Source organism: Sporosarcina sp. Y352 (assembly GCF_056786535.1).
Map to the genome: position 1 here is coordinate 56,941 of NZ_JBXCJE010000006.1, position 57,671 is coordinate 114,611.

Annotated in this window: 55 protein-coding genes and 1 other RNA gene (1 of these 56 running past the window's edge); 3 read left to right on the forward strand and 53 right to left on the reverse strand. The window is 41.0% G+C overall.

Translation table 11 applies throughout. The features are described from left to right. Positions 1-144 precede the first annotated feature (144 nt). From AC1TO6_RS11990 to AC1TO6_RS12035, 10 genes are all read right to left on the reverse strand, one after another. Complete coding sequence (locus AC1TO6_RS11990) at positions 145-966, reverse strand: sulfurtransferase (protein WP_482101841.1); 822 nt, start codon at positions 964-966, stop codon at positions 145-147. Beyond that, on the reverse strand, positions 967-4,551 hold the full coding sequence (locus tag AC1TO6_RS11995) for a dynamin family protein (protein ID WP_482101842.1): 3,585 nt from the start codon (positions 4,549-4,551) through the stop codon (positions 967-969). 199 nt (positions 4,552-4,750) lie between these two features. After that, positions 4,751-6,256 carry a carboxypeptidase M32 gene (locus AC1TO6_RS12000; protein WP_482101843.1) on the reverse strand — a complete coding sequence of 502 codons (1,506 nt, stop codon included), beginning with the start codon at positions 6,254-6,256 and terminating at the stop codon, positions 4,751-4,753. 258 nt (positions 6,257-6,514) lie between these two features. Further along, complete coding sequence (locus tag AC1TO6_RS12005) at positions 6,515-8,425, reverse strand: ATP-dependent DNA helicase (protein ID WP_482101844.1); 1,911 nt, start codon at positions 8,423-8,425, stop codon at positions 6,515-6,517. 63 nt (positions 8,426-8,488) lie between these two features. Then, entirely contained in the window at positions 8,489-9,616 is a 1,128-nt protein-coding gene (locus tag AC1TO6_RS12010) for a THUMP domain-containing class I SAM-dependent RNA methyltransferase (RefSeq protein ID WP_482101845.1), read from the reverse strand. A gap of 340 nt (positions 9,617-9,956) precedes the next feature. Next, positions 9,957-10,344: RNase P RNA component class B (gene rnpB, locus AC1TO6_RS12015), an RNA gene on the reverse strand. Between the two features lie 65 nt (positions 10,345-10,409). Then, positions 10,410-10,706, reverse strand: coding sequence for a cell division regulator GpsB (gene gpsB / locus AC1TO6_RS12020; RefSeq protein WP_482101846.1), 297 nt, complete (start codon positions 10,704-10,706; stop codon positions 10,410-10,412). Positions 10,707-10,786: 80 nt separating this feature from the next. Next, a complete protein-coding gene (locus AC1TO6_RS12025; RefSeq protein ID WP_482101847.1) occupies positions 10,787-12,073 on the reverse strand; it encodes a ribonuclease H-like domain-containing protein in 1,287 nt (428 codons plus the stop codon). Next, positions 12,063-14,345: a DEAD/DEAH box helicase gene (locus AC1TO6_RS12030; RefSeq protein WP_482101848.1), complete on the reverse strand. Its 2,283-nt coding sequence runs from the start codon at positions 14,343-14,345 to the stop codon at positions 12,063-12,065. Before AC1TO6_RS12030 ends, AC1TO6_RS12025 begins: the two co-directional genes overlap by 11 nt. Continuing rightward, positions 14,342-14,716 carry a YppE family protein gene (locus AC1TO6_RS12035; RefSeq protein ID WP_482101849.1) on the reverse strand — a complete coding sequence of 125 codons (375 nt, stop codon included), beginning with the start codon at positions 14,714-14,716 and terminating at the stop codon, positions 14,342-14,344. The genes AC1TO6_RS12030 and AC1TO6_RS12035 overlap by 4 nt, the downstream gene beginning before the upstream one ends. A 335-nt stretch (positions 14,717-15,051) precedes the next feature. On the opposite strand from AC1TO6_RS12035, the gene recU reads away from it, so the two are divergent. Further along, entirely contained in the window at positions 15,052-15,687 is a 636-nt protein-coding gene (recU, locus tag AC1TO6_RS12040) for a Holliday junction resolvase RecU (RefSeq protein WP_482101850.1), read from the forward strand. Then, complete coding sequence (locus tag AC1TO6_RS12045; RefSeq protein ID WP_482101851.1) at positions 15,684-18,329, forward strand: PBP1A family penicillin-binding protein; 2,646 nt, start codon at positions 15,684-15,686, stop codon at positions 18,327-18,329. The genes recU and AC1TO6_RS12045 overlap by 4 nt, the downstream gene beginning before the upstream one ends. Before the next feature lie 113 nt (positions 18,330-18,442). Here the strand turns inward: AC1TO6_RS12045 and AC1TO6_RS12050 are convergent, their stop codons facing one another. From AC1TO6_RS12050 to AC1TO6_RS12120, 15 genes are all read right to left on the reverse strand, one after another. Then, entirely contained in the window at positions 18,443-18,790 is a 348-nt protein-coding gene (locus AC1TO6_RS12050) for a YpoC family protein (RefSeq protein ID WP_482101852.1), read from the reverse strand. Then, positions 18,780-19,433: an endonuclease III gene (gene nth / locus AC1TO6_RS12055; RefSeq protein ID WP_482101853.1), complete on the reverse strand. Its 654-nt coding sequence runs from the start codon at positions 19,431-19,433 to the stop codon at positions 18,780-18,782. The genes AC1TO6_RS12050 and nth overlap by 11 nt, the downstream gene beginning before the upstream one ends. Positions 19,434-19,443: 10 nt before the next feature. Then, entirely contained in the window at positions 19,444-20,157 is a 714-nt protein-coding gene (locus AC1TO6_RS12060; RefSeq protein WP_482101854.1) for a DnaD domain-containing protein, read from the reverse strand. Positions 20,158-20,193: 36 nt separating this feature from the next. After that, complete coding sequence (gene asnS / locus AC1TO6_RS12065) at positions 20,194-21,489, reverse strand: asparagine--tRNA ligase (RefSeq protein WP_482101855.1); 1,296 nt, start codon at positions 21,487-21,489, stop codon at positions 20,194-20,196. A 29-nt stretch (positions 21,490-21,518) separates the two neighbouring features. Then, positions 21,519-22,712 carry a pyridoxal phosphate-dependent aminotransferase gene (locus AC1TO6_RS12070; RefSeq protein ID WP_482101856.1) on the reverse strand — a complete coding sequence of 398 codons (1,194 nt, stop codon included), beginning with the start codon at positions 22,710-22,712 and terminating at the stop codon, positions 21,519-21,521. 13 nt (positions 22,713-22,725) lie between these two features. Continuing rightward, positions 22,726-23,205, reverse strand: coding sequence for a cell wall elongation regulator TseB-like domain-containing protein (locus AC1TO6_RS12075; protein ID WP_482101857.1), 480 nt, complete (start codon positions 23,203-23,205; stop codon positions 22,726-22,728). A 50-nt stretch (positions 23,206-23,255) separates the two neighbouring features. Beyond that, on the reverse strand, positions 23,256-26,033 hold the full coding sequence (gene dinG / locus AC1TO6_RS12080; RefSeq protein WP_482101858.1) for an ATP-dependent DNA helicase DinG: 2,778 nt from the start codon (positions 26,031-26,033) through the stop codon (positions 23,256-23,258). Positions 26,034-26,179: 146 nt separating this feature from the next. Continuing rightward, on the reverse strand, positions 26,180-26,560 hold the full coding sequence (gene panD / locus AC1TO6_RS12085; protein WP_482101859.1) for an aspartate 1-decarboxylase: 381 nt from the start codon (positions 26,558-26,560) through the stop codon (positions 26,180-26,182). Continuing rightward, positions 26,535-27,413 carry a pantoate--beta-alanine ligase gene (gene panC, locus AC1TO6_RS12090; protein WP_482102016.1) on the reverse strand — a complete coding sequence of 293 codons (879 nt, stop codon included), beginning with the start codon at positions 27,411-27,413 and terminating at the stop codon, positions 26,535-26,537. Before panC ends, panD begins: the two co-directional genes overlap by 26 nt. A gap of 1 nt (position 27,414) precedes the next feature. Continuing rightward, positions 27,415-28,260, reverse strand: a complete 846-nt coding sequence (gene panB, locus AC1TO6_RS12095; RefSeq protein ID WP_482101860.1) for a 3-methyl-2-oxobutanoate hydroxymethyltransferase — start codon at positions 28,258-28,260, stop codon at positions 27,415-27,417. Between the two features lie 233 nt (positions 28,261-28,493). Continuing rightward, positions 28,494-29,477, reverse strand: a complete 984-nt coding sequence (locus AC1TO6_RS12100; protein WP_482101861.1) for a biotin--[acetyl-CoA-carboxylase] ligase — start codon at positions 29,475-29,477, stop codon at positions 28,494-28,496. Further along, positions 29,455-30,645 carry a CCA tRNA nucleotidyltransferase gene (locus AC1TO6_RS12105; protein WP_482101862.1) on the reverse strand — a complete coding sequence of 397 codons (1,191 nt, stop codon included), beginning with the start codon at positions 30,643-30,645 and terminating at the stop codon, positions 29,455-29,457. The genes AC1TO6_RS12100 and AC1TO6_RS12105 overlap by 23 nt, the downstream gene beginning before the upstream one ends. Beyond that, a complete protein-coding gene (bshA, locus tag AC1TO6_RS12110) occupies positions 30,642-31,775 on the reverse strand; it encodes an N-acetyl-alpha-D-glucosaminyl L-malate synthase BshA (protein ID WP_482101863.1) in 1,134 nt (377 codons plus the stop codon). The genes AC1TO6_RS12105 and bshA overlap by 4 nt, the downstream gene beginning before the upstream one ends. A 41-nt stretch (positions 31,776-31,816) precedes the next feature. After that, positions 31,817-32,617, reverse strand: coding sequence for a 4-hydroxy-tetrahydrodipicolinate reductase (dapB, locus tag AC1TO6_RS12115; RefSeq protein WP_482101864.1), 801 nt, complete (start codon positions 32,615-32,617; stop codon positions 31,817-31,819). Further along, a complete protein-coding gene (locus tag AC1TO6_RS12120; RefSeq protein WP_482101865.1) occupies positions 32,614-32,952 on the reverse strand; it encodes a nucleotide pyrophosphohydrolase in 339 nt (112 codons plus the stop codon). The genes dapB and AC1TO6_RS12120 overlap by 4 nt, the downstream gene beginning before the upstream one ends. Positions 32,953-33,058: 106 nt before the next feature. Between AC1TO6_RS12120 and AC1TO6_RS12125 the strand changes: the two genes are divergently transcribed. Next, positions 33,059-33,931 (forward strand): YitT family protein, encoded by an 873-nt coding sequence (locus AC1TO6_RS12125; RefSeq protein WP_482101866.1) that lies wholly within the window; start codon positions 33,059-33,061, stop codon positions 33,929-33,931. 168 nt (positions 33,932-34,099) lie between these two features. On the opposite strand, the gene AC1TO6_RS12130 is transcribed toward AC1TO6_RS12125, so the two are convergent. The 28 genes from AC1TO6_RS12130 to rpsA all read right to left on the reverse strand — a co-directional run. Beyond that, on the reverse strand, positions 34,100-34,768 hold the full coding sequence (locus AC1TO6_RS12130) for a zinc metallopeptidase (RefSeq protein WP_482101867.1): 669 nt from the start codon (positions 34,766-34,768) through the stop codon (positions 34,100-34,102). Positions 34,769-34,841: 73 nt separating this feature from the next. Next, on the reverse strand, positions 34,842-35,441 hold the full coding sequence (gene lhaT / locus AC1TO6_RS12135) for a lipoprotein heptaprenylglyceryl N-acetyltransferase LhaT (protein WP_482101868.1): 600 nt from the start codon (positions 35,439-35,441) through the stop codon (positions 34,842-34,844). A gap of 65 nt (positions 35,442-35,506) precedes the next feature. Next, positions 35,507-36,274 (reverse strand): c-type cytochrome, encoded by a 768-nt coding sequence (locus AC1TO6_RS12140; protein ID WP_482101869.1) that lies wholly within the window; start codon positions 36,272-36,274, stop codon positions 35,507-35,509. Positions 36,275-36,315: 41 nt separating this feature from the next. Then, positions 36,316-36,990, reverse strand: coding sequence for a menaquinol-cytochrome c reductase cytochrome b subunit (qcrB, locus tag AC1TO6_RS12145; protein WP_149579895.1), 675 nt, complete (start codon positions 36,988-36,990; stop codon positions 36,316-36,318). Between the two features lie 23 nt (positions 36,991-37,013). After that, entirely contained in the window at positions 37,014-37,520 is a 507-nt protein-coding gene (locus tag AC1TO6_RS12150) for a QcrA and Rieske domain-containing protein (RefSeq protein WP_482101870.1), read from the reverse strand. A gap of 144 nt (positions 37,521-37,664) precedes the next feature. Further along, positions 37,665-38,114 (reverse strand): YpiF family protein, encoded by a 450-nt coding sequence (locus AC1TO6_RS12155; protein ID WP_482101871.1) that lies wholly within the window; start codon positions 38,112-38,114, stop codon positions 37,665-37,667. A 57-nt stretch (positions 38,115-38,171) separates the two neighbouring features. Further along, a complete protein-coding gene (locus AC1TO6_RS12160; RefSeq protein ID WP_482101872.1) occupies positions 38,172-38,723 on the reverse strand; it encodes a ReoY family proteolytic degradation factor in 552 nt (183 codons plus the stop codon). 1 nt (position 38,724) lies between these two features. Then, the gene (locus tag AC1TO6_RS12165; RefSeq protein WP_482101873.1) at positions 38,725-39,990 is read right to left on the reverse strand and encodes a tetratricopeptide repeat protein; all 1,266 of its coding nucleotides are present in this window, start codon (positions 39,988-39,990) and stop codon (positions 38,725-38,727) included. Between the two features lie 38 nt (positions 39,991-40,028). Continuing rightward, positions 40,029-41,330 (reverse strand): 3-phosphoshikimate 1-carboxyvinyltransferase, encoded by a 1,302-nt coding sequence (gene aroA / locus AC1TO6_RS12170; protein ID WP_482102017.1) that lies wholly within the window; start codon positions 41,328-41,330, stop codon positions 40,029-40,031. Positions 41,331-41,348: 18 nt separating this feature from the next. Continuing rightward, positions 41,349-42,449: a prephenate dehydrogenase gene (locus AC1TO6_RS12175; protein ID WP_482101874.1), complete on the reverse strand. Its 1,101-nt coding sequence runs from the start codon at positions 42,447-42,449 to the stop codon at positions 41,349-41,351. Next, positions 42,446-43,549 carry a histidinol-phosphate transaminase gene (gene hisC, locus AC1TO6_RS12180; protein WP_482101875.1) on the reverse strand — a complete coding sequence of 368 codons (1,104 nt, stop codon included), beginning with the start codon at positions 43,547-43,549 and terminating at the stop codon, positions 42,446-42,448. The genes AC1TO6_RS12175 and hisC overlap by 4 nt, the downstream gene beginning before the upstream one ends. Positions 43,550-43,578: 29 nt before the next feature. Then, positions 43,579-43,941, reverse strand: coding sequence for a chorismate mutase (aroH, locus tag AC1TO6_RS12185; RefSeq protein WP_482102018.1), 363 nt, complete (start codon positions 43,939-43,941; stop codon positions 43,579-43,581). Then, complete coding sequence (aroB, locus tag AC1TO6_RS12190; RefSeq protein WP_482101876.1) at positions 43,941-45,047, reverse strand: 3-dehydroquinate synthase; 1,107 nt, start codon at positions 45,045-45,047, stop codon at positions 43,941-43,943. Before aroB ends, aroH begins: the two co-directional genes overlap by 1 nt. A 1-nt stretch (position 45,048) precedes the next feature. Then, a complete protein-coding gene (aroC, locus tag AC1TO6_RS12195) occupies positions 45,049-46,230 on the reverse strand; it encodes a chorismate synthase (RefSeq protein ID WP_482101877.1) in 1,182 nt (393 codons plus the stop codon). 112 nt (positions 46,231-46,342) lie between these two features. Further along, positions 46,343-47,113, reverse strand: coding sequence for a CheR family methyltransferase (locus AC1TO6_RS12200; RefSeq protein WP_482101878.1), 771 nt, complete (start codon positions 47,111-47,113; stop codon positions 46,343-46,345). Positions 47,114-47,337: 224 nt separating this feature from the next. Next, positions 47,338-47,784 carry a nucleoside-diphosphate kinase gene (ndk, locus tag AC1TO6_RS12205; protein ID WP_482101879.1) on the reverse strand — a complete coding sequence of 149 codons (447 nt, stop codon included), beginning with the start codon at positions 47,782-47,784 and terminating at the stop codon, positions 47,338-47,340. An 83-nt stretch (positions 47,785-47,867) separates the two neighbouring features. Continuing rightward, positions 47,868-48,842 (reverse strand): polyprenyl synthetase family protein, encoded by a 975-nt coding sequence (locus tag AC1TO6_RS12210; protein ID WP_482101880.1) that lies wholly within the window; start codon positions 48,840-48,842, stop codon positions 47,868-47,870. A 24-nt stretch (positions 48,843-48,866) separates the two neighbouring features. Beyond that, the gene (locus AC1TO6_RS12215; protein ID WP_482101881.1) at positions 48,867-49,565 is read right to left on the reverse strand and encodes a demethylmenaquinone methyltransferase; all 699 of its coding nucleotides are present in this window, start codon (positions 49,563-49,565) and stop codon (positions 48,867-48,869) included. 17 nt (positions 49,566-49,582) lie between these two features. Then, positions 49,583-50,317 carry a heptaprenyl diphosphate synthase component 1 gene (locus tag AC1TO6_RS12220; RefSeq protein WP_482101882.1) on the reverse strand — a complete coding sequence of 245 codons (735 nt, stop codon included), beginning with the start codon at positions 50,315-50,317 and terminating at the stop codon, positions 49,583-49,585. A 48-nt stretch (positions 50,318-50,365) separates the two neighbouring features. Next, positions 50,366-50,587 carry a trp RNA-binding attenuation protein MtrB gene (gene mtrB / locus AC1TO6_RS12225; RefSeq protein ID WP_482101883.1) on the reverse strand — a complete coding sequence of 74 codons (222 nt, stop codon included), beginning with the start codon at positions 50,585-50,587 and terminating at the stop codon, positions 50,366-50,368. Between the two features lie 68 nt (positions 50,588-50,655). Further along, positions 50,656-51,228: a GTP cyclohydrolase I FolE gene (gene folE, locus AC1TO6_RS12230; RefSeq protein WP_482101884.1), complete on the reverse strand. Its 573-nt coding sequence runs from the start codon at positions 51,226-51,228 to the stop codon at positions 50,656-50,658. A gap of 176 nt (positions 51,229-51,404) precedes the next feature. After that, positions 51,405-51,677: an HU family DNA-binding protein gene (locus AC1TO6_RS12235; RefSeq protein WP_482101885.1), complete on the reverse strand. Its 273-nt coding sequence runs from the start codon at positions 51,675-51,677 to the stop codon at positions 51,405-51,407. A 162-nt stretch (positions 51,678-51,839) separates the two neighbouring features. After that, complete coding sequence (gene spoIVA / locus AC1TO6_RS12240) at positions 51,840-53,318, reverse strand: stage IV sporulation protein A (RefSeq protein WP_482101886.1); 1,479 nt, start codon at positions 53,316-53,318, stop codon at positions 51,840-51,842. A 76-nt stretch (positions 53,319-53,394) separates the two neighbouring features. After that, positions 53,395-54,117 carry a hypothetical protein gene (locus AC1TO6_RS12245; RefSeq protein ID WP_482101887.1) on the reverse strand — a complete coding sequence of 241 codons (723 nt, stop codon included), beginning with the start codon at positions 54,115-54,117 and terminating at the stop codon, positions 53,395-53,397. After that, positions 54,117-54,311: a DUF2768 domain-containing protein gene (locus tag AC1TO6_RS12250; RefSeq protein WP_482102019.1), complete on the reverse strand. Its 195-nt coding sequence runs from the start codon at positions 54,309-54,311 to the stop codon at positions 54,117-54,119. The genes AC1TO6_RS12245 and AC1TO6_RS12250 overlap by 1 nt, the downstream gene beginning before the upstream one ends. Before the next feature lie 39 nt (positions 54,312-54,350). After that, entirely contained in the window at positions 54,351-55,373 is a 1,023-nt protein-coding gene (locus AC1TO6_RS12255; RefSeq protein WP_482101888.1) for an NAD(P)H-dependent glycerol-3-phosphate dehydrogenase, read from the reverse strand. 33 nt (positions 55,374-55,406) lie between these two features. Continuing rightward, positions 55,407-56,717: a ribosome biogenesis GTPase Der gene (der, locus tag AC1TO6_RS12260; protein WP_482101889.1), complete on the reverse strand. Its 1,311-nt coding sequence runs from the start codon at positions 56,715-56,717 to the stop codon at positions 55,407-55,409. A gap of 172 nt (positions 56,718-56,889) precedes the next feature. Next, positions 56,890-57,671 carry the 3' portion of a 30S ribosomal protein S1 gene (gene rpsA, locus AC1TO6_RS12265; RefSeq protein ID WP_482101890.1) on the reverse strand. It continues 367 nt past the right edge of the window, so 782 of the gene's 1,149 nt are visible here — the last part of the coding sequence; its start codon lies off the right edge, out of view; it ends in the stop codon at positions 56,890-56,892.

Consider the following 57,671-nt stretch of genomic DNA (forward strand, 5'->3'; position numbering starts at 1 on the left):
TCCTCCATATCTTACTAATACACCTTAATTAAAAACCTTCTGTGTCAGCCCACTCGCTAATCGATTTATAAGCTTTCTTCAATGTGTAGAATGGTCGGTTCTACTTCATTTACTCATTTAAAATACTTTTGCCACAAGGATATCTTATCCTCGTTCAACTTCCGTCCCCACGTGTGAAATCCAATCACTGTAGCTACCAACATACAAACGGACAAATTCATAACCTTGCTGTTTAAGCATGGCATATAGCGGCGCCGCCGTTACGCCGCTTCCACAATAAACAGTTACCCGGTCGACAGGATTAACGACCTTGTTCAATTCCATTTTAACTGCTTCATCTATTTTGAAAATACCCGATTCTTTTAGTTGTTCCCAGTCAAAGTTCACTGCCCCCGGAATCCGGCCGGCAATTGGGTCAAGAGGTTCCGTTTCGCCACGGAACCTCTCCGCTGATCGGGCATCCAGAAGGATATTAGCCGTTTTACCAGCGACCGTTTCTTCAACAAAATTTCTGGGAGCATAGATTGCTTCGTCCCATTCAGGTATTACGGAACTCGGTTGTGGCTGTGGTCTATTATTATCTACCGGAATGCCTGACTCTTTTATCGCATCGAAACCTTCAAGCACAATAAATGACTTTTTGAATCCTGCATATTGTAACAACCACCATGCTCGTGCTGCAAATGGACTTCCCCCATCATCGTAAACGACGATTTGGTCATCGATGGATAATCCACTATCTCTGAAAAGCCTAGTGAGTGCTTCCTTCTCAGGTAATGGATGCCTTCCTGCCATTTTCGTCATATCAGACAAATCATGTTCAAGATTCCAGTAAATTGCACCTACTACATGATTTTCATCGAATTTCCGCTGTCCTTCGGTTGCATCTTTCAATGAAAAGCGGGTGTCTACCCATTTCGTCAATTCATAATTAATGTCTTCTATTGAAACAAAAACGTTTGGCACTCATACCAGCTCCTCTACTTGTATTTCCTCGTAAATAGTACGCCATACGCCCAGTTGCTCTGTGCTTTGAAGTAGTGTCCGTTCGGAAGTGATTTGGTTCAGACTTTCTTTGAGCAAGTGTAATCTAAGTCCTTCCGCCTCACTGTCAATCCATTGATCAGTCCACTTTTCAAGGAGTTCTTTTTCTTTCCCCAAGTACGTAGATGCATCTGTTTTCAGCAACTCTTCAAGCCGGTTTTTCAATATATCTCTTTCTCCACGCTCAAAGAAGGATTTTGGATTTTTAAATAATCTGTTCACACTGTTATAAACGTTCGGGTCCTCGAATGGTGTATCAAATGATAACATATCAGCATCTTGCGATTCATACGGTGATGGCGCAATCGATCTGTCCATATCGTTTAATTTGATAAATTCCATCCGTTGGCGTTCATTTAACTGCTTTTTCATAAAATTGAGCATCCGTAAATTAGTCACTTTCAGTTCCTGTGTCAGATCAAATCCAATCATTTGAACAGTTTCAGCAAGCGCTCCCTTCAATGCCCGATCTGCCGAATTATTGACGAAGACGGATGGATTGTATGCCTCTTTAAAGAAATCACCGAAACGCAAAAATACACGTTGTAAAATATAGTAGACGAGTTCACTCAGCTCATTATGTGCAGATTTCGTAAGTACTGTCGTAAACTTTAATGCACAATGTTGTCGTATTTCTCCTTCAAGCTTGTTCAATTCTGCTAACCTTTCCGCTTTTCTTGTCATGTTCGTCTCAGTTCTCGTTATCAGCGAAGAAAGGCGTTCGATTGTTTTCATCGTTTCTTCTTTGAGCGCTTGGACCGCGAGTCCCTTCAATTCATGTTCAAGAAAATGATGGAATTCAACTTCAAATGGCGCCATGAACTCATCCATTTGATTTTCCAATTTCGCTTCAAGTGCCTGCAAGCTAGAAATACCATGAACCCTCGGATTTCGAATACCGAATTTCCTAAGTTCATCACCAACGAAATTCTTGACCTCATTTGCCTCTTCCTTATTGGAAGCTAAATCAATCGCATTCACAATGAAAAACATCTTGTCGAGTTCGAATGCATCTTTCACTCGTCCGAGTTGAACGAGGAATTCCCTGTCTGCCCTTGCAAATGCATGGTTATAGTATGTGACGAAAAGAATTGCATCTGCGTTTCGAATGTACTCAAATGCAACATCCGTATGGCGAGCATTGATAGAATCAGCTCCTGGTGTGTCAACCAGTGTAATTCCTTTTCGAGTCAATTCACAGTCATAGAAAAAGTCAATTGATTCGACAAAACAGCTTCGGTTTTCTTCTGCTACAAATTTGACGAATTCCTCCCGATCAACATTAATGACCGTACCAAGCATCTCTTTGTAAATGGAGTATCCTTTTTTGAAGGCGGTAATAAAAGCTTTATGAATGTGATAACTTTCATCAGTCAATTCCGAATTTAGTGCACCGTCCGCATTTTGAAATGCATCTTCCAGAGACACCGCGACGATACCAAGCGCTTCGAAGGAACGTAAAACGTCTTCCATCATCCGTTCTTGCGTTTTCAGTAGAATATCAGCAGTTCTATCTTTTTTACCTGGAGAAATTGGGCGAATCCTGTTTATGGCTGCTGTAGTTGGATTTGGAGAAACCGGTAATATATTTTCTCCCAGTAATGCATTGGAAAAAGATGACTTTCCAGCGCTGAATGCACCAAATAGTGCAACCGTAAACTCTTGCCCATCTAGTCTGTCTGCTTTTTTCCGTAAATAATTAGCAGTTTCTAGAAAACCTGGGATCGATTCAACAGCATCTCCAATGTGATTGGCTTGACTGACAACAGATGCCGAATTATCCATTACTTCATAACTTTGTTCGTCTTTTTCAAACGGGGTTTCTACTTCATCACTTATTATTATTTCTTCGGCTTCGTTAAATTCAATAAGTTGTAGTTTTTCTTTTGTTTTCCACTGCTTGAGCAGTACTTCAACCTCTTCGGCTGATGCGTCCATTGCATAATCAAGTTTTGCCAATTGGTTTGCGACCTCATTGACTTGTTTGATTGCATATAATTTCTCATTCAAACGATAAACTTTCTGCTCTAGACTACCCGATTGCTCATCTCCATTCTTCAATGCAATTTGAGCCATAACATGTTTCCATTCATCGGTTATTCTGCGAAAAGCGGTATGAATAGTTGTTTTCATCCTTTCCGCATAATTTAGCACTGTATCTCCTGTAATTGTATCCGAAACATTGAATTCATTCTCAATATCAGCGAATGGTATCTCCATGTCGATTCTATCAATCTCAAGCGATCTGTCATCCGTTAAAATACCTGCGTCTTTTAATGACTTTTTCATAAGTGTTTTTAGATGAACTTCAATCTGAGCGTGTACGAGTTTACCCATATTATCAGCAAGAGCAATTTTTCGGCGTTCTCTTTCTTCCGCGGTTTTTTTTGCGCCAAATAGGATACCGACTTTAAAGCGAGACGACAATGACTCCAAATAAGCTTTTAACAGTTCTCGTGTTTCGTATGGAGTAATTGCCGCAACCTGCAGCAAGGCATTCCTCTCTGTTTCAAACGAGCTAGAAAATGCATCTCCCGAAAGTAGGTTTAGCATTTTCTTCGCCTCTGAAGTTTCTTTCTCTAATTCCTCTTGCATAGCCCATTCATCTTCAGTAACGATCTCAGCAAAGTTATTTTTCCGCTCTATAATTTCATCAGATAAAAATTGTTTGTGCTCATCCTTTAATTTCAATAGGATCTGCCTAGCATTTTTCACGAGTTTCTCTTGCGAGTTTTCCATTGAACTGTCAACTATGGATAACACATCACTAAAATCATTGAATGGATGCTTTAAGTCTTTCAAAGAAGTATAAAAAATTCCTTTGGGTATGACACCCCACATGCTAAATGAATCCTCGACTGACTTTTTAAAATCTACAAATGGCAATTCACTATCTCGATGTTTGTCAATTTGGTTAATGATTAAGTAGACGTTCTCGTTGTACCGCATTAACTCTTTAGTGAAACGGAAATTCAATTCCGATTGCACATGATTATAATCCATTGTGTAAAATACCAAATCGGCTAGATGAAGAGCGGACTCTGTGGATAAACGGTGCGCGTCATCAGTCGAATCAACGCCTGGTGTATCCATAACAGTGATTCCTTCTGGTAAATTGGAATCCGTGTGACCGATTTCAACAAGAGAAACCGCCACTCCATCCTTACTGAACGATTTTATGGCTGCAGGAAAACCGTGACCGCCATATTTTACGGCTGTGCCATCTGTCATATGAATAACAGCATAATCGGAGGCTGTTTTACTTATTTTGACGATATTGGCGCTCGTAGGTATTGGGCTCGACGGTAATAAGTCTTCTCCTGTCAAAGCATTGATCATTGAAGACTTACCGGCAGAAAAATGTCCTGCAAATCCAATCGTGTATTCTTTATCAATTAGTTTTTTAGCGAATAACACGGTCTTTTTATACCGGTCTTCGTCGTCATTCTTTTTAAATAAAAGTCCATATTCAGCTGATTCTTGTATAAGTTTATCCAATTCTGGCATTTAAGTCTCGATCCCTTCGTCAATTTCTCTTCTTATCATACCATTTTCGACGTCGATATTATGTACAAATTTTTCTGCCAATACTTTTTCTATTCTTGCATGAGTTTTATATTTTACAGGTGAACTTGGCATAAGGTCTATTAGAATAAAAGCAATCCCATTTGGCGCTGTTTGCCAACATTCGAGATTGCTTTTACTGTTATAAGTTATAAAGTCTTGTATATTTCTCTTCCAAGTAATCTGCCAGGTATTTAGCATTTAATCCTTCACCCGTCGTGTCTCTGATAATGTCAAGTGGTTTTTTCATCTTACCAAATTTATGGACATGCTCCGTCAGCCAGTCAAGAATCGGTCCGAATTCACCTGTTGCGCATAACCCATCGAAATTAGGAAGATCTTTTAACATAGCGACTTTCAACTGTGCTGCATACATATAACCAAGCGCATATGAAGGGAAATAACCGAACGATCCACCGGCCCAATGGACATCTTGCAAAACACCTTCACCGTTATTTTCGGGACGGATTCCAAGGTACTCTTCGTATTTATCATTCCAAATTCCCGGTAAATCCTTCACTTCGTAATCGCCGTTGAATAATCCTTTTTCGATTTCATAACGAATCATGATATGAAGCGGATAAGTCAATTCGTCTGCTTCAATCCGAATAAGGGATGGTTTTGAAACATTGATTGCACGGAGAAAGTCTTCGAGCGCAACATCTTCAAACTGTTCAGGAGATTCCCTTTTCAATAAATTGAAATTATACTTCCAAAAGTTTTCATTATGACCAACAAATTGTTCATAAAACAGCGATTGCGATTCATGGATTCCCATTGAAGTTCCATCCGCAACCGGTAAACCTTCTAATTCAATACTAATATTTTGCTCATATAGTGCATGCCCACATTCATGAATCGTCCCGAACACAGCAGATCGGAAATCATTTTCATCGTATTTTGTTGTGATACGGACGTCGCCGATATTTATGCCTGTTGCAAATGGATGAACGGTTTCATCCAAACGACCCGCTTCAAAATCGTAGCCAAGTTGTTTCAATACCTCATGACTGAACGATTTCTGATTTTCTTTCGGGAAATGTTTGAATAGAAAAGACGTTTCGGGTTGATTATCCAACTCTGAAATTTTCTTTACCAGCGGCACAATTGTTTCCTTCAGTTGGTTAAAAACCTCATCGATAATATCCGTTGTCATCCCCGGCTCGTATTGATCGAGAAGTATATTGTAAGCATTATCACCTTCATTGCCCCAATAGCCGATAAACTTTTTCGTAGTTGCAACAATTTTTTCAAGATATGGGAGGAACATATCAAAATCGGATTTATCTTTTGCCTCTTCCCAAGCCGATTCTGATTGAGAAGTCAGGACAACAAATTCACGATATTCTTCTGCAGGGATTTTTTCACTCAAGTCGTAGACTTTTTTCACTTCTTCAACCGTTTTTAATAATATCGGGTTAAGCGTTTCTTTTCTATTGCCAAGTTCTTCGAGGTAACCCTTCATTTCTGCAGATACACTCAATTTGAATAGCTCCGTAGACAAGGTGCCAACAGCTTCCGATCTCGCTGAAATCCCTTTTTTCGGCGCTCCTGTACGCATATCCCAATACATGATTGAAATCGCTTCCGAATATGCACTCATTTTTTTTAACAACGCCACAAAATTCTCTTCAGTAGACAAATTCATTCCCCCTCTTTTACTATATTGGACTCAATACTATCATAATTTGGTTAAATATAGTTTTCCAAATGAATATCGTTGCTAGTATATCTTCAAATTCAATAATTAATATTCTAAACCCTCTTTATTTATTACCCTCAATCTAGACAATTCATTGTATCGACCTACTTATTTCAATCAACTAAAAAGGACGCCCAACTGGACGTCCTCGTTTGTTAATTGAAAAACCTTATATGGTATACATTGAAAACCCTGGTTAAAATCTTAGTTCGTCATCTTCATTTTCACTGGGAAAATACCTTCAATTTCCGCTTTCATTTCTTGTTCTTTTCCTTCAAGCAGAAGGTGAACTGTCCCTGAATCATCCGATGTACGTATAAGACGTCCCGCCCCCTGGCGTAATCTAAGCAACATGAAGGGTACATCTACTTCACGGAATGGATCAGCAGCATACTGGCGTCTCGCGTCGAACAATGGATCTGAAGGCGGTAATGGCAAGTCATAAATAATGACACGCGTTAAAGCATCTTGAGGAATATCAAGTCCTTCCCATAAATGGTAAGAGCATAACACAGGAACTATTTTTTGTTGAAAATCACGTACGATTGAAGATAATTCCCTCTCTCCCTCGAATGCGATACTTTTTTTCCACTCCACAGGTACTTTTTCCTTGAATTGATTCATTGCCCGCTCTGATTTAAAGAGAATTAGTGTTTGTTTACCATCTTTTAAAAGTTCAAGTGCTTGTTTTGCTTTCCCACCCGCTTCAACATCTGTTGCGAGCACTTCCATTACTTCATCATAATCAAATGGTGAATCCACAGAAAATGATAGGTAGTCATGAATGCCCAGCCCGTCAGCTAAATAGTTAAACGTTTCACCAACCGATAAAGTTGCTGATGAAAAAACAATCGGGGTATTCGATGAAAACAGTTTTTCCCTTAATATATCTGTTACAAGACGCGGCATAATAACGAGCGTCGATTCGTCTTGACGGTTCTCAAGCCAGTCTACTGCGTCATTATTAGAAGTAAAGAGTTCCATCGAGTAGATATATTGATCTAGGTATTCTTCGACCATTCTTAAATCGTATTCCGGAATTATATACAATTCGCCTTCGAAAACGAATTCTTCAAGAAGTGCATTTGAAATCTTCACTACCTCTTTACCGATTTCAATAAGAGCCGGTGCTTTTTCGATAGCTCTACGTTCATTACCGGTTTCATCCGCGTGAACATTCAGCAATGCAAAAAACGCTTCATGAGAATCAATTAAACGTTCCATGAGTAGAAGAGTTGTTTCCCTAATACGATCAACCATTATTCGCTCTAGCAAATTTAATAGGGTACTGTTTTGAACCTCATATGTCAATGCCCGCTGTGCTGAATATTCAAGAAGATGGCCTTCATCGAATACAATCATAGATACTTCAGGCAATAACGGTAACTGTCCCTGACGTTTCCGAGAATCTTTCGTCCAAATATGTTCCATATATGAATCGTGTGAGCAGATAATTAGTTCAACTGCTTCACGATAATGATTTCGGTGAATAGTTTGACCGCATCGGTTTCGGATATCACATGCAGCACATTGCTGGATGGGGTGAAAATTCACTGTCTTCCATTCTTCATCACTCATGTCCGGATAATCTGAACGCACACCATAAGGACCTATTGATTGTAAAGATGCATTACCATAAACGAAATCTGGTAGTCCATCAGCTAAGACATCAATATAATCCTCATCAATCGTATTACCTGCGTCTTCTAAACGTTTTAGACAGAGGTACTGATCTCGTGATTTGGCAAGGCGTACATCTATATCAAGACCAAGTGCTTCACTAATTTTACGAATATCACCGTCTTCTTTTACAAGCTGATCGATGAGCGTTTCATCCGCACATGAGATGAGGGCTGGTTTACCTGTATAACGAGCATAGGCAATTGCAGGGAGCAAATAAGCGATTGTTTTCCCTGTCCCTACACCTGCTTCAGCGAACAATACCTTCTTTTCCTTCAATGCCTGCTCAATTTGGAAAGCCATATAAATTTGTTCATCCCTGCATTCAAAACCTTTTTCAGTTAGATCATCGTACAATGTATCCCCTATCCAATCATTCAAGGATTCATAGAACGATTTTTCTTTTGATAACGGGAATGGCATCTTACTTTTCATCGTATACCCCTTCCTATTTACATGCAAAAGGAAGAGGAGTTTCCCTCTTCCGCATATTATCAGTTATTGACGTTGTCCCCAGAATTGATACAAGTCAGTTCTAATAAAACCATTGAATAATTTTCTCTTTTTCGTTGCTCGATGACCGTATAGTTTTTCAAAGTTTTCTAATGAAGACAACATATAAACTGACCACGAAGGATAATTTTTCATTACTCGGCCAAGTTCGTGCGTAATTTCTTCGGCTTCTTCAACTTCACCAAGTCGTTCACCGTATGGTGGATTTCCGACCATTACGCCATTTAAGCCGTCCACAGTCAAATCCCGTACATCACACGCCTGCCATTTGATCAAATCTGCAAACCCAGCACCCGCTGCATTTTCCCGTGCGACGTTAATCATTCTCGGATCATAATCTGACCCTGTAATATCAAGTGGCTGATCATATTTCGCGACATCTTCCGCTTCTTCCCGAACCTGATCCCAAATATTTTTGTTGATCCACGGCCACTCTTCACTTAGGAACTCGCGGTTGTATCCCGGTGCAATGTTTTGCCCTATCATCGCGGCTTCTATCGCAATTGTTCCTGAACCGCAGAACGGATCAACGAAAGGCCGATCAGGATTCCAGCGTGAAATTTTCACAAGTGCTGCTGCTAATGTTTCTTTTAATGGTGCATCACCTTGCGCGAGTCTGTAACCGCGTTTATGCAAACCTGTTCCACTTGAATCAATTGTCAATGTCACTTTATCTTTTAAAATTGATACTTCTAATTTGAATAAAGGACCCGATTCATCAAAAAAGCCGATTCTTTTATAAGCAATTTTTAATCGTTCTACAATTGCTTTCTTCACAATTGCTTGGCAATCAGGAACACTGTACAATGTAGATTTTACTGATTTACCTGCAACTGGGAATTCTGCGTCGACCGGCAGAAAACGTTCCCATGGAATTGCCTTCGTCTGTTCGAAAAGTTCATCGAATGTTGTAGCTTGGAACTCGCCCGCAACTATTCGGACACGGTCCGCTACGCGAAGCCACAGATTTGTTTTCGCAATCGCCAATTCATCGCCTTGGAAAAAGATTTTACCGTTTTCTGAAGTTGTTTTAAACCCAAGTGCTTTTACTTCATCCGCAACAAGTGATTCAAGTCCCATTGCAGAGGTTGCTACTAATTTAAATTCAGTCATGCGTTTCCAACTCCAATCCTATACCTTCAATCATACCCATAAATTCATACCTTTTTTAATAAAAAAACAAATTAATTGCATTTCCTTGAAAATATAACTAGATTCTGAAATAAGCTTGCTCATTAAACATCCTAACAAATCCAACTGTATTTACCGAAGCCTTAAAACGTAAATACATATCAAAATTAGATGTATTCTCCTCATTCAAACCACCACTTAAAGGCGATAAGACTTTCTCTAGATAAATTCCAACCATAACGTTTTCACTCATTAATTTTCCAAAAGAAAAGCTCCCCATGTTTCAGGAGAGCAATCATTGTAATAATAATACCATAGGAAATTCGATAAGCCATGTTTTGTTCCCGTGTACTCAAACGGCTTGCGCCTCGTACTAAGGGTGGTAATCATCTATCTACAAGCAAAAAATTGCTTGTCTCTTCCTCAGTTCATTTCCTTCGGAAGAGTGCCCCTACCATAGTTTGGGTTTCTCACTCGTGGGGTTTACCGCGTTCCATCTGACCCGTTTCCGAATCAGCTACGTCACTGTGGCACTGTTCAGGGAACCTCATCCATATCCGAAGACTTAGGATTTATTCCCGCCGTCAACGCGCGATGCGCGAAGCCACGGCTTATTCTTTCGCCGAGCACGAACACTACGGTCATCTCAGATCCGTGTGAGCATGGACTTTCCTCTACAACATAGGATGTTGCAGCGATTACCTAAATTTGCACTATGATATCTACAGTATACCTTACTTTTAAGTCTTTTACAATAATTAATTAGGCTAATATATTATTCTTGATCGAAAAGCTTACTTCCGAATACATGTTTCTCCAAATTTGAGATCCTCTTTAGCAAATCAAAGTTAGTTGTGCCAGCGCTTCCAGCCGCAGGTCGTTTTTGAGCAGACTCTAATTCTTTTTGCATCCTAGACTTTTCTTGTTGTAAATCCATAATTGTTTTTTTAAAAGCCTCATAATCATGAATAACATCATCTAGGAAGAGATCGACTTCTTCCTGGTTGTAGCCTCGAAGGCCCGTTTTAAATTCTTTCTCAAGAATTGTTTTTGAATCCAATTTAGTATCCATGAAAATCGCCCTTCCGTCTCTGTTTATATACGGTCAATTATACCATATAGTGACTGACCTTGTCTTTTTAAATAGGATGATTAATAGTTCCCTGTCGATTTGTGCGCTTGCCCGGGAAATAATTTTCTGTTTATTCTAATTTCCCTCTTCAAAAAATCATCTCCTGAACGAATCCGAAATTTTTCTGTTAAGATGGTGGCCTCTTTCAAATACCTGATGGCTTCCTGCGTCGAGTCCAATGCATTATTTAACTCTTTCAGCTTATGCTCATACAGCTTCGCTAATTCCTCCAATGCGATAATTCGTTCACGACCAGTAAGTTTAGCCGCTGCTATCGTAAATGAAGAAACTGCCTCTTTATAAGCCTGTTCCTTTTTCAAAATAAAGCCAAAGTAAAAATGTGTCATGGGATGATGTACCCCATATTCTGTTATCACACGCTCAAAGATTTGTTTACTTCGATCGTGAGACTTCAAATCACCAAACCATTTCCCAATATTCGTATGCGTTATAGCTGATTCAGGAATATCCATTTTCAATAGCAAATCTGTAGAGCGTATATAAAGTGCAACAAGTGAAAGTATATCCCACTCATTATGGACGAGAATTTTCATAAGAAGATCCGCACGACCATTTTTCACTGCATCCTGATAGATGATTGGTGCCATATGTCCGGGCATATCTCCTTCGCGAAAAAAACCGAGCTGTTCTTCCTCTATGGCCGGTAGTCTGAATGTAGCCATTTCACCCTTCCAAATCCGTCTAGAACCGTGCAATAAATCAATTTGTTTATGCTTTATAAGCGGGGGTAATTCTTTGCGGTTCATCGTCCACCTTGTTTCAACCATTGGAATATCAAAACTTTTTCCATTATACGTAACGAGGGTCACCGGCTTTTTCCATAATCCCGTTTCATAAAGAAATGCAGTTTCGTGATCTGGACCCGGAAGTACATACTGCGTCATTTTAAAAGATGATGCTGTCTGTTCCATAAAACCCATTAGAAAAATCAGTGTACCAGCACCTTTTAACCCAGTGGTTTCTGTATCAAAGAACAATAGAGGCTTAGAAAAATCAGGGGAAAGCGGATGGACTTCACCCGAATCCCCCCATTTTTCAAGCATTGACTTTAAACCAGACAGAATAATATGTCCGTGCCGATAGTCGGAATTGTATTCAATAACACGCTTGTAGACAATGCCGTGTTTATTTACGACCTTTGTCAAACCCGCATCAAGCCATTGTTGATCATAAGGCGGTGGTTGTGGAACATTCTTTACAACATCAGAATCATTCTCAAGAATCCTGCTCTGATCTTTTTTCTTCAATAGTTTCTTCATTTGCATTAATTTCTGTTCATAAGACATTGGATTCTCCTCCCGCCAATGTGTGTAGAAGAGAACCAACGTCTTTTTTCATACCCATTCCCGCTTCTTGTGCACCGATACAAACTGGACAACCCGACTCACAACGACAGCTAGATACATGATTAGCCGCTTGGCGGAGCAGTAAATCCCACTGTTCAAAGATTTTTTCACTCAGACCAATCCCCCCTGGATAACTGTCATATATGAAGAACGTCGGCATTCCAGTATGAATGGCTTTTACTTGTGGTACTACATGTACATCTGTCTTATCGCATCTGACGAATAACGGGATAAAAGATTGGATGGCATAAGCCGCTCCCGTCATTGCATCCGTTAATCCAGCACGCGTCCACCCTTTTGGAATATCGAAAGTGAACCAAGTTGACGATGTATGCAATTCCTCCGCAGGTAACGAAATCGGACCTGAACCAATATTATCATGCGTATCGAATCTGATTTTCTTAAAAATCGTTGGAATCGCAAGAACTGCAATGTCACCATAAGCTGCATGATTATCACCGAACTGTTCTACATTATCCTCATTCATCACTTTCAGTTCAACTGCAAGATTTGCATCTGTAAAGTAATCGACATCAACTTCACTAACATATGCCTTCTTTTCCGCCCAATCGAGTTCCTCAACTTGAAACTGTGTGCCCTGATGAATATAGATTGCTTCTTCGTGGAGCAAAGTCATCGCACTGAAACGATCCATCTCCCCAATTACCTTTGTTTCTTTTGGATAGGTTTTATCAATAATGACAACGTTTTCCTGCGATGCAGAACGAAGGCTGATTTCACTAGCTGGAAAACTGTCTGTCATCCAATGCCATTTGTCTGTGGTTTTTATCAATATACCTTCGCTTTCCAAGAATGCGAGCAATTCCTGTACTTCGAATTCACCATAGGTCTCTGTAGATGAAAAGGGTAGCTCGAATGAGGCACATTTGAGGTGGTCCATTAAAATAAACATATTATCCGGATGTATTCGTACTTCTTCGGGCGTTTGTCCCAGAAGATAGTCGGGATGTTCAATAATGTATTGATCAAGCGCTAAAGATTGTGCAACATAAATTACAAGCGCTTCATCTTGCCGCCTCCCAGCACGACCCGCTTGTTGAAATGCACTTGCAATATTTCCCGGGTAACCGGTCATAATACAGGCTTGCAATTGTCCGATGTCAATGCCCAGCTCAAGTGCATTCGTGCTAACTACGGTACGAATATCACCATCGCGAAGCCCTTTTTCAATTTTACGACGTTCTGAAGGTAGATAGCCCCCTCTATACCCCATAACTGTTTCATCGAATAATTTCTTCTTCGTTAAAGCTTTCATATACGTGACAAGCATCTCGACCCGTACCCTACTTTTTGCAAAAATGATTGTTTGGATGCCTTCATTGTATAAGAGCTTGGCGATATCCCGCACTTCAAGCACTGCACTTCTGCGGATACCAAATGTCGGATGGACGACTGGTGGGTTATAGAAGACGAAATGTTTCTTCCCAGCAGGCGCCCCGTTATTGACGATCACTTGCATCTCAGAGTTTATGAGCGACTCAGCTAGTTCCTGCGGGTTCGCGATTGTTGCAGATGTGCAGATAAATATCGGATCACTTCCATAATAGTTACAAATACGCTTCAGTCTTCGTAATACATGTGCTACGTGACTGCCAAAGACACCTTTGTAAGTATGCAACTCATCTATAATGACGTATTTTAAGTTTTCGAATAATGAAACCCACTTTGTGTGATGAGGCAAGATTCCTGAGTGGAGCATATCTGGATTAGTCAGTACAATATGTCCGGACTTCCGGACTTTTGAACGTAATCCAGGAGCAGTATCGCCATCATACGTATAACTGAGGATTGTCTCCCCACTTGCTTCTATTAGATCATGGAGATCCGCAAGCTGATCTTGCGCTAACGCTTTTGTCGGAAACAGATAAATTGCCCTGGAAGTATCATCTTCAAGGATACAATCCATAACAGGCAAATGATAACATAAGGATTTTCCGGATGCTGTCGGAGTCACGGCTGTGAACGACTTTCCTGACGAAGCCAGTTCGTAGGCTTCTCTTTGATGACTGTATAACTTATCAATGCCTTTAGATGAAAGTGCTTTAATGATTGACGGATGAAGTTTGTCTGGAAATTCTGCGTACTTCGCTTCTTTACTTGCTATCGTTTTATAATGAATGACATTATCCGAAAATGATGGATCAGAACGTAGTATTCTTAATACTTCGTGAACCGCAATCTTCTTTGTCATTTCCTATCTCCTTCTTGTTCTAGATGCAGAGCGTCCAGAATAGTCTTCAATGTATATTCTGCAGAATTGATAGAAAGGATAAATCTTTTTTTGCCGGTCTTTTGATAAAATGATTGCACGATGAATTGCTTCATTGAGTCGTTCAGTGTTTCAATTTGAATCGGATGAACATATTTAGGTTTTGCAGTCTTGATAAATTGAGATACTTCCTCCGTCCATTCATCGAGCAGTGTATGGTATTTATCCGCATAAGGTTTCACTTCTATAAAAAAGTCAGGTTCCCGGCCGAGTTCCCTCATATATGTGAGTCTTTCAAAACATTCTTTACAGACAGAAAGTAGTTTTTCTGTTTTCTCTATTAAATTTATCAAATTCTTTCATCCTTCCCTTGCATTCCTTCTATTTTATCAGATATGAAGCTGATTCACCAAATAATGACGAACATATATTCCTGAAGGTCTCTCAAGTCCTTTTTAATAAAATTTCAATTAAACATGATAAGACTTCAATGGCACTACTCCTATTACATCATCTCATTTAATTCTCTCAGAGAATCATCTAAATATCTACTTTTCTCAAATTGCAGTACAATGAATCTTTCTTGACTGGAAAGAAATTATTGTTGAACCATATTTTTGGTTGCAACTTTCCCTTTTCTATTCCGTCTAATCCTTGTGGTATAATGGTCAGATGTGAGGTGGTATCTATGACAATACGCTATCCGAACGGCAGGAAATATATACCCGTTCAAAGAAACGTAGCTCAAAAAAAAATCGATCTTTCTTTCAGTAATCGTGGTAAGTCGTTAGAGGATGAACTGAATGAAACCAATGAATACTATTTGAGTCGCGGTATTGCTGTCATTCATAAAAAACCTGTGCCCATACAAGTCGTAAACGTGAATTACCCTGCAAGAAGCGCCGCTGTCATCACAGAAGCTTACTTTCGGACACCGTCTACAACAGACTTTAACGGAGTGTGGCAAGGGAAGTATATCGATTTTGAAGCGAAGGAGACAAAAAGTCTAACCTCCTTCCCTTTACAAAATATCCATGACCACCAAGTGGTTCATATGAAATCTGTTGCGAAACAAAATGGAGTTGTATTTTTCATTATAAAGTTCACTTCGCTTGACCGATATTTTATCGTCCCCTATCATAACTTTGAAATGTATTGGGAGAGAATGCAGACAGGCGGTAGAAAATCAATCACACTTACAGAGTTTGAAACTATGGCGATAGAAGTTTTCCCTAGTTTCAACCCTAGAATCGAATATTTACAAGCGGTGTCGGATATTTTATCGTCACCTAACGAAGCTACTGAAAGGCAGGAAGAGATATGAGCGAAAATATAAATTCAAGAACTGCTAGACGAAAGAGCATGGAGGCAGAACGTACAAAAAAGAAAGATAAAAAGCCGAAACAAAAGAAGGGCATCTTTAAAAAGTTAATTTTTGCAGTTATTGCAGTCGGATTTGTCATACTCATCGGTGGTGCTGGCCTGTTCACTTTTTATGCAAGTTCGGCACCCGATTTAGATGAAAATCTTTTGAAGGACCCTCTATCATCTGAGATTTTGGATAAAAATAATAAAGTTATTTATAAGTCCGGAACAGAAAAAAGAGAATTTGTTCCTTATAGCGAAATTCCAAAAATTATGGAAGACGCCATTCTGGCTACGGAAGACGTTCGATTCTATTCCCACCAAGGAATGGACTTTTGGCGACTCGGTGGGGCAGTCATTGCAAACTTCCGAGATGGATTCGGTTCTCAAGGTGCAAGTACCCTGACACAACAGGTCATTAAGAACTCATTCCTTTCCACAGAAAAAACCCTTAAAAGGAAAGCACAAGAAGCATGGCTTGCCAATAAACTTGAACGCAAATATGAAAAAGAAGAAATCTTTGAAATGTATTTCAATAAAATCCTGATGTCCGGAAATAATTATGGTTTTGGAACAGCTGCCAACTATTTTTATGGTAAAAAATTGAATGAACTTGAATTACACGAAGTCGCTATGTTAGCAGGGTTACCGCAAAGTCCAAACGGATACAATCCATACAAAAATCCAGATCGTGCCAAAAAACGCCGTGATATTGTACTTGGGCTAATGCACCAGCATGAAAAAATTTCTAAAGAAGAAATGGAAGCGGCAATAGCAATTCCTGTAACAGGCACACTTCTTGCTGAAGAGAATAGGAAAGCTAATGACAATACAAAATATGCTGCATTTGTCGATATTGTATTAACCGAACTGGAAGATGCAGGAATGCAAGACATACTTTCAGACGGTGTCACAATTCATACAACATTAGATGTGGAGGCTCAACAGGCTGTCGAAAATGCTCTCAAATCAGACATCTTCGCTAATGACAAAATGCAAGGTGCTTTAACTGTCCTAGATACGAAAACTGGTGGAATCGTAGCAATTGGTGGAGGTCGAAATTTCTCAACAGGACTTTTAAACTTTGCCGCTGCTGAAAAACGTCAACCAGGTTCAGCTATTAAACCGATTATTAATTATGGTCCTGCAGTTGAATATTTGAATTGGTCAACTGGTCAGACTATGCATGATGAAGCATACAATTATAAAGACTCCAAACCTGCACAACCCGTTCGTAATGTGGATAGAAAATACAAGGGTACAATTACAATGCGTGAAGCGCTAGCTACTTCACGCAACGTCCCCGCAGTGAAAACCTATGAGGAAGTCGGTCGAAAGAAAGCAGTAGATTTTGCGGCTAAACTCGGTTTAGATTTCAAAAATGAATACCCTTCGAATGCGCTAGGAGGAACGGATGAATTTTCTACAATTGAAATAGCGGGCGCTTATACCCCATTCGGTAATGGTGGTATTTACACTAAGCCACATTCCATTAAAAAAATTGTTTATCGTGATGGGGTAACTAATCTTAACATGACTCCCAATCCTGTTGAAGTTATGAAAGATTCAACAGCTTATATGATTACAGATATCCTTCGAGACGTTTTCACTGGCAATGGTACTGGAAAACGAGCAGCCATACAAGGGCTAGATGTAGCCGGTAAAACAGGTACAACTAACTTCTCAAACAAAGGTGGAGCACAGGATTCTTGGTTTGCGGGTTATACGACCGACTACACAATTGCAGTTTGGGGCGGTTATCAAGATCGTTCTGCAATGGAGAGTTTTGAAGGGGAACGATACGTCCCACAAGATTTGTTTAAACAAGTTATGTCATCCATTTCTTCTGGGAAAAATACAGCACAATTTAAAAAACCCTCCTCTGTTGAAGAGGCTACAATTCAATATGGTTCAGATCCACTTATTCTAGCAAGTTCCTCCACACCATGGAACTTAAAACGGACGGAGTTATTCGTACGCGGGACAGTCCCTGTAGAAGTTGCTAGAGAAAAAATCATCGAATTGGATGCGCCAAACAGTCTAACAGCTGAATATGACAGTGCCTCCAGTTCTATTAAATTGAATTGGGCCCATAATGCTTCTGACTTTGGCGATATAGAAGATAACGTCGAATTTACCGTATTAGTAGGAGTAGATGGTGGGGATATGCAGGTAATGACAACAACCGGAGATACTTCCGTCACGTTCTCTGGCGCAGAATCAGGCAGGAAATATACATTCTCTGTAATTGCCAAACTCGGTGACTTACAAAGTGGCGCAGCATCTACAACGGTGCAAATCGAAGATGTTGTTGAAGACATACCTGAAGTTGATGAGGATGAAGTAGAAACTGAAAATCCTGACGGTGAAGAATGGAACAATGAGAATAACAATGGCAATAACGAGAATAACGAGAATAACGAGAATAACGAGAATAACAATGGCAATAATGGGAATAACGGCAACAATAATGGAAATAACGGGAACAACAATAATGGAGATGGCACAGGCGATGGTTCTGTTATTGATGATGGAACGATCCCTGATCCAAATATTGGTACAGAGGGCACAGAGGGCACATCTGACGATAGTAACCCATAATCAAAAATGTATCAAACTTCTTTAAATGTGTTATTAGTCAATTGTGGAAAAGCCATGAAATCCAGACAAAAAAACAGAACCTCAGATGCAAAACACATCTGAGGTTCTGTTTTTTAATTCTTTTGTATTGAAAGTCTTGCAGTTTTCTTTTTTGTTTCCGTAAAGAGCGCATCCAATTGAATATAAGCATAATGACTGGCTATTTTATCTTTTACAAACTCAAAACGTTCCTCACCATTCAAAGGTAAAAGTGTATAAACAACCTTTCCTTTACGGTCATCAAACTTACTTCCACCTTGCTCAAGCAAGACATTGTAATTCTCAATTGCCGACTCCATTAACTCTACGGCTTGATGATCTTTTTGTTGATAAAAAGTCTCTATTTCTTCACGAACTGTCTCCCATTTATCAAAATAGGGAGTTAGCAGCTCTTTGTCGATAGGGTTTACTTCACTCGGCATTCTCTTTCATCCTTTTCTTTCCTTCTCTGCATAACGGCAATAGCGGACAAACGTTGCATCCAGGGTTTTGCGCCTTGCAGTGGTATCTACCAAAAAAAATTATTTGGTGATGCGTATCTGTCCATTTATTAATCGGTGTCCAACGCATAATTTTTTCTTCAACTGCAAGGGGTGAGTCCTTCCACCTATTCATTCCTAGTCGTTTCGCTACACGTTCAACATGTGTATCGACAGCAAGAGCAGGTATACCAAAAGCATTTGACACGACCACATTTGCTGTTTTACGACCCACTCCTGGAAGCGTCATCATGACATCCCTATTCGGGGGTACCTCCCCACCATAATTATCAATCAATAATTGGCTCAGTGCTTGAATATTTTTTGCCTTATTCCGGAATAATCCGATTGACCTGATATCCCCTTGCAGTTCCTCGACATCAACCGCAAGATAGTCCTCAGGTGTTTTATATTTTTTAAATAGTTCCGCCGTTACCCGATTCACTAAAACGTCTGTACATTGAGCAGATAGAAGCGTCGCTATTGTTAATTCAAAAGGATTGTCATGCACCAATTCACAGTGCGCGTCTGGAAACATTTCACCGAATTGCTCCAGACAAAATCCCCATTGTTTTTTCGTCAGCATGGTATCCCACCTAATCCCGTTCTTCCAGCCAATTATAGAATGGAACACGTTTTACCGAAACAGTTTTTTCATTTTGCTGAGATGGTCGCGGTCCTACCGTTCGGAAAGACTTTGTTTGACGTTCAACATCAGACATTGTTTTAACATTTTTCTTCTTCCACTCGAAAAGAATCCGATCGATATACCTCAGACTAAGTTTTTGAGCAATAACAGCTTCTTTTAATGCTGCACGGATAATTTCAACAGTATGGCCATCATCATCAAGCCACATCGTTATTGATTCGCATTCCATTGGTGACAAAAACCGTCCAAATTCTTGTTCAAATAGCGAAAAAATTTCTCCTTCTGCATTCTTATGGGTCTCTTCCTCAACCTCATTTGTCGCAAGCTCAATATGATCAACTAAACGATTCCAGAGTGGTAGCAAAGAGAATGTCTCATACAATACACCTTTTTGATCCTCATTTTGACCAATTTGGAGAAAACCGCGTTGCATCAGGCGTTGTAATACCATGGATACTTCGTTTTCAGACAAATCCATTCGACTAGTAAAATCAGTAGGTGTTGGGAAATGATTCCCTTCTGATTTATAAGCCGTCATATGCATGATTAGCATCGCGTCCAAATCTTTTATTCCAAGACTCTTATAATGGTGAAAAAAAAGCTGGGAAATGTTAACATTTCCCTGCTCAATCCAAATCCGGAGTCGTTCTTCGTGTTGCATGACCGAACCCCTCTCTTCTATTAAAATCAAAAAGTTTTAAGGGTACAATCTATTCAATAGACGTGGGAATGGAATCGTTTCGCGAACATGTTCCACACCTGAAATCCATGCGACTGTACGCTCAAGTCCAAGTCCAAATCCTGAATGTGGAACCGCTCCGTATTTACTAAGATCCAAATACCATTCATAAGCAGATTCATCAAGGTTGTGTTCTTTAATTCGTTGTTTCATCAGCTCATAGTCATGAATACGTTCAGATCCGCCAATAATTTCTCCATAACCTTCGGGAGCGATTAAATCAGCACACAAAACAACATCATCCCTTGTAGGATGCGGTTGCATGTAGAAGGGTTTAATGCCTATTGGGTAATGTGTGATGAATACAGGTGAATCATAACTTTCTGCAATTGCTGTTTCGTGTGGCGCTCCAAAGTCTTCTCCCCATGTAATATCATCAAATCCGTTTTCATTCAAAAATTTGATAGCATCATCGTATGAAATACGCGGGAATGGTGCTTGGATTTTTTCAAGTTTAGACAAATCGCGGCCTAGTCTTTCTAATTCAATTGCACAGTTTTGCAAAACTGATTGAATAACATGCGTCACATACTGTTCCTGTACTATCAAGCTTTCATCAAACTCGACAAAAGCCATTTCAGGTTCAATCATCCAAAACTCGATTAAGTGACGACGTGTTTTCGATTTTTCTGCACGGAATGTGGGACCGAATGAGAATACTTTTCCAAGTGCCATCGCTGCAGCTTCCATATATAGTTGACCTGATTGCGAAAGGTATGCATCTTCATCAAAATATTTTGTTTGGAACAATTCTGATGTGCCTTCTGGAGAAGAACCTGTCAATATTGGTGGATCTACTTTGACAAATCCGTTCATATGGAAAAACTCATATGTTGCACGAATGACTTCGTCACGAATTTTCATTACTGCATGCTGTTTACGTGAACGGAGCCATAAATGGCGGTGATCCATTAAAAATTCTGTACCATGCTCTTTCGGCGTGATTGGATAATCTACCGCTTCATGAATGACTTCAATATCTTTCACTTGTAGCTCGTAGCCGAAAGTTGAACGCTCGTCCACAGTTACTTCTGCTGTAATATAAAGTGAACTTTCTTGTGTAATTGACTTTGCTTTAGCAAATAGATCCTCGCCAACCGCTTCTTTAACGACTACTCCCTGTACGAATCCAGAACCGTCACGAAGTTGTAGAAATGCAATCTTCCCGCTAGAACGTTTGTTGGCTAGCCATCCACCAATACGAACTGTTTCGCCTGCATGGTTTGGCATTTCATGTATCATGATTGTTTTCATAATAACCTCCAAGAATTTAATCTCTATTTTTATTCTTTCCAGTTAGCTTCTACAAATACACGAATTCGTCGAATCGCTTCTTCCAACAGTTCGATTGATGTTGCATAAGACAAGCGAATTGTATCAGGTGATCCAAAACCAGATCCCGGGATAACAGCGACATTTGCTTTCGTCAATAATGCCTCTGCAAATTCATCAACGTTAGCAAACCCTGTTTTATTAACTGCTTCAGATACTTCAGGAAGTAGATAGAAAGCGCCTTGAGGTTTAATCACGTTAAATCCAGGAATTGCCGCTAATTGCGGGTAGACCCGTTCCATACGCGATTCAAAATCTGCACGCATTGTTTCTACTGTATCTTGAGGACCATTATAAGCCTCGATTGCAGCATATTGAGAAGTCGTCGTAGGATTCGATGTCGAGTGACTCGCTAAACTCGTCATGGCACTTACTACTACCTCATCCCCTGCGACGTAACCTATACGCCACCCTGTCATTGAGTGTGATTTCGAAACACCATTAATGAGAAGTGTACGACTTTTAGCATCATCAGAAAGTTGTGCTATTGAAATATGCTTTTCATCACCATAAATGAGTTTCTCATATATTTCATCCGAAATGATCCAGATATCTTTCTCTTTACATACTTCCGCAATTTGCAGCAATTCTTCTTTAGAATAAATCATACCTGTTGGATTCCCAGGTGAATTGATGATTACTGCCTTCGTTTTAGAAGAAACTGATTCTCGAATTTGTTCTGCGGTTACTTTAAACTGTGCCGCAGCTGTCCCTTCAATATGTACCGGAACTCCGCCTGCCAACTTTACCTGCTCGGGATAACTGACCCAATAAGGAGTTGGGATGATGACTTCATCACCTGGATCGAGTAAAACTTGGAACAGCGTATACAATACGTGTTTAGCGCCAATCCCAATCATGATTTCTTTCCCAGTATAGTTTAGCTGTTGGTCTTGCTTTAACTTCTGGATGATTGCATTTTTGAGGTCTGGTAACCCACCCGAGGGTGTGTACTTTGTTTTTCCTTCTTTCATGGAAGTGTAAGCTGCCTCAATAATATTGGCTGGCGTATTGTAGTCCGGTTCTCCCGCACCAAGACCAATAACATCGATGCCTGAGTCTTTCATTTCTTTCGCTTTCGCCGTAATGGCGAGCGTTGTTGATGGTGTAAGCGTATTTACCCTCGCTGCTAATGATTTCGTCAATTAAATCGCTCCTTTAGAGATTCAAAATGCGTTTCCACCATTGTCCGTCCTCGAAAAAGACATAGACATAATTCAGTTTATCGTTTTCACTTTTGAATACTACTTCCCAAACTGGATTGTCTCCTTCAATTCCAAGCGTGACATGAAGAATCTTTTTTACATCCAATTCTTCTTTTACGTTTGCGATTGCTTTTTCTGCTGTGATTCCTTCAGACAACCTGACTTCCTTATAGCGGTCTTTCAATTTCCCGTTGATGAAAACAGCTTTTTCTACCCCGTCTTTGTCAACACCAAACACAGTTACACTCGGAACAGTACCATTAAAGACAGTAGCTGAACTTGCAGAAACGAGTTGTCCCGATTGAACCGCGGATTCGATGGCTTTCTTTTCTGCTGATGAAAAAGGCTTATCAGCATTATAAAAAACAGTGACAGTTATGACGATTGTTAACATTAATAGGAAGACAATGATGAATTTTATCCAGTTCAACATATTACTTCACGTCCCGAACCTTAAAGAAATATTTTCTACTAATTACCTACCTAATCATTATAGCAATTTTCGAGTTCATTAACCATATGATCTAACGACACTTTTTTCACAGGCACGTCCGGAAAAGCTTCAAGGAATCGCTTACCATACTTTTTCGTTTCAATCCGCCTGTCCAATATAATGAAAAAACCTTTATCTGAAGATGATCGAATCAATCTCCCAAAGCCTTGACGGAGTCTCATAACCGCTTCCGGTAGTGCATGTTCCGTGAACGGGTTTAATCCAGCTTCAGTCATTCTGGCCGCTCGAGCTTTGTAGACAGGTTCTTCCGGTGATGAAAATGGAAGCCTTACAACAATCACCGCTGTTAGAGCATCCCCAGGTACGTCGACCCCCTCCCAGAAACTATTGGTCCCGAAAAGGACAGAATTGTTGAACTGTCTGAAAGACTTCAAAAGCCTAATTCGACTCCCCGAACTTATCCCTTGTGCAAATAGCGCATAGCCTTCTAACTGTTCACTTTCTGTAATAAGTTCATATGTTTTTCTTAACATATCTTGGGATGTAAACAGAACAAATAGCCTTCCACCCGTTGCCATTACTGTCTGAATCACCGCATCTGTAACGGCTTCAACATAATCAGATTGACTGACATGCTGGATATCAGGCATGTCCTCAACAATGAATATTTCTGCACCTTCATAGAAATGGGCAGGCGCATCAAATGTTACAAGCGGAATCGAATCATCTATGCCAAGTTGCCTAGATATGAAACGGTCATTTCCGGGAACTCTAAGTGTACCTGAAGTCCATACAATTCCAGTCTGTTCATTTTTCATCCTATTGGTAAACTTTTGGATCAGCTGAGACCCATCCAATGAGCGTTTAATAACAGTTAGGCTTCCTGGAACACTTCGTAAATCTTTTTCCATCCAGACAGTGAAATCTTCCGTGTTGTAGTCAAGAAAAACTTCTACCCATTCACCGGCTTTGATAGTCAGTTCTTGTACCCAGAAATTCCATTCCGCTAGAATAGCCTGTTCATCACGCGTCAAATTATCTAAATGGTTCGATAAATCATGCGTGAAAGATTCAGCTTTTCTAATGTAATCAGACAATGCTATAGCAACTTTCGAAAAATGCGATTGATTATATTCCAATTCAGAGAGTGAATAAACGACTCTGTTTCCTTGATGTCTTTTACGTCTTGGAGGATTGAAACCAGTCAAAGTGGAAATCGCATGATCGAACAAAGTTAGGAATTTGATAAATGCGGAATCCAGCAACTCTTTATTGTGAAAGCCATCGGTTCCAAATTTGTTATTCAGCTTGTCAATTTGCTGCAACAATTGTCCGGATGTTTCTGAAGCAAGCTGTCCAAGAACATATTTCCAATTCGTGTACGAAAACACTGTTTCATTCATAAAGGTTGCAGCTTGTACAAATTGATGTGCTTCATCAACAACTACTCCGGCTAGTGAAATGAATATACTTTGTTCGCGATTCAAATCCGACAGCAACATTGCATGGTTTGTAATGATTAAATTTGAATGTTCGGACCCTTGGAGTAGTTTATAGTGATAATCAGCAATTTGTTCATCCCACGCAAGCTTATTCGTTCGCTTCCTAATTCGATCGACAAATAACTGTCCACCGCCAGAAACATTAATCTCTTGCAAATCACCTGTCACGGTTTCTGTAAGCCAGACAAGGATTTGCATTATTGTAAATGTCTCATCGTACGATTCGTCGGCAATTCTTAGAAGTTCCTCGAATTTACCAAGTGAGATGTACTGCTCTCTTCCTTTAAGTAATGTCGCTGTCACATTGCAATCAAGAATTAATTGTACTTTCTTGAGTTCCTCATCCATGATTTTATCAGCCAGATGATTCGTGTATGTGCTAATAACAACTGGCTTCCCTGTCCGTATTGAATGTATAGCTGCTGGTACTAGATAACCAATCGTCTTGCCAATCCCTGTCGGAACTTCTGCAATAATTTCAGTTTGTGTAGACAAGGTATCCCACACTTCATCCATAAATCCAATTTGAGAATCTCTATGTTCAAACTCTGGGTAAGCTTTTTTTAATTGCTCTATTTTTTTTTCATTGTCACCGGGATATACCGGATTTACAAAGTTCTCAGGTTGTTGCATCACCACATTGCGATAGGGTATACCACGGAAAAATGAAAACTCATTACCTGTACTTTTCGTCCGTGCAATTTTGAGCGCTTCATGAAAAAGTGTCGATAGATCAGATTTTAATCGAAATGATCTGCGATGTAAGAGATTTAGTGTATCCTCAGGCAATGCGTATAACTTTTTCATGCAGATTAGAAATAACTTCGCAGTTGCTTCTGCATCCTCATCAGCGCGATGTGCAGACGCCAATGGTATGCCTAGTTCTTCGGTAATATCCTGCAGTCTGTAACTCGGAGCGGATGGTATTAAGACTTTGGACAATTCTACTGTATCGATTTTCTTCCCTGTCCACATCGAGATTCCGCATCTTGCAAATTCGCTTTGAAGAAAGGATAGGTCGAAATCCGTATTATGCGCAACAAATACAGTTCCTTCCAATAGAGTGGCGACTTCAGCTGCGATTTCTTCAAAAGATGGTGCATCTTTCACATCTTCATCAGAAATCCCTGTCAAATGACGGATGAAAGCAGGGATTTTTTGTTCAGGGTTTATAAAGCTGACGTACTTATCGCCGATTTTTCCTTCTTTAATAAATACAACCGCGATTTGAATCATCCGATCCCCTTTTGCCGGTGAATGACCGGTTGTTTCTAAATCAACGACTGCATAGGTTTTATTGTGCATTCGATCATCAACTTCCTGTTTATCATACTAATGCAGATTGTATCACATTCCGGCTTTTAAGTTAGTGCAAATCCTCAACAGATTGAAAAAAAATCATAAAAAGCTCATTTGAAATCAAGTAACTGATTCCAAATGAGCCCTATAGATTAGAGGGCCATACCCTGCTTTTCCCGAATAATTTCTTTTACCTTGTTTTTATCATCCATAATCAGAACTGTTGGCTCATGCGTACTTGCTTCTTCGTCTGACATATAAACATAGGACAGGATAATGACGATGTCACCGCGTTGTACAAGCCGTGCTGCCGCTCCGTTCACACAGATGACACCACTTCCGCGTTCCCCTGCAATAATATACGTTTCAAACCGTGCTCCATTATTGTTGTTAACTACATGTACTTTTTCATTTGGCAACATTCCTGCAATCTCTAGTAACTCACTGTCAATTGTTATACTGCCTACATAATTTAGATCTGCTTCTGTTACAGTTGCACGGTGTAATTTACTGTTCATCATCATTCTGAACATGACAACCATCCTTTGTTGACATAATAATATTATCTATCAATCTTGTATTTCCAAACTTTACTGCACAGGCAAGAATTGCCTCGTCTGCAGAGAGTTCATATTCTGTAAGTGCTGGGTAAGACAAAATAGATATGTAATCCACGAGGCCAGAGCTATTGTCGACAATATATGCTGCCGTTATCCGCTCAATTTCATCATTCGGCACACCTTCTTTAAACAATGAAACAGCTTTTTCGAGTGCCTGCCAAATAACTGGGGCTTGCGCACGTTCCGTCGCAGTCAATTTAACATTTCTGGAACTTTTCGCGAGTCCATCCTGATCGCGGACGATTGGAACCCGAACTATCGATGTTCTTAAGTTAAAGTCCCGTACAAACGTCTCGATAATCGCAAGTTGCTGGGCATCTTTCATACCAAAATAGGAACGGTCAGGGTCGACGATATTGAACAGCTTCAAGACGACTTTCAAAACGCCGTCAAAATGACCTGGACGAGATGCTCCGCACAATGTATTCGCTTGAGGACCTGGCAGAATTCGAATGCCGCCATCTTGTGGATACATTTCTTCCGGTGTAGGCATGAAAAGAATGTCCACGCCTGCCTTTTTTGCTAAACTAGCATCTCTTTCTGCATCACGGGGATATGCATCAAAGTCCTCCCCTGGACCAAACTGAGCAGGATTGACGAAAATGCTCATGACGACGATGTCATTTTGCCCTCTCGCCTGCTCCACGAGCGATAAGTGACCGTCATGCAAAAAACCCATCGTCGGTACAAAACCGACTGTAGAGCCTGAACGTGCATTACGATCAATCAAAATTTGTAATTCAGATATCGTTCGAACAACATTCATTTCATTTGTCACCTCCACTGCCACCATACAATGCAACCAATTCTTCTTCCTCCATCGTAAAACGATGAAGTTCCGAAGGGAATGAACCATCTTTTACTGATGTCACGTACTTATTCAACCCGTCACGAATAACCGTTCCGGCATCTGCATACGTTTCCACGAATTTAGGGACATGGTGACTTCCATATTTAATAGTATCATGGAATACAAGTACCTGACCGTCTGTTCCTGCTCCAGCACCAATGCCGATGACTGGGATTGAAACAGCGGCTGAAACTTCCTCACCAAGCTGATAGGGAATACACTCCAATACAATCATGAATGCTCCAGCTTCTTCACATGCACGGGCGTCATCGATAAGCTTTTTCGCGGCTTCCGCCGTTTTCCCTTGTACTTTATAACCACCGACAACCGATGCAGATTGTGGCAACAAGCCTAGATGTGCAACAATTGGAATTCCTGTTCCAGTGAGCAACCGAATCGTTTCAATTACATTTCCTGCACCTTCAAGCTTTAATGCATTTGCATTTGTTTGTTGGAAAATCCGGACCGCTTCTGTTAACGTACTGTCCGCAGAGCCATGATACGTACCAAATGGCATATCAACAACGATGAAGGTATCCTTTGCCCCCCTCCTAGTCGCCTTGCCATGGTGAATCATATCCTCTGTTGTTACAGCGATGGTTGAATCATAGCCAAGTACAACCATTCCGAGTGAATCACCAACAAGAATAATATCGACTCCCGCCTCTTCCGCAAGCTTTGCTGACGGGTAATCGTATGCCGTCAACATGACAATCTTTTCACTGGTCTTTTTCATTTTAATAAAATTTAGTGTACTCTTCATTTTACTATTCCCCTCTCTTTTGAGAAGAAACCGGATATAAAAACCCTTCTGTGCCAAAAATGGACAGAAGGGTTGTATCATCATCTGATGGTTTCCTCCGTCCCTGTCTTTTCGTTAAGATCAAGGCAGATCATATTGAACTTTTGGTATTCGTATTTCAAAAGTGGTGCAGCTCACAATAGATACCGCCCTTTGGATTTACTATAACAAATTGAAAGTTCAATGTATACCTATCACTTTGTGATTTCAATATCTGCTGAATAGATTCCTCGAATTGTACCGTCACTGAGCTTCAATTCTAAGACCCCATCATCCGATATCCCGAGTGCAGTACCTACAATTGTTTCATTCAACATTACAGCTCGTATCTGTTTCCCCGTTGTGTTCGAATAGCCTTCCCATAACAGTTTGATTGGTCCAAAACCGTGTTTAACATACAAGTCTGTGTAGAGTTCGAGAAATCCGAGGGTTTTTGCAATAAGTTGCGCACGGTCGACCGACTTACCGGTAACTATTTTAAGGGATGTCGCAATGTCTTGCAGTTCTTCCGGAAAATCCGTTTTTTCTTGGTTCACATTCATACCGATTCCTAGAATAACTGCTTTTACTTGATCAGGGTCCGCCTGAAGTTCAGTTAATATTCCAGTCACTTTTTTACCGTTGATCAAAATGTCATTCGGCCATTTAATATCTGGATCGATTCCTGTCATTTCTTGAATGGCTCGCGTAACTGCAACCGCCGCAACTAACGTCATCTGTGGCGCTTGTTGAGGCGTTAATGTCGGCCTGGTAATTACACTCATCCAGATACCTTTGCCCGCTGTAGAGTTCCACGGACGCGCCATTCGGCCTCTCCCAGCAGTCTGTTCTTCAGATATAACAACAGTTCCATTAAGTGCACCATTCTGTTCTTCATCATGTGCAATGAATTGTGTCGATTTACACGTATCAAAGTAATGGATGTGTCGACCAAAACTTTTAGTATTCAAATGTTTTTGTACATTTGCTTCGTTCACCCGGTCTGGTGAGTTGATGAGATAATAACCTTTTTTTCGAATTGTCCCTATTTCGTAACCTTCTATTTCAAGTTCTTTTACATATTTCCAGATGGCGGTCCTCGATAACCCGAACTGGTCGGCAATCTCTTGTCCAGAAACGGGTTCACCTTCTGCGTCAAACAACCTTTTTAACAATTCATTTTTTACCAGTGAATTCATTTAGAAACCATTCCTTTATGTCATTGGGCTCATTTTCAAGTGAACCGTGTAGGACAGCTTTTTCAATCTTCCCAATCCATTCACCAAGCCATCTGCCTCCTGATTGATTTGTCCACTCCATCAGTTTTTGACCATCGACAGCAAGAGCTTTTATTGACTGAATTGGTAGCGATTCTTTCATTCGTTTAATTTCTGTAGCCAAAATTGTTTCTTGGTGAGTATGGAACGTCGAAAAAATCTTTTCCGTCGTTAAAAGGACTGACAAATCATTTAAGTAATAGTCGTCAACAGTAAATTGTCGATTTAGTCGATTTGCGTATACATCATTTACTGAACTAAGGAACATCCTATCAACGTTCGACAATTTATATGCTTTTACGATTTCTGATGGTGAGAAGTCGCCCGCAACCATAAAGCAAGCCCAGCCTTCACTCAGCGTTTCAAAAGGTGCAGTCTTATTTAGTTTCTCTATGTCTTTCGGAAATAATGGTAAATGTGAAGCTATCCCTGTTTCTTGTATGCATAGAAAAGCTTTTATCGGATAATTTCCGGAAAATAATTTATCCATTTCAGCTTTTAACCGTTCTACAGAAATGTATCGAATCTGTTCAGCATTGAGACGGATTGCTTCAAATGTCTTTTCTTCGATTTCAAAATCTAGGACAGCAGTGAATCGAATTGCTCTGAACATCCGAAGCGCGTCCTCTTTAAATCGATCTGCAGCATTTCCTACGGCCCGGATAATTCGTTTTGTCATATCCGCTTTGCCACCGAAGAGATCAATCAGTTCTCCATCAATTGTCATTGCGAGTGCATTCATCGTGAAATCTCGGCGCCGTAAATCTTCCGCTAAAGATTTTACGAAACGTACTTCATCAGGGCGGCGATGGTCTGTATATAAGCCTTCTGTCCGGTATGTCGTTACTTCTATAGGTTCACCTTTCATCAGCACAAGCACAGTTCCATGTTTGGTCCCTATATCTACGGTCATCGGAAATACTGCTCTCACTTCTGCAGGTTCAGCAGAAGTAGCAATGTCGATATCTGTTGGATTTTTACCTAACAAAGAATCGCGCACTGCGCCTCCAACAAAAACAGCTTCATATCCCGCACTTTCAAGTGAATGAATAACCTCACGGCTAGGTGCAGATCCGAAATTAACTGTCATCTATTTCCCGCCACTTCATAATAAAGATTTTCGTACTGGTCGACAATTGTGGATGAATGGAACTTATCAGATGCAGTAGCCAAACCATTTTCTCTGAAAGTTGCATGCAATTCTCTGTCTTTCAATAACATGAGCGCTTTTTCAACCGCTGCATGCCTGTCTCCTACTTTTACAATAAAGCCATTGATACCATCATTAATGACTTCTGGAATTCCACCCGTATCTGTTGCGATAGATGGAACTCCACAAGCAAGTGCCTCCAATAGTACAAGACCGAAAGCTTCCTTTTCCGATAAATGGAACATTAAATCACTAATTGCCAATAGCTCAGGTAAATCATCCCTTTTTCCAGTGAATATAACATTTCCCTGTAAACCTAACTCCATCACAAGCTTTTCCATATCAATTCGCTCGGGTCCATCCCCGACCAAAATCAGTTTTACGTCAATCTCTGTCATTATTTCCTTAAAACTGTGTATAATATCGGGAATCCGTTTGATTTTCCGGAAATTTGAAATATGGATAATAACTTTTTCTTCTGGTTTGATTCCCAAGTCAATTTTCAAAGCCCCGGGATCCAATGGCCGATACTTGTTTTCATCGATGAAATTATATATTGTCATCAAATCTTTTTTCGGTTTGATTAATTCTAAGGTCTCAAGGCGGAGAGACTCAGAAACTGTGGTTGTAATTGTTGATTTATCAATTCCATAACGAACTGTATTCTTAAGTCCTGGATCATGGCCAAGAATCGTTACGTCTGTTCCATGTAGTGTTGTAATAACACCAATTGTGGAATTTGCCATATCTTTGCCGAGTGCCGCAGATATAGCATGGGGTACAGCATAATGAACATGCAGAAGATCTAGTTTTTCTGTTTCAATCACCTCTGCAATGCGGTTGGCCAGCGCAATATCATAGGGAGGATATTTAAATACCGAATAGCCATCAATTGTAACTTCATGAAATTGAATATTAGGATGTGCGTCCAGAAAACGGAATGGTTTGCTGGATGTAATATAATGCATTTCGTGGCCTCGATCCGCCATCATTTTACCGAGTTCAGTCGCGACTACTCCGGAACCCCCGAGGGATGGATAGCAGATGACACCTACTTTCAATTTTTTCAATCACAGCACCCCTTCCGATTTACAGTTATATATTTCTAGTATTAATCGATAAAATTCTCTAGTCCATAGACAAGGTCTTTTCGTTCCATGACATTGTGTATGGCCATAAGAATTCCTGGCATGAAGGAATTCCTATTGAATGAATCATGGCGGATACTAAGCAATTCACCGTCTCCGCCAAGCAATACTTCCTGATGCGCAAGTAACCCGGGTAGTCGTATGCTATGTATCTTCATGCCTTTTATATCTGCACCGCGTGCACCGGCTTGATGTTCTTTTTCATCAGGGTGTCCTTGTATATGTTCATCTCTGACCGCGTTAATCATTTCGGCAGTTTTCACTGCAGTTCCTGAAGGAGCGTCGACTTTTTTATCATGGTGCATTTCTAGGATTTCGACATCACCCAAGTAACGTGCTGCTATTGCCGAAAACTTCATCATAAGCACGGCTCCAATAGAAAAGTTCGGGGCAATAATGCCTCCCGTCTGATTGTTGGCTGCCAACTCTGTTAAAAGGGCAATATTATCCTTAGAGAGTCCGGATGTGCCGACGACTGGTCGGATTCCTAGGGTTATGGCATCATGAACATTTTTAAAAACAGCTTCCGGATCAGTAACATCTAAGAGTACATCAGGCTTATTCGTATTTGCCAATCCTTCAAGAGAAGTATAAATTGGAATACCTCCCGGCTCTTCATTTACATCAGTTCCATGTAAAAATTGTCCATCGTACTTATAATCCAGAATAGCAATGACTTCCATATTAGGCGTATTCATAATTGATACTAATGCTGCGCTACCTAATCGGCCGCGTGCCCCAGCGATTGCAACTTTTATCGTCAAATCATTTCCTCCTTTTTGGTCCAGCGATCGGCGTCCCGTTTCTTGAATTTTTCGAGAACATCCGTAAGTGCTTTTTCTAAACTGATTCCTTGTGAATTAGCGAAGCAAATTAGAACAAACAACAAATCTCCAGTTTCTTCTTCAAGTGACTTTACCGCTTCAGTGGATTTTTTCTTTTTCATGCCGTATACATGCTGCACTTCCCGCGATAATTCTCCAAGCTCTTCAGTCATCCGAGCAACTAGTTCCATCGGTGGGAAGTAACCTTCTTCAAAGCTATTAATGTACAGATCCACTTCTTGTTGTAAGTTCTCCATTGTTTGTGATTGTTCCATTTGCGTCAACTCCCACTACCATCGTATTAATTAATAACAGTATTGTCAAAATAAAAATTATAGACGATAATAACCCTAGCGTTTTAAAAAGGAAGGTGTGCACGAAATGTTTCAAGGAATTAAGTTCAAAAATATCTTTTTCATCATTCTCGGTTCTGCAATTTTCAGCTTCGGACTCGTTCACTTCAACATTCAAAATGAACTTGCTGAGGGAGGATTCACTGGGATTACACTGATTCTACTGTTCGCTTTCGATTGGGATCCCGCAATAATGAATCTTCTCCTGAATATTCCAATGTTCATTATCGGATGGAAATTGTTAGGTAAAAAAGTATTTATTTATACGGTTATTGGAACTGTCGCAGTGTCGATTTTCCTGAAAGTTTTCATGATTTATCAGATTGATATCCATTTAAAAGATGATATGTTCCTGGTTTCCCTGTTCGCGGGCGTGTTTATCGGTGTCGGACTCGGAATCATCTTTAGGAATGGAGGTACAACAGGTGGTGTTGATATTATCGCACGTCTCGCCCATAAATACATTGGTTGGAGTATGGGAAAGACAATGTTTTTATTCGACGCGCTTGTCATTTTGGTTTCTTGGGCCGTTTATCTCGACCATCGCTCGATGATGTATACGCTCGTTGCACTATTTGTTGGTTCCAGAGTCATTGACTTTGTTCAAGAAGGTGCCTATGCAGCTAGAGGGGCATTCATTATTTCTGAATTACAAGATGAAATCGCTACAAAAATTACAGCGGATATGGATCGCGGTGTCACTGTTTTTAGAGGTTACGGTCATTTTACAAAGTCCGATAGAGAAATTCTTTATTGTGTTGTTGGAAAAAATGAACTTGTTCGTTTAAAAAACATTATTACATCCGTGGATCCACACGCATTTGTTTCTCTAACCGATGTTCACGATGTCATGGGCGAAGGTTTTACGCTAGATGAACAAAAACGCCCTCTAGAGCGCTAGATTGGCGGTGTGATGGTACTAACCACATCGCGCTGCCTACTGAAACGTCAGACATTAAGCCAAGAAGAAAAATCTACATTATAGGAATCTCTCACGGTGCTATATTTAACGGTTTCTATTAAAGCAAAAAGTCCGTCCCCCGAAAAACGAGGGACGGACTTTTTATGATTAATCTCTGTTCGTAAAGATTAAGAGTAAACGCACCAATTCCATTACTGCAACCGCTGTTGCTGCAACATATGTCATCGCTGCTGCACTCAACACTTTTTTCGCATGTCCTTCTTCTTCATTACGGATGATGCCAAGAGAGACAACCTCATTCATGGCACGGGATGAGGCATTGAATTCCACTGGCAATGTAACGACTTGAAACAGTACTCCGACTGCCAACAGGGCAATACCAATTCCAAGCATGGAATTCATGCTCGAGAAAAACAAACCAATCATAATGAAAACCCATGACGCATTTGAAGTAATATTTGCAACTGGTGCTAAACGGTGACGAAAACGTAGAAATGCATACGCTTCCTTATCCTGTATAGCATGGCCTACTTCGTGGGCAGCAATTGCTGTTCCCGCTACAGATGCTTCATCGAAATTATGTGGTGACAACGCTACGATTTTCGTTAGTGGGTTATAATGGTCACTCAAAAACCCATTTGTCTTAACTACTTGCACGTCCTGCAAACCATTATTATCAAGAATAAGTCGGGCAACTTCTGCACCTGTCATTCCTGAAGTTGAACGTATTTTAGAATATTTTTTGTATGTTCTCTTCACTTTGAATTGGGCATAAAGAGGCAATAAAATTATTGCACCTAGGTAAATCCAAAACATAATCAGCTTCCTCCCCTATTTCTCTGTAAGTTCTATTCTATAATGAACTCACTTCAACCGCAACTGATTGCAATTACCATATGACAGCTTTTGTCCTGTTCTTCCACAACCCAAAAGCAAGCATAATACAGGAAATGGATAGCCAGAATGTAAAATAACCGATGTGTTCCATATGTTTCATTAGGTCGTGGTAAATCGGCATCTGTCCATACACATAATCAATGACATCATTATGGAGTGTCCAAATAGCCGCAATCGCAATATGGACGAAAGAAAATCTATACAAAGGACTGTATAACACACCTTGAACTGCCATTCCAAAATGTGATGCAATAAGCATCCAGCCCATCAAGCCAATTTCGCCTGTCTCGATTAGCGTCAGGATATTCATGACAACCGCCCAAAGTCCATATTTAACGAGTGTTATTAGTGCAAGTGCTTCAATGAGTTTAAAATTCCTTCCGATAAGCCAGCCGAAGATTGCAAGTGTGAAAAACAAGCTTGCAGTTGGACTGTCCGGTACGAAAACCCAGAACTTTGGCTCCGTGATTTCTAGTTGCCACATATACCAATCGTATCCAAAAACTGTGCCAAGTAAGTTTATAAAGAACAGTATCCAAAGAAATGATTTATGAGATAGAACGAGCCAAATTTTCTGTAGTATTAACCTCATAGGTACCTCTCCCAAATTACTTATTATATATAGAAAAAAAGAGTCAGTTTCCTGACTCTTTTACATTACTCGCTTTTCAAGCCTGAAATAAATTCGGCAAGTACTTGCAAATCTTCATCTGAGCCTTCCCAAGTTCCAGGAGGCATCTCTCCAACGCCATCATGAGCGATATCGATAACTTCCTCAGTAGAAAGACCGGTATTTACTAACGGCTTACCTAATCCACCTTGGAATGCATCCCCGTGACAACCGATACAGGAAGCTCCAGCATAAATCTGATAACCTTCTGATTCAGTGTCAAATTCTACTTCCTCAACAATCGCACCTTGTATTTTTTGCTTTTCCCAGTCATGGTTCACATATGATTCCCAAGTCAAATAGAACAAAGCTGCAAATGACAGAAGCATAAATGCTGTTGGAAGAGGGCGTTTAAATGGACGTCGTTCCTTCGTCGTATCCATAAACGGTACAAGCATCAATGCGCCGAACGCAAGTCCTGGCATAACAATTGCACCGATTATATTAAATGGTCCAGAAGCAAATTGATACTTCAATAATTGGTACATTGAAAGGAAGTACCAGTCCGGAACCGGCATGTACATTGTATCCGTTGGATCCGCTTGACGTTCAAGCGGGGACGGGTGAGCAACTGTCAATATTAAATACCCGATAAGGAAAACAGCACCAATCAGCCATTCTTTCAATAGGAAGTTAGGCCAAAAAGCTTCTGTTTTACCCGGATACTCTGAGTAATCCTTCGGGACGTTCGGCATTTTGTTAGTAGCCTTAATGCGCGAATCTCCGACAAATTTCATCCCTTTTCCGCGATGCATAATGTCCCCTCCTTTTTAAAATCATTGGACCCTGTTGTATTTTATAGAGGTCCTGAAATACCTTGTCTTCTGATCATGATAAAGTGTGCTGCAAGCAACCCAAGCAAAGCAGCTGGTAAGAAGAATACATGAATCGCGAAGAAACGTGTTAATGTTTGTGCACCGAGAATCGTCGTGTCTCCAGCAAGAAGAACTTTAATCGATTCACCAATGAACGGGACTGAAGCTGCAATTTCTATTCCTACTTTCGTAGCGAACAGTGCTTTCATATCCCATGGCAGTAGATATCCTGTGAAACCTAGGCCCAGCATGACCATAAAGATCAAGACTCCGACAACCCAGTTCAGTTCACGTGGTTTCTTATAAGACCCTGTAAAGAATACACGCAGCGTATGTAGGAACATCATAACGATAACAAGCGACGCTCCCCAGTGGTGCATACCACGCACAATTTCACCGAATGCTACTTCATTTTGAAGGTAATAAACGGATTTCCATGCATTTTCAATGTCCGGTGTATAATACATTGTAAGGAACATGCCAGAAAGAATCTGGATGACAGTAATAAAAAATGTCAGTCCTCCGAAACAATAGATGAATGCAGAAAAGTGATGTGCAGGGTTTACGTGCTCAGGTACTTCATGGTCAGCGATATCGCGCCAAATCGGGGTGATATCCAACCGTTCGTCAACCCAATCATAAATTTTATTTAGCACTTCGGTCGTACCCCCTTACATTTTTAGACTAATGTGTTCGGTTTTGTTTTTCCGAGATACACGAAACCGCCTTCGATTTTAACGTCAAATTCGTCAAGTGGCCCGAGCGGTGGCGTTCCTTGTACATTGTCACCATTTTTCATATAACGTCCTGCGTGGCATGGACAGAAAAATTTGTCTGGATGCTTTTCATCGCCGCCCCAGTTCACCGTACAACCAAGGTGTTTACAAACAGGAGAAAGCGCGACGACCTCATCGCCTTCTTTATAAACCCAGGCAGCGTTTGCTACGTCAGAGGTATACCAGGCATCTTTTCGATCTTTAATAGTAAAATCGACACGAACTGGTACTTCCGTTAGCTCGTCCACTTTTTGCGGAGTCGGGATGAAATCTCCTTCATCTGTCTTCTGCAACACTGGATCAATCGCAAAACGGACCATCGGCATTAACATTCCAGAAGCCATGAATCCACCAACACCCATAAGTGTATAACTCATGAATTGGCGTCTTGACACTTTCTTGCTCATCATTTTCCCTCCTCTTACTTAAAGGTCAGTCCAACGGACATTCTATTGCTAATTGTAATACTAGGACATATCTATGATATATCAATACTAAAGGAAATTCAATCATGCATTCTGAATAGAATTAAGTTTGTGAACAAATATCGAATTTTACTGTTCTGACCACTTTTCCATGAACCTTGGCAATACTTGTCGAAGCTGATCTTCAATAATTGATTTTTTAAGTTGTGGGTCCATACTTTCAAGTGGAATCGGTGGCAGCCAGATGACTTCGCCTTTGATTTCAATACTTGTCCAAGCAGAATCAGTCGTTAAGAAAAATACATACTTGAAAGGTGCTAACGAAAGGTCTCGGGTCAATGTTGTAGCCATTTCTGATAAATTCGTAGACTGCGTATATGCGTATGGCGGCATAAGCATTATTCGGCCTTTAAATTGTGTTTCGATAAACGTCGTTAGGTGCATCAGAAACTCAGATGATGATGCACTACTTTTCATGTTGCCTGGCTCTGTATCTACTTTAAGCAAGGGTACAATCAGTGTATCGATATATTCTTTCTGTTGCAAATATGTATCCATATCTTTAGCTGTCCAGTTCATCTCAATAAAACCTCCTTCGGAAATAAGTAAAGAACTCCATCTAGGTGGATGGAGTCATCATTCCTTTGCAATCTTCATGTCATTCAACGTCGCAGATAACGCGATAAACCGCTCCTTGTCATTCGAATCAAGCGCTTCATCCACTCTTTTCATTAGCATATCTACGGTCATTGCAGCGACACTCTCTTCAAGCAATTGTTCCGCAACTTTTCGATCACTTTCACTCACTTGTAAATAGGTTGGAAGAAATGGATTCTCTTCTCTGACGCTCGCATACTCTGGGCAAGAATGACTGTTCGGGAAATTAAGCTGAATATACATTTTGTCATCAGGGTGGAGTCTTAGGTCATGAAATGATTTCTCAGCATCTGCAGTCATTAGATTTCCTTTATAAAAGCGGAACGGGATGCTCTCCGAACCTGTAGTTGAAATCACCATTGCCCGGGGACAGTAATGCGCTTCATCCGTAAAGTGAACGTTTTGTAGAAGGTGCTCATGGCTTAGAAGATAGTTCAAAATCCACACACATTCACGGCGCTTCAATTTGTACCGCTTTAAGAACCAACGTACAAAGTCCTTTTTAGCGGCGACAGGAACCATGGCCGTCATGTCACCCCTCCTCGTCATTTTGTGCTTCCAGGAAAGCTCTCCAATACTCATCAACGGGAACAATTTTAACTATCTCTTTGATAACTTCAAAGGCCTCATCGCGTTTCCCTTCTTCAAGCAGGAATTTTGCATAGTTTCCGAGAAACCCTTGATCATCCTTTAACCCAATATATGCCTTACTATAGGACGCGTATGCATCATCAAATTGTTCTTCACGCTCATACGCATATGCCATAAATGCATCCAATAAAGGGATGTCTATCTGGTCATTTTTCATGTATGAAAGAAGATCTAGCAATTCTTCGTTTTGCTCTCTTTCGTTATACAATGATGCAAGTGTGATAAGTGCTTCACTATATTCAGGGTCGAGAACGAGCGCTTCTTTCAAGTGTCCTTCCGCCTCTTCTGGCAGACCTAGTTTCAGTGCAGATTTCCCCGCCATCAATTGTAGTTCTTTGACAAATTCATCTCTGCGAATTCCAGCTTTAAACATCTCATATGCTCTTCGGTCTTCGCCCACCAACAACAAAGATTGTCCCGCAAGCATATAGGCAGAAAAATAATCAGGATCCATTTCAATCAAATTGTCGAGAAGCGCAACCGACCTTTCAGGATTACCGCTTTGATAGTATGCAAATGCTGCACCGAAAAGCGTATCCGGTAATGCATTATCTTCCAGTAATTCCTCGTAATATGGAATTGCTTCTTCATAAGCCGCACCTGCGCTATACGTTTCAGCCAGTCTAGATAAAATACGAATGCCACCGATTTCATCCATTTCTTCATGTAACTCAAGGTATAACCGAGCTGCCTCTCCATACTTTCCTGAACCTAGAAGTAATTCCGCGTAAGCAAAGCGAATAACTGGCTCATTTGAATCGATTTCGTAAGCTTCCTTAATCTTCGAAAGTGCAGCTTCCGCCATTCCGGACATTTGATAGTAATCGGCTAATGCCAACAGTGCCTGTACATACTCTTCATTATCCGGACTCACATCGGTAAGCAACAGGAGCGCTTCATCCTCTTCGCCAAGCTCAAGTAACGTGCCGGCTCGATCTATCTTCAATTGAGCTTCGTCTGGAAGATGGAAGCGCAATGTTTCGTATAGTTGATCGGCTTCTTCCATGAATCCGTAACTGGCGAACAGTCCCGCTGCTTCATAGAGCAAATCAAAATCGGTCGATTTGTTCAACTGATCAACCGTGCTGCTCAACGCTTCTACTTCTCCTTCTAAGATGTACTGCTCAATCTCTTCTAACTGTCCCATATTTTCACCTGTTCTTTCACGATATATACATTACTCAGTTATCCTTTTTTATTTGTCTGGGTGGCTAGTTTTTCTAGGTTGTCAAAAAAACCTGGATATGAAATGGCTATGCACTCTGGCTCTTCAATTTGAATGGGACCGGATGCAATAAGCGCTGAAATTGCCGCCATCATACCTAGTCTATGGTCACCGTAAGAAGCGAGTGTCCCCCCTGTTAACGGTGTTGGTCCATGGATAATCATTCCATCTTCGGTCGCTTCAACGTTAGCACCAAGCTTGTTCAATTCTGACGAGACTGCGGCAATTCTGTCTGTTTCTTTGACTCTTAGTTCTCCTGCGTCCTTAATTATCGTAATACCTTGCGCCTGCGTAGCCATGAGCGCAATAACAGGCAACTCATCAATCAATCTTGGTATTAAGTCGCCACTGATTTCTGTACCCCGTAATTCTGCATAAGTGACCTTGACCGTGCCATACGGTTCTCCGACTCCATCTGTCTCTTCCAAGATTTCAACACTAACACCCATATCCTTAAGTACATCCAGTATGCCTGTTCTTGTAGGATTAAGTCCGACGTTTTTAAATGTGATAGAACTTCCTTTTATCATACCGGCTGCAGCCATGAAAAATGCAGCAGATGAAATGTCTCCCGGAACAACAACGTCTGTACCCAGGAGCGGATCTCCCCCTGTAACACTAACCGTTGTTCCTTCCACATGAATTGTTGCTCCAAATTGCATTAACATACGCTCGGTATGATCGCGCGATACAGTCTTTTCTGTAATCGTAGTTGTCCCTTGAGCATTCATGCCAGCAAATATGATTGCCGATTTTACTTGGGCACTTGCAACTGGCATTTCGTAATCTATCGCCGTGAGAGGCCCTCCTTCAATTAAGAGCGGCAGAAGATTGGCGTCTACTTCACCTGCTATGGAGGCGCCCATCTCTGCCAATGGCAATGTTACTCTATTCATGGGGCGCATTGACAAAGATTCGTCTCCCGTCAAAACGGATTTGATATTCGATCCTGCAAGTATTCCCAGTAATAACCTCGCTGTTGTTCCAGAATTACCGGCATAAAGATTATTTATCGGTGTTTTCCAATTTTCCATTCCTGGACTATTTACAGAGACATCCGTACCATTTCTAACAATCTCTACACCGAGTTGTTGGAAAATGTCAATTGTACGCAAACAATCTTCCCCGTCCAGGAAGCCAGTGATTTGGGTATGACCTTTCGCGATGGAGCCAAGCATTACTGCACGATGTGAGATTGATTTATCTCCCGGAACCGCTATTTCACCCAACATTACTGGTTTATCAAATTCCACTGTTTTCATTCCCACCAAGACCCCCCCTTATACTATGTACATACTATAATCCATTGTTTTGGATAGAGACGATTTTGCGCGTACTCGATCCTCTGCAGTTTGGAAACTGATCACAAGAATTCCGTATACATCCGTCCGTGTTTCGACGATTCGGATATTAGTTATACTAATTCGTTCAATTGCAAGTATTTTTGTGATTTCAGAAATAATGCCGGGGTGATCCGGGATATCTATATGCAAATCAAATGTCATATAGAGTGCGCCTTGCGAAGTTAATGGTAAATCGTCTCTGAACTTTTTAGCTTCCGCAAAATAGGCGTATATTTTTTCCGGATCATTTGACAGTAACATCTCCCGAACATTGCTCATTTCCACAAACCATCCGTCAAGTTGCTGTAGTAGCTCTTCCCTATTTTGAGTTGTGATATCCCGCCACATGACAGGGTCAGCAGAAGCAATTCGGGTTAAATCACGGAATCCTCCCGCAGCAAGTTCTTGAACGAACGGCTGGTCTTCTTGTTGAAGTGCAAGCCGTCCAACTAGTGATGAAGCAATCAGATGTGGAAAATGGCTGACGATAGCCGTCATCCGATCGTGTTCTTCAGCATCGAGTACGACAACCTTTCCTTTCGTAGGTGCTAATAATTTACGCAGGCGTTCAACTTTTTCTGTATGCGTCCGAGAATCAGGTGTCAATATGTAATAAGCATTTTCAAACAACTGTTCTTTTGCCGCTGAGACACCACTTTTGTGGGAACCCGCCATAGGGTGGCCTCCTATAAACGTAATTCCCTTTTCGATTAAAGCAGATGCAGTTTTCATAATCGAGCCTTTTATGCTGCCTGTATCAGTGATTATGACATCTTCCTTCAATTCCCAGGTAGCTGCCTCCTGTATCATACCAATCGTTGTATTTACAGGTGTGGCAAAGAAAATATAATCTGCGTGCAAGCAGGCTTCTTCAACGGTAGGGGCAATTCTATCAATGATTCCTCTTCGATAGGCTTCTTCCAACGTTTTTGGCGATTGGTCAAACCCCGTCACCTGTATGTCCGATCTTCTTTTTAGGGCTAGACCCAGCGATCCCCCGATCAATCCGAGACCGATAATGGTTACATGTGAACTCATGCGTGAGAACCTTCTACAGACAGCAATGAATCAAATGCAACAAAGAATTTGCTGGTCTGCTCTTCCGTTCCGATTGTCACCCGGACATATCCTGGCGTTCCAAGCGCATTTCCGCTTCGGATGATAAATCCTTGCTGTAACAATTTTTCTGCAGCTTCATCTGCATCGCCCGGTACTTGAATCAGGACGAAATTTGTTTCAGAATCATAGATGTGGATGCCTTTACGTACAGCATAGTCCTTGAATCGTTCCCTTTGTTGACGATTCAACTCACGACACTTCTCAATGAATACCGCGTCATCTAATGCCTTATCAGCAAGCACCACTCCAAACGAGTTATTATTGAACGGGTTTCTCACTTTGTTGAGATTAGTGATGACTTCAGGGTGACCGATTGCATACCCTACCCTGAATGCTGCTAGACCATATGCTTTCGAAAACGTACGCAACACGATTGCATTCGGATACTGCTCTAGCAACGACACAGAATCGACATGATCAGAAGCTGTCACGTACTCAAAATAGGCTTCGTCAAGAACAACGAGAACAGTTTCAGGAACTTGTTCCAAGAAAGCTTTTAAGTCGGCGCTCGGAATGACATTCCCCGTTGGATTGTTAGGATTGCATACCCAAACGACGGTAGTTTTGCTGTCGATTTCATTTAGAAACCCATCAAGATCATGTTGTCCATCAGCTTTTAAAGGAACTTCCCTTATTTCGGCACCTTCAATTTTCGCGCTATGAGCATACTGCGGAAAAGTCGGTGTCGCCATCACTGTATTCACTTCCGGACTGAGGAGTGCTCGTGAAATGATCATCACAATTTCGTCAGAACCGTTTCCGAACAATATTGTATTTTCGGTCACAGAATGTTGTATGGCCAATTTACTTCGCAACGCACTGGCATGGCCATCCGGATAGATTTCATGTTGGATGGTAGCTGTTGCCATGAATTCTTTTACAGAAGGAGCACAGCCATACGGGTTTTCATTTGAAGCGAGTTTAATAACTTCTTTCAATCCGTACTGCTTTGTCACTTCTTCGATTGATCTACCAGGTTTATATGGAGACATTCCATCAAGTGCTTTTTTCCAGTTCATGTAAATCCCTCCAGTGAATTTTCACGTTATTATTTTTGCAAATCCGGTCGTAGTTTTACAGCTTCATTTTGATAGATATGTTTGATAAGCTGTTGCGGAGTATCTGTATTTACATGCATAAGAATTCTAATGCATAACGGCATAGCTCCTGGCACTTCTATTTCATTCGTACACATGACTGGGACGTACATCCAGCCATTAATGGAACGGACCGCTTTTGCAGGAAAAGTCGATTTGACGTCCGTCGTAGTAGACACAAGTACAGAAATAATATCGGTTGGAGAGATAGCGTTCTCTTTCGCCATTTCTTCAACAAGTTCTTGCGTCGCTTCTAGAACTGATTGTTCTTCATCGGAATCGACAGTAGTCGCTCCTCTTACTCCTCTAACCATCACAGCTTTCCATCTCCTTCTGTTCTTTGCTTCAATAGATTGAAAGCATTTTCACATTGCTCTTTCGATAATTCTTTCACGAAGGGATTTCCTATTCCATCTAGCAAAACGAAATGCAGTTTGCCGAAAGAAGCTTTTTTATCTTTTTCCATATAATTCATGAATATATCGAATGCATGTTCATGGACAGGTTGGAACGTGTAGCCATGCTTCTTGGCGAAACTGATGAAACGAGTTGTCATCTCTTCATTCACAGAACCATGACTTTCGCTCAAGATTAGACTGTACGCCATACCAATCATTACAGACTCTCCATGGCTTAAACCGCCGAACCCACATACCCCTTCCACCGCGTGGCCGAATGTATGGCCGAAGTTAAGATACTTTCGTACAGAATGCTCAAATTCATCTTCCGCTACGATTTTCGCTTTCACTTCTGTCCCCCGTAACAATTCGCTTGATAGCCAATCGAGATTGGGTTGCGAGAATGACGGATTGTCTAGTAATGCAAGCGTCCATTCCTCATCAGAAATAAATGCATGTTTCAACAATTCAGCCATGCCGGATCTAATCTCACGCGGCGGTAGCGATTCAAAAAGCGATGTGTTAAACAAAACACCGACCGGCTGGTGAAATGAACCGACCATATTCTTACCTTCAGGCATATTGATTGCCGTTTTTCCGCCTACCGCACTGTCATGCGCTAAAATCGTCGTGGGGCATTGGAGAAACCTTATTCCTCTCATGAACGTCGCTGCAACAAACCCTGTCAGGTCGCCGCAAGCCCCGCCGCCGAAAGCGATAATAAGGGAATCCCTTGTGAATTTTTCATTCAACAAAAAGGAAAGACAATCGACGTAGACAGCAGATGTTTTACAGTTTTCTCCAGACGGGACCGTTTTCACGGCGATTTCACGATTCGCAGACTCCAATGCCTTTTGTAAAAGTGGTAAATGGAGGTCAGCAACCGATTCATCAGCAATGATTGCAATACGGTCCGCACTTGCTAGTAAACTAGCGTAGTCGGTCGCAAATAGATTGTATACATCTTTACCGAAATGGACACCGTATTCATGATTTTGGATATTAACAGAAAGTGTCCCCACGTTAAAACTCCTTTACATACCGTCTGTATTCTTCAAGTTCCTTTTTCAAGCCATCCATTGTATCCGAACGGAATTCTTCCATGATTGCTTTTGCCATCTCTGTTGCGATGACATGTTCGGCCACAACTGAAGCCGCTGGTACCGCACATGGGTCAGAGCGTTCGATTGTTGCGACAAAAGGTTCTTTCGTTTCGATATCAACGCTTTCAAGTGGTTTATATAGCGTCGGGATGGGTTTCATGACTCCCCTGACGACAATCGGCATGCCTGTTGTCATTCCACCTTCAAGACCACCTAAACGATTGGACTTCCGGTAATATCCAAGTTCCTCACTCCAAGCGATTTCATCATGGACTTTGCTGCCTGGCATTTTAGCCATTTCAAATCCGAGTCCAATTTCCACACCTTTAAATGCATTGATGCTCATCATCGCTCCTGCAAGTTTACCGTCCATCTTACGGTCGAACTGGACGTAGCTACCGATTCCAGGCGGACAGCCTTCAATAACTACTTCTACGACGCCCCCTGCAGTGTCTCCGCGGCCTTTTGCATCATCAATGGCTTGGACCATCAATTTAGAAGCTTCAGGGTCTGCACAATAGACAGGATCGTTTTCAATGATATCCCTTAGCTCTTCAGTCCCTTTTCCTGCATATGTATCCGGATTGGTTGTTACTCCTCCAATTTCCGTCACGTGTGCGACAGTATGGATGTCGAGTTCCCGAAGAAACTGCTTAGCAACCGCACCGATAGCGACGCGCATCGTTGTCTCGCGCGCGGAAGACCGTTCTAGAACGTTACGTAGATCCCGATGACCGTATTTCATGCCTCCGACAAGATCTGCGTGGCCCGGTCTCGGTCGGGTGATCTGCCTTTTCACATCAGCAGGATTAACATCTTCCGAAAGCGGTTCTACACCCATAATCGATGTCCAGTGTTTCCAGTCATCGTTAACGACCGTCAATGTAACAGGTGAACCTAACGTTTTACCATGACGGACACCTGACGATATGACGACTTGGTCTTTTTCTATTTGCATACGTCTTCCGCGTCCATGTCCACCTTGGCGTCTTGAAAGTTCTCCATTAATCATTTCAGCAGTTAATTCCATTTGGGCAGGTAGCCCTTCAATAATTGCAGTAAGTTGCGGACCGTGTGATTCTCCAGCTGTGAAGTACCTCATTCCATTTCCTCCTCTGACGAATGATCAATCATTCGTTTATAGCACTTTACCAAAGTAAAGTACATTTGACTATATGTTAATATGAAAAATATCCGGAATCTACCCGGATACCTTAAATTTTCTTATAAAAGAACGTATCTTCTGATTCAAATCCATATTTTGTAGGATTAAAAATTTGTTCAGTACTACCTACAAATAAAATCCCGCCGGGTTTCAATGCCTTGGAAAAGTTCATATAAATTTGATGTTTCGCTTCTTCTGTAAAATAGATCATGACATTTCGACATACTATTAAATCGAATCCTGAATCGTATCTGTCTTTCAACAAATTTTGCTGTTTGAACGTCACAGTCCTTTTAACTTCATCCTTCACTTGATAATGATGACCTTCATTGACAAAGTACTGTTTTACTACAGGATAGGGTACTTCCTTTAATGCCCTCTCTGGATAAAGACCTACTCTTGCACGTTCAATTACACCTGAGTCAAGGTCTGTCGCCAATATGGAAATATCATGTAGCGGTACATGCGATGATAAAACGAGTGCGATTGAATACGGTTCTTCCCCAGTCGAACAAGCAGCACTCCAAATTTTTAGTTTTTTATTCTCAGAAAGAAGTTTAGGAAAAATCTTTTTTTCAAGTACATCCCACCGCTGGGCATTGCGATAAAATTCTGAGACGTTGATTGTCATACGATCAAGAAATTCCTCAAGTAATACCTTATCATTATGTATAGCGTCGTAATATTCGATGAAATCCCCAAACCCTCGTTTTTCATAAAGAGAAGTGAGTCTTCTTTTCATCTGCGCTTCTTTATAGAGTGATAGGTCTATTCCAGTCATTCTTTTGATATTTCCTATAAATAAAGCATAATCCGGCAATATGTTTCCTCCCGTCCCTATATTCTAACTATTATAACGGATTGGAAGCATTTTCGGAAGAACAAATACAAGAGAAGCCAACTTACAGGCGTTTAGCGCGTGCCAAAGTACACAAATTGATGTATTCGACGCTAAGTGTTTAAAGTATTGGGTCATACTGCGAGGTTACATATAGAAAAATAACAAAAACAGCCGTGCGTCATTCGCACGGCTGTTCAGTGTAATTAATTGATCCAGTTGTTCATTGATTTGTCATAAGTGATTAGCTCTTCTTCTTTAAAGAAAAGACCAATTTCACGTACAGCGGATTCTGGAGCATCCGAACCGTGAATAATGTTTTTACCAACAGTAACAGCGAAGTCTCCACGAATTGTGCCAGGTGCTGATTCTTTTGGATTTGTTGCTCCTGTCATAAGACGACCAACAGAAATAACATTTTCACCTTCCCATACCATAGCGAATACAGGACCAGATGTGATGAAATCTACTAACTCACCGAAAAAAGGACGCTCTTTATGCTCGCCATAATGCTGTTCAGCAAGTTCTTGTGAGATTGTCATAAGCTTAGCGCCTACAAGTTGGAAACCTTTACTTTCGAAACGACCTACAATTTCACCAATTAGATTACGTTGAACTCCGTCAGGCTTAACCATTAAAAATGTTCTTTCCATTATTAACACTCCTTCTTGTATGTATCAGGATTTCTCCTTTTCGATCGTACCACCCGATGCTTGATTTTTCAACTGTTAGCGCATTAATACTTACGTGTACCAATGAAAGCCGATATTTGCATAAACGCCTTTTTAGCTTCACCTTCCGGCAATGGTAGTAGTTCGGCCATTGCCTTTTTCAAATACAGGTCACTAACAGCCTGAGCCTTTTCAATAGCATCCGTACTTTTTATATAAGTTAACATTTCATCGCGTTCCAATTCCGTCAATGTACCGTTAAAAGAACGCTCCATGAAAGGTTTAAACTTTTCATCATTTTTTATGTATAAGACTGGTAACGTCAAGTGTCCATTCAACAAATCACTTCCTGCAGGTTTTCCAAGCGCTTTGTCCGTGGAAGTAATATCTAGAATATCGTCAACAATTTGAAAAGCCATTCCAGCAAAATAACCAAAACGACGTAATTTCCTAACGATTGCAGGATCTGCTCCGGAAACCAATGCCCCCAGTTCGCAACTGGATGATAGGAGAAGCGCAGTTTTTCTCTTAATACGACGTAAATAATCTCGAATTGTCTGATCAGTTTTTCGCTGATGATCAATCTGAATGATCTCGCCTTTACAAATCTCCAACATAGTTACTGCAAGTAGTTGATGTACTGCCGGAATTTCGATTTCTCCTATGGATGTTAGTGCACGTGAGAAAATAAAGTCCCCAGTATACATTGCAATCCTGTTATCCCACCGCGCCTTTACCGTCTCTAGGCCACGACGTATATCTGAGTCATCAATAACATCGTCATGCACAAGCGATGCCATGTGAACCAATTCAAGTGAAACAGCTACTTTTGCCACGTCCTCCAAAGAATAAGTACCAAATTTGGAAGCTAAGATCACAAAAATTGGTCGAATCCTTTTGCCACCTGCACGCAACAAGTGGAGCGATGCTTGCCGTATAATTGGGGAAGATGAATTGACGGATCGTTCAAGTTCCTTTTCTATATAAGCGAGATCCTTCCGGAAATCGGCATAAAGCGACATTAACTTCAATTTCTCCAAAACGATTACCTTCCCCTGCGGTCTTTATTGTTTATAACCCACATGGCCAGCCGCCGCGCCACCACTATATGACTTATATGAAACGTCTACGAATCCCGCTTCTGTGAAGAGCTGGGCAAGCTGCTTCATTCCAGGGAAATCATTCGCTGACTCCTGAAGCCACGAATACTCTTTAAAACTTTTCGCGAATAATTTCCCCATAATAGGCATGATGAATTTAAAATAAAAACGGAATAATTGTCGGTAACCCGGTAGTTCGGTTTGGGATGTCTCCAGACAAGCTATCATGCCGCCCGGCTTCAAAACCCGGTTCATTTCTTTCAAAACCGTCAAATAATCTGGTACGTTGCGCAAACCAAAACCAATTGTCACGTAATCAAAAGAATTGTCCGGAAATGGTAATTCCATTGCATTCCCTTGTAGGAGATTAATATTGGGATGATTTGCCACCTTAGGGCGTCCAACTTCCAGCATTCCTTCACTGAAATCTAGGCCGGTTACACTTCCTTCAATCCCCGTCGCCTCTGCAATTGCAATCGTCCAATCTGCAGTTCCGCAACAGACATCTAGTGCATGTGCACCCTTGTGAACAGCCATACGGGACATGATGTCATCACGCCATTTTTTATGCTGATTGAAACTAATTACAGAATTCATCTTATCGTAATCGATAGATATTTTTTCAAAAACATTATGGACTTTCTGTTCTTTTGATAGTGACAAGAGTCATGCCTCTTTTCTCAATTCAGTTTACCAAGGAGCGGGACCGAAAAATCACGGATCTTCTGCTGTAAGAAAGGTTCGAGGAAATCAGCCGAGTCGACCGCTACTTGCAATTCAGTACGAAGGTGTTCTATCGCTATTTCCATATTGTGAGACTTCAACCCGCTACTCGAATTGTATTCCCAATTAGTTGTACTATCTGATTTAATACCTTCAAGCCACATAAGCGGCAATGCTGCACTTGCAATGGGGACGTATTCCGAAAATCCAAATGTAAGTAAAAAATCCGTTATACATCCTGCTTCGATAATGCGTACGGTTTCCACCAGTTTATCCGGACTGTCCGGTAAACGGTTATGAAAAGTTGCCTTCTTCTCGTTAATTCGACCGATTGTTTCAGACAACGAACGGATAAAACCGAAATCGGGGAGAGAAGCTAGAAGCCGGTAATGAACACCACTAAAATGGTCTCCTGACAATACCTTAAGTTGTTGCTGTCTCGACGTGGCGTTGGAAACATCGATTGAATTATGCGCATCAAACGCTGCATGTACTGCACCGACCGCAACTGCTGCAGTATTTACACGATCATTCCATCTTTCCCCGTTTAACAAAGGCAAAAGTAGAAAGAAAGATTTGATAGAGTCTACGGACATTCGCCCTACATCTCTATCTATAATTGGCTCGTAAATTGATCGCTCCACCTCAAGTATATAATTTTCAATATGTGCTTTAGTTTTTTGTATTTCCATCGTCGAATCTCCATTCAATGACGTCTAATGAAAATTGTATCAAGCGAATTAGTCTTTCCCTTCGCTTGTTAAGACACCATATGCGGTATGAACGTCTGCATTCCCACGAATTTTCATGGCTGACGTATGATCAGTAAATTGTGCGATCATCACTTCACCACGGTCTAACTTTTCCGTATGATGGAACTTCGTGTCGTTCCCACGAGTTAAACCGATTACATTGACACCGTCTTCCTTAGCTTTAATTACGATATAGTCGGTTTGTGTCATTTTCACCTCTCCTGTCTAATCTTTAACGGTTTTATCATATCATAGAAAAGGAGTTGCCCGCAAAGGTCTCAGGACATCTTGATAAGAGATAGGATTTCCCCGCGCTTAACATCGTCATTTTCGTAAATACCACGTGCTACTGTAGTTACAGTCTTGGAACCGGGTTTTTTTACCCCTCTCATAGTCATACACATATGTTCAGCTTCGATTACGACATAAACACCGACCGGATTCAGCATCTCCATTAAGGTATCTGCCACAGTGGATGTAATACGTTCCTGAAGTTGAGGTCTCCTTGCAGTTGTTTCAACAGTTCTCGCTAGTTTACTAAGACCAGCGACAACACCATCACGCGGTATGTATGCAATGTGAGCGTGACCAAAAAACGGCACAAGATGATGCTCACACATCGAGTAAAACGGTATATCTTTCACAAGTACTACTTCATCATAGTTTTCGTTGAAAACCGTTTCAAAATAATCTTTAGGATCTTTATTTAAGCCTTCGAACATCTCGGCGTACATTTTCGCAACCCGCTTCGGCGTATCTATGAGACCTTCACGCTCGGTATCTTCACCGATTGCTTCGAGAATCATTGAAACTGCCTTCTCTATTTTCTCATAATCGACAACATTCTTCATACGAATCTTCCCCAATCGGATATAAAGTTATTCCAACAAAAATAGTAGCACACTCCCTCGCCTCCGTACAGTTCCTTTACTTTATATGTTGTGTTTTAGTTGGAAATTGGAAAGAAGTCCGCCCTAAGCATCTGAAAAACAGATGCTATGGACGGACTCCTATGTAAATTCAAAGATTATTTAACTGCGTCTTTAAGCGCTTTACCAGCTTTAAAAGCGGGAACTTTGCTTGCTGCGATATCGATTTCTTCTCCAGATTGCGGGTTACGACCTTTACGTGCTGCGCGCTCACGAACTTCGAAGTTACCAAAACCGATCAATTGTACTTTCTCACCTTCAGCAAGAGTAGACTGGATCGTATCGAATACAGCTTCGACAGCTTTTGTAGCATCTTTCTTAGTTAATTCTGCTGCTTCAGCTACAGAGGTAATCAATTCTGTTTTATTCACACCATTCACCTCCTCTCAAAGGGCATTAGCTAGCTTCTAATACTGTAAAAAGAGTATCACAAGAAAATCTCTGACGCAACAATATTATCGCGAAACTGCCAATATCATGCACTTTAAGGGCGAAAAATAGAAAAAGATCCGTTTTTGACGGATCTTTTTCCTTTATACGATAAATGTAATCATACCTTTATTACCATCGTTAACCATCTGCTCAATCGTCTCCCGCAGACGTTTTCGTGCGTTCATCGGAACCGATGCAGTTTTAAAACGAATGCTTTCTTTCATGACTTCATGTAGGGGCGTTCCGAATAATTGGGTTTCCCATAACGCCTCTCTGTCATGTAAATATGCATTCTTCAATTCTTTCAATAAATGATGGCTGTGAAATTCAGATCCGATTAATGGCGAAAATTCAGCTTCCATATCCACTCTGATGATATGAAGGGAAGGTGCTGTTGCTTTCATACGGACACCAAAAAAGTTGTTCTGTTTAATTAATTCTGGTGGTGATGGATTGAAATCATCAATTGTCGGAAGTGCGACACCGTACCCTTGTTTTCTAGCTGTATCAATTGCTTCCGAATACATGTCATATGACTTTTTCGCTTTTGCAGCATCTTTAACAAACAATAACCAGTCTTTTTTTGAACCAATCTCCTGTCCCATGATTTCTTCACAAATTTCACGGAAAGCCTGTTCATCCATATCGATTTTCACAATCGCTTTCCCTTTGCCCGCATCAACTTCAATAACATCAGCATTTTTAACATACTTTTCTTCTTTCAGTTTTTCTGCCAATTCTTGAACTTTACGAATTTTCGAAGCTTCCAAGAATCCTTCGTTTATAACCCTGTCAATGTTAGCATTCAACTCATGCTCACTTCCCAGCACATCCATCCAATCCGGCTTTTGTATTTCGATATCCGAAATTGGGAATTCATACAGTGCTTCTTTTAAGATGAGCTGAATTTCCTGCGCATTCAACTGGTCTGCGCTGATAGCGATAACAGGAACACCATATCTCTCATGCAACTCCTGCTTCAGAGTGACTGTTTTTTCATTCGCTGGCATTTTAGAATTCAGCACAATGACGAACGGCTTACCGATATCCTGTAGTTTAGTAACGATTTCCGCTTCTGCAACTTCAGCTGCAGCTCTCGGAATATTATTGACCGTTCCATCCGTTGTAACCAGAATTCCAATTGTGGAATGATCCCGAATTACTTTGTCGGTACCGATGCGGGCAGCTTCCTCGAAAGGTATTGGTTCGTTGTGCCAAGGCGTGTGAACGTATTTCGGTCCATCCTCGTCTTCATACCCTTTAACACCGTCTATGACATAGCCCACGCAATCAGCAAGCCTGATTTGAAACTTTAAGTCTCCATCCCCTACCGAAACCGAAGTCCCTTGAGCGGGTACAAATTTGGGTTCTGATGTCATGATCACGGGTCCAGGTGAACTTTGTGGAAGTTCATCCTGTGCTCGTATTCGGTCCGCCGGGTCCGTCATGTTCGGAATTACAACTTCTTCCATCACCCTTTTAACAAATGTAGATTTCCCTACACGAACAGGACCAACGACTCCAATGTAAATATCCCCATCTGTACGTCTAGCCAAGTTTTCATATAATTCTTCTTTCATCCATCGTCCTCCTTTATATGCGCATATTAGTTTATGTAAATAAAAAACGTTTCATGCACGTAGCATGAAACGTTTTTTATTTTGAATTCCTCATAAATATAGGTTCATTCTTTTCATTCACCGTATAAGGGAGAGAGTAGGCCGGTAAAACCGGATTATTATCTGCTAGTAGATAGCGGATATCTTCGCCTTCTTTAACATCTGGTTTTTCTTCTATCAGAATCCGGTTCAGGTCAATTGAATAATCGATGTAAAATTTGCCATCCCCTCCGATTACCAGTGGCAACATAGTTTCCGAGTAGGGGCTAGGGACCGTCAGCGGCTCTTTGAAACCCATCGCTTTGAAGTCAACAGCATAAACATTGTCACCGACCGCATCCTTGAATGAAACTTTGCCATTAATGTTTTTCCGCAAATTCAAGTCACGAATACGTTCAGCTGAGCGTAGATCAACGAGCTTAACAGTTGGGTCCGTTTCAACGTTTGTCAACACATATTGGTAAATACCACCTGTTTCATAAGCATTAGATGGTATTTTTTCTGTAAATGCAGGAACAAGTTTTGCAAACTCAATCGGATATTTGATATAAATATCTGTTTCAAGCTCACGTGTTTTGATAGGCAATAGTCCTCCCGAATTCTGTTGGAAGGCATCTACCGCTTTTTGCATTGATTCCAGCTGATCGGCGTAAGGGATTTCCTGACCAGTTGTTTTTTCGGAAGGGTACATACAGCCTGATAAAACAAAAATAAATGAAGACATCAGGAGTAAACTGATTCTTTTTACTGACTTTTTCATCATGCTCCTCCTGTCGGGCCATTAAACACAAGATAAATCATCGCAAAAAATGCGAAAATCAACAAAGAATAAGCGATTAGCGCTAGTAGAAATTTAATTATTTTATTTTTAAGCTTATGTCGGCTTACATAAATAAGACCCATAGAAATGAACATGAATCCCATTGCATAAAACGATAGCCACATCTTATCCATTGAGGACAATTTAAGTCCTCCTTTCGTATAGTTAAAGAATTACCTTGTACCGAAGAGATCTTCCACTTCCTGTTTTTTTATGCGAGTCATTAATTGATCAACAGCATGTTTCGGCGGTATGTCTTTAAATAGAATAGAATACAGTGCCTCTGTGAGCGGCATGGAGACCCCGTACTGGGCTGCGAGCTGATGGGCAGCTTTAGCTGTTCTGACACCTTCAATGACCATTCCCATGCCTGATACAACTTCATCTAGACTATTTCCTTTACCGAGCATGTTACCTGCTTTCCAATTACGTGAATGAACACTTGTACAAGTGACAATCAAATCTCCTAGACCCGTTAGGCCTGAAAACGTCAAAGGGTTTGCCCCCATCTTAACGCCTAGTCTAGAAATTTCTGCTAAGCCTCTAGTAATAAGCGCAGCTTTGGCGTTGTCACCATAACCAAGGCCATCAGAAATACCGGCAGCGAGCGCTATAACGTTTTTAAGCGCAGCTCCAATTTCCACACCTAGGAGATCGGGGTTGGTATAGACACGGAAGTAATTGTTCATAAATAAGTCCTGAACTTTTTCCGCAGCGTCTAAATTAAGAGAAGCAGCCGTCACTGTCGTCGGATGACGCAGCACAACTTCTTCCGCATGGCTTGGTCCAGAAAGCGCAACAATAGCAGATCTCTTAGTGGAATCTAGTTCCTCCGAAATCATCTCGGAAATCCGCTTCAACGAATCAGGCTCAATGCCTTTAGAAACATGAACAATCAATTTCGGATTGAGTTCCATAGTATTCAGTTCTGAACAGATTTCACGAATTGCTTTTGTTGGAACAGCTATGATGACGGTATCCCCGTGCATCACAGCCTTTTCCAAGTCAGATGTTGCTGTCAAATTGGCCGGTAAAGAAATACCCGGTAAATATGAATGATTTGTATGTTTTTCATTCACTTCGGAAGACTGGTCAGAACGTCTCGCCCAGAGTAAACAGTCATGACCATTTTCTGCTAAGACAAAAGCAATTGCTGTCCCCCAGCTTCCGGCGCCTATAACGGTTACTTTTTCCATTTAATACAGACATCCTTTCTTCTCCAAATCCGGTCAGCTTCTTGCACGTGTTATGAGCCGGATTGGCGTTCCCTCGAAGCCGAATGATTCCCGAAGACGGTTTTGTAAAAAACGCTCATAAGAGAAGTGCATGATTTCAATGTCGTTCACAAAGACGACGAAAGTTGGTGGTTTGACGGCTACTTGCGTGGCGTAATAAATACGCAGTCTACGTCCTTTGCTACTAGGTGCTGGATTTCTTGCAACCGCATCTTCGATTACTTCATTCAAGACACTTGATTGGATTCGTAGTGCATGGTTTTCACTTATTAACTTAACTTTTTCAAACAAAGTATTTACGCGCTGTTTCGTTTTAGCTGAAACAAAAGCGATTGGTGCATAGTCTAGGAATAAGAAATTATCTCGGATATCCGCTATAAACTTATTCATTGTTTTATCGTCTTTCTCAACAGCATCCCACTTATTGACAACAAAAAGGACACCTTTTCCTGCATCTTCCGCGTAACCGGCAATTCGCTTGTCCATTTCACGAATACCTTCTTCCCCATTTATAACAATGAGAACGACATCGGAACGGTCAATTGCTTTTAATGCACGAAGAACAGCATATTTCTCCACATTTTCATATACTTTACCTTTTTTACGCATACCTGCAGTATCGATAATTTTATATTTTTGCCCATCATATTCATAAGCAGTATCGATGGCATCTACTGTCGTGCCAGGGATATCACTAACGATAACTCGTTCCTCGCCTAAAAATGCGTTAACAAGTGATGATTTCCCAACATTCGGTCTGCCGATTAATGAAAACCGAATTACATCATCTTCAATTTCTTCAGCTCCGGGCTCAGGAAAGTCGTTTGCTACCGCGTCAAGCAAATCTCCAAGTCCTAGTCCATGTGAACCCGAAATCGGATAAGGTTCACCAAATCCTAGGGAATAGAAGTCATAAATCATATCCCGCATATCCGGATTATCAACCTTATTCACTGCCAAAACGACAGGTTTTTTCGTTTTATACAATATTTTGGCGACTTGTTCATCTGCATCCGTTACTCCTTCACGGCCATTCACGAGGAAAATGATTACATCCGCTTCATCTATTGCAATTTCCGCTTGTAGCCGGATTTGTTCAAGGAAGGGTTCATCTCCAATATCGATTCCACCAGTATCAATCAGGTTGAATTCGTGCGCGAGCCAATCGGCTGAACTATAAATACGGTCACGGGTAACTCCTGCTACATCTTCTACGATTGAAATACGTTCACCAACGATTCGGTTAAATATTGTCGATTTCCCGACGTTCGGCCTACCGACGATCGCTACAGTTGGTTTATTCATAATCTAACATCCTTCCAGCTTATCTTCTGCATATTATACACAAAAAAAGACGATGATGCCCGTAAAAGCACCATCATCCATATAATTACTCGTTCATAATGTTCACTTGTTCGTTTTCTGGGGATCTAAATCGGGCTGATTAGTTGAAAGTGAAGCTATATTACCATCCCAATTAGTCTCTATTGGCAAACTTCTTCAACTGATCCCCAATGACATCTCCCATTGAGAAGCCTGATGCTTCTTCAGGCATTTCATAGCTACCGTATGAATTATTATCTTCTTTTTCTACAAGATCTTTAATGCTCAAAGAGAGTCGCTTCTCATCTGTATTTACTTCCAACACTTTAACTTCAATCTTTTGACCTTCCTGCAACACTTCGTGCGGCGTACCGATGTGCTGATGGGAAATACGCGAGATATGAACAAGACCTTCGACGCCTGGGAACACTTCCACGAATGCACCGTATGACACAAGTCTTTTCACGGTTCCATCAAGTTTCGTCCCCTTTGGAGCCTTTTCTTCGATGCCTTCCCAAGGACCAGGCAAAGTGTCTTTAATGGAAAGCGATATCCGTTCTGAATCACGGTCTATTGACAAAACCTTCACATTCACTTTATCGCCTTCTTTTAAAACATCCGACACTTTTTCAACATGATCATGTGACAATTGCGAAATATGGACAAGTCCATCAATTCCTCCAATATCGACAAAAGCACCGAATGCTGCAAGACGTTGGACAGTACCCTCAAGTATTTCGCCTTCTTTAAGACCATCCAGTATCTCACCTTTTTGCGATTCTTTATCTTCCTGAATAACCGCACGGTGGGATAGAATTAGTCGGTTTTTCTCTTTATCCATTTCAACAATTTTGAAAGTCATTGTCCGGCCTTTATATTCTTCGAAAGATTCGACAAAATAATCTTCGACAAGTGATGCTGGTATGAAGCCCCGTA

What these genes read in the sequence shown, in the direction of transcription:
- AC1TO6_RS11995 (WP_482101842.1), bottom strand. Translation starts at nt 4,551, where the DNA reads ATGCCAGAATTGGATAAACTTATACAAGAATCAGCTGAATATGGACTT.
- AC1TO6_RS12000 (WP_482101843.1), bottom strand. Translation starts at nt 6,256, where the DNA reads ATGAATTTGTCTACTGAAGAGAATTTTGTGGCGTTGTTAAAAAAAATG.
- AC1TO6_RS12005 (WP_482101844.1), bottom strand. Translation starts at nt 8,425, where the DNA reads ATGAAAAGTAAGATGCCATTCCCGTTATCAAAAGAAAAATCGTTCTAT.
- AC1TO6_RS12010 (WP_482101845.1), bottom strand. Translation starts at nt 9,616, where the DNA reads ATGACTGAATTTAAATTAGTAGCAACCTCTGCAATGGGACTTGAATCA.
- gpsB (WP_482101846.1), bottom strand. Translation starts at nt 10,706, where the DNA reads ATGGATACTAAATTGGATTCAAAAACAATTCTTGAGAAAGAATTTAAA.
- AC1TO6_RS12025 (WP_482101847.1), bottom strand. Translation starts at nt 12,073, where the DNA reads ATGTCTTATGAACAGAAATTAATGCAAATGAAGAAACTATTGAAGAAA.
- AC1TO6_RS12030 (WP_482101848.1), bottom strand. Translation starts at nt 14,345, where the DNA reads ATGACAAAGAAGATTGCGGTTCACGAAGTATTAAGAATACTACGTTCT.
- recU (WP_482101850.1), top strand. Translation starts at nt 15,052, where the DNA reads ATGACAATACGCTATCCGAACGGCAGGAAATATATACCCGTTCAAAGA.
- AC1TO6_RS12045 (WP_482101851.1), top strand. Translation starts at nt 15,684, where the DNA reads ATGAGCGAAAATATAAATTCAAGAACTGCTAGACGAAAGAGCATGGAG.
- AC1TO6_RS12050 (WP_482101852.1), bottom strand. Translation starts at nt 18,790, where the DNA reads ATGCCGAGTGAAGTAAACCCTATCGACAAAGAGCTGCTAACTCCCTAT.
- nth (WP_482101853.1), bottom strand. Translation starts at nt 19,433, where the DNA reads ATGCTGACGAAAAAACAATGGGGATTTTGTCTGGAGCAATTCGGTGAA.
- AC1TO6_RS12060 (WP_482101854.1), bottom strand. Translation starts at nt 20,157, where the DNA reads ATGCAACACGAAGAACGACTCCGGATTTGGATTGAGCAGGGAAATGTT.
- asnS (WP_482101855.1), bottom strand. Translation starts at nt 21,489, where the DNA reads ATGAAAACAATCATGATACATGAAATGCCAAACCATGCAGGCGAAACA.
- AC1TO6_RS12075 (WP_482101857.1), bottom strand. Translation starts at nt 23,205, where the DNA reads ATGTTGAACTGGATAAAATTCATCATTGTCTTCCTATTAATGTTAACA.
- dinG (WP_482101858.1), bottom strand. Translation starts at nt 26,033, where the DNA reads ATGCACAATAAAACCTATGCAGTCGTTGATTTAGAAACAACCGGTCAT.
- panD (WP_482101859.1), bottom strand. Translation starts at nt 26,560, where the DNA reads ATGTTCAGAATGATGATGAACAGTAAATTACACCGTGCAACTGTAACA.
- panC (WP_482102016.1), bottom strand. Translation starts at nt 27,413, where the DNA reads ATGAATGTTGTTCGAACGATATCTGAATTACAAATTTTGATTGATCGT.
- panB (WP_482101860.1), bottom strand. Translation starts at nt 28,260, where the DNA reads ATGAAGAGTACACTAAATTTTATTAAAATGAAAAAGACCAGTGAAAAG.
- AC1TO6_RS12100 (WP_482101861.1), bottom strand. Translation starts at nt 29,477, where the DNA reads ATGAATTCACTGGTAAAAAATGAATTGTTAAAAAGGTTGTTTGACGCA.
- AC1TO6_RS12105 (WP_482101862.1), bottom strand. Translation starts at nt 30,645, where the DNA reads ATGACAGTTAATTTCGGATCTGCACCTAGCCGTGAGGTTATTCATTCA.
- AC1TO6_RS12120 (WP_482101865.1), bottom strand. Translation starts at nt 32,952, where the DNA reads ATGGAACAATCACAAACAATGGAGAACTTACAACAAGAAGTGGATCTG.
- AC1TO6_RS12125 (WP_482101866.1), top strand. Translation starts at nt 33,059, where the DNA reads ATGTTTCAAGGAATTAAGTTCAAAAATATCTTTTTCATCATTCTCGGT.
- AC1TO6_RS12130 (WP_482101867.1), bottom strand. Translation starts at nt 34,768, where the DNA reads ATGTTTTGGATTTACCTAGGTGCAATAATTTTATTGCCTCTTTATGCC.
- lhaT (WP_482101868.1), bottom strand. Translation starts at nt 35,441, where the DNA reads ATGAGGTTAATACTACAGAAAATTTGGCTCGTTCTATCTCATAAATCA.
- AC1TO6_RS12140 (WP_482101869.1), bottom strand. Translation starts at nt 36,274, where the DNA reads ATGCATCGCGGAAAAGGGATGAAATTTGTCGGAGATTCGCGCATTAAG.
- AC1TO6_RS12150 (WP_482101870.1), bottom strand. Translation starts at nt 37,520, where the DNA reads ATGATGAGCAAGAAAGTGTCAAGACGCCAATTCATGAGTTATACACTT.
- AC1TO6_RS12155 (WP_482101871.1), bottom strand. Translation starts at nt 38,114, where the DNA reads ATGAACTGGACAGCTAAAGATATGGATACATATTTGCAACAGAAAGAA.
- AC1TO6_RS12160 (WP_482101872.1), bottom strand. Translation starts at nt 38,723, where the DNA reads ATGACGGCCATGGTTCCTGTCGCCGCTAAAAAGGACTTTGTACGTTGG.
- AC1TO6_RS12165 (WP_482101873.1), bottom strand. Translation starts at nt 39,990, where the DNA reads ATGGGACAGTTAGAAGAGATTGAGCAGTACATCTTAGAAGGAGAAGTA.
- aroA (WP_482102017.1), bottom strand. Translation starts at nt 41,330, where the DNA reads ATGAAAACAGTGGAATTTGATAAACCAGTAATGTTGGGTGAAATAGCG.
- AC1TO6_RS12175 (WP_482101874.1), bottom strand. Translation starts at nt 42,449, where the DNA reads ATGAGTTCACATGTAACCATTATCGGTCTCGGATTGATCGGGGGATCG.
- hisC (WP_482101875.1), bottom strand. Translation starts at nt 43,549, where the DNA reads ATGAACTGGAAAAAAGCACTTGATGGAATGTCTCCATATAAACCTGGT.
- aroH (WP_482102018.1), bottom strand. Translation starts at nt 43,941, where the DNA reads ATGGTTAGAGGAGTAAGAGGAGCGACTACTGTCGATTCCGATGAAGAA.
- aroC (WP_482101877.1), bottom strand. Translation starts at nt 46,230, where the DNA reads ATGAGGTACTTCACAGCTGGAGAATCACACGGTCCGCAACTTACTGCA.
- ndk (WP_482101879.1), bottom strand. Translation starts at nt 47,784, where the DNA reads ATGGAAAGAACATTTTTAATGGTTAAGCCTGACGGAGTTCAACGTAAT.
- AC1TO6_RS12220 (WP_482101882.1), bottom strand. Translation starts at nt 50,317, where the DNA reads ATGGAAATACAAAAAACTAAAGCACATATTGAAAATTATATACTTGAG.
- mtrB (WP_482101883.1), bottom strand. Translation starts at nt 50,587, where the DNA reads ATGACACAAACCGACTATATCGTAATTAAAGCTAAGGAAGACGGTGTC.
- folE (WP_482101884.1), bottom strand. Translation starts at nt 51,228, where the DNA reads ATGAAGAATGTTGTCGATTATGAGAAAATAGAGAAGGCAGTTTCAATG.
- spoIVA (WP_482101886.1), bottom strand. Translation starts at nt 53,318, where the DNA reads ATGAAAGAAGAATTATATGAAAACTTGGCTAGACGTACAGATGGGGAT.
- AC1TO6_RS12245 (WP_482101887.1), bottom strand. Translation starts at nt 54,117, where the DNA reads ATGAAAAAGTCAGTAAAAAGAATCAGTTTACTCCTGATGTCTTCATTT.
- AC1TO6_RS12250 (WP_482102019.1), bottom strand. Translation starts at nt 54,311, where the DNA reads ATGGATAAGATGTGGCTATCGTTTTATGCAATGGGATTCATGTTCATT.
- AC1TO6_RS12255 (WP_482101888.1), bottom strand. Translation starts at nt 55,373, where the DNA reads ATGGAAAAAGTAACCGTTATAGGCGCCGGAAGCTGGGGGACAGCAATT.
- der (WP_482101889.1), bottom strand. Translation starts at nt 56,717, where the DNA reads ATGAATAAACCAACTGTAGCGATCGTCGGTAGGCCGAACGTCGGGAAA.